Annotated in this window: 50 protein-coding genes and 1 pseudogene (1 of these 51 running past the window's edge); 29 read left to right on the forward strand and 22 right to left on the reverse strand. The window is 63.5% G+C overall.

Going from position 1 to position 57,671, the window contains the following annotated elements; translation table 11 throughout:
- Positions 1–224 precede the first annotated feature (224 nt).
- From IT775_RS09585 to pdxA, 4 genes are all read left to right on the forward strand, one after another.
- Positions 225–1,292: an Ldh family oxidoreductase gene (locus tag IT775_RS09585; RefSeq protein WP_212700887.1), complete on the forward strand. Its 1,068-nt coding sequence runs from the start codon at positions 225–227 to the stop codon at positions 1,290–1,292.
- Between the two features lie 47 nt (positions 1,293–1,339).
- Positions 1,340–2,404: a tartrate dehydrogenase gene (locus IT775_RS09590; protein WP_212700888.1), complete on the forward strand. Its 1,065-nt coding sequence runs from the start codon at positions 1,340–1,342 to the stop codon at positions 2,402–2,404.
- Between the two features lie 677 nt (positions 2,405–3,081).
- Positions 3,082–4,293 (forward strand): four-carbon acid sugar kinase family protein, encoded by a 1,212-nt coding sequence (locus IT775_RS09595; RefSeq protein ID WP_212700889.1) that lies wholly within the window; start codon positions 3,082–3,084, stop codon positions 4,291–4,293.
- Entirely contained in the window at positions 4,290–5,288 is a 999-nt protein-coding gene (gene pdxA, locus IT775_RS09600) for a 4-hydroxythreonine-4-phosphate dehydrogenase PdxA (RefSeq protein ID WP_212700890.1), read from the forward strand. The genes IT775_RS09595 and pdxA overlap by 4 nt, the downstream gene beginning before the upstream one ends.
- 316 nt (positions 5,289–5,604) lie before the next feature.
- Here pdxA and IT775_RS09605 read toward each other — a convergent pair whose 3' ends face one another.
- A complete protein-coding gene (locus tag IT775_RS09605) occupies positions 5,605–6,273 on the reverse strand; it encodes a GntR family transcriptional regulator (protein ID WP_212700891.1) in 669 nt (222 codons plus the stop codon).
- Between the two features lie 139 nt (positions 6,274–6,412).
- Between IT775_RS09605 and IT775_RS09610 the strand changes: the two genes are divergently transcribed.
- The 11 genes from IT775_RS09610 (at position 6,413) to IT775_RS09660 (ending at position 16,949) form a co-directional block, all read left to right on the forward strand.
- Positions 6,413–7,213, forward strand: a complete 801-nt coding sequence (locus IT775_RS09610) for a transporter substrate-binding domain-containing protein (protein WP_212700892.1) — start codon at positions 6,413–6,415, stop codon at positions 7,211–7,213.
- A 61-nt stretch (positions 7,214–7,274) separates the two neighbouring features.
- On the forward strand, positions 7,275–7,937 hold the full coding sequence (locus tag IT775_RS09615; RefSeq protein WP_212700893.1) for an amino acid ABC transporter permease: 663 nt from the start codon (positions 7,275–7,277) through the stop codon (positions 7,935–7,937).
- 12 nt (positions 7,938–7,949) lie between these two features.
- Positions 7,950–8,612, forward strand: a complete 663-nt coding sequence (locus IT775_RS09620; protein WP_212700894.1) for an amino acid ABC transporter permease — start codon at positions 7,950–7,952, stop codon at positions 8,610–8,612.
- Positions 8,609–9,331 carry an amino acid ABC transporter ATP-binding protein gene (locus IT775_RS09625; RefSeq protein WP_212700895.1) on the forward strand — a complete coding sequence of 241 codons (723 nt, stop codon included), beginning with the start codon at positions 8,609–8,611 and terminating at the stop codon, positions 9,329–9,331. Before IT775_RS09620 ends, IT775_RS09625 begins: the two co-directional genes overlap by 4 nt.
- 108 nt (positions 9,332–9,439) lie before the next feature.
- Positions 9,440–10,399 (forward strand): dihydrodipicolinate synthase family protein, encoded by a 960-nt coding sequence (locus IT775_RS09630; protein ID WP_212700896.1) that lies wholly within the window; start codon positions 9,440–9,442, stop codon positions 10,397–10,399.
- A complete protein-coding gene (locus IT775_RS09635; RefSeq protein WP_212700897.1) occupies positions 10,390–11,322 on the forward strand; it encodes a 4-hydroxyproline epimerase in 933 nt (310 codons plus the stop codon). The genes IT775_RS09630 and IT775_RS09635 overlap by 10 nt, the downstream gene beginning before the upstream one ends.
- A 20-nt stretch (positions 11,323–11,342) precedes the next feature.
- Complete coding sequence (locus tag IT775_RS09640) at positions 11,343–12,773, forward strand: aldehyde dehydrogenase family protein (RefSeq protein WP_212700898.1); 1,431 nt, start codon at positions 11,343–11,345, stop codon at positions 12,771–12,773.
- Positions 12,774–12,826: 53 nt separating this feature from the next.
- Entirely contained in the window at positions 12,827–14,068 is a 1,242-nt protein-coding gene (locus IT775_RS09645) for an NAD(P)/FAD-dependent oxidoreductase (RefSeq protein ID WP_212700899.1), read from the forward strand.
- 13 nt (positions 14,069–14,081) lie between these two features.
- On the forward strand, positions 14,082–15,185 hold the full coding sequence (locus IT775_RS09650; RefSeq protein WP_212700900.1) for a cis-3-hydroxy-L-proline dehydratase: 1,104 nt from the start codon (positions 14,082–14,084) through the stop codon (positions 15,183–15,185).
- A gap of 8 nt (positions 15,186–15,193) precedes the next feature.
- Positions 15,194–16,219, forward strand: a complete 1,026-nt coding sequence (locus tag IT775_RS09655) for a trans-3-hydroxy-L-proline dehydratase (RefSeq protein WP_212700901.1) — start codon at positions 15,194–15,196, stop codon at positions 16,217–16,219.
- A gap of 304 nt (positions 16,220–16,523) precedes the next feature.
- A complete protein-coding gene (locus tag IT775_RS09660; protein ID WP_246525446.1) occupies positions 16,524–16,949 on the forward strand; it encodes a TRAP transporter large permease subunit in 426 nt (141 codons plus the stop codon).
- 115 nt (positions 16,950–17,064) lie between these two features.
- On the opposite strand, the gene IT775_RS09665 is transcribed toward IT775_RS09660, so the two are convergent.
- Positions 17,065–17,673: a TetR/AcrR family transcriptional regulator gene (locus IT775_RS09665; protein ID WP_212700902.1), complete on the reverse strand. Its 609-nt coding sequence runs from the start codon at positions 17,671–17,673 to the stop codon at positions 17,065–17,067.
- An 82-nt stretch (positions 17,674–17,755) separates the two neighbouring features.
- Here IT775_RS09665 and IT775_RS09670 point away from each other — a divergent pair, with 82 nt between their 5' ends.
- Together IT775_RS09670 and IT775_RS09675 are read left to right on the forward strand one after the other, a co-directional pair.
- Positions 17,756–18,076 carry a darcynin family protein gene (locus IT775_RS09670; RefSeq protein ID WP_212700903.1) on the forward strand — a complete coding sequence of 107 codons (321 nt, stop codon included), beginning with the start codon at positions 17,756–17,758 and terminating at the stop codon, positions 18,074–18,076.
- The gene (locus IT775_RS09675) at positions 18,066–18,824 is read left to right on the forward strand and encodes an SDR family NAD(P)-dependent oxidoreductase (protein WP_212700904.1); all 759 of its coding nucleotides are present in this window, start codon (positions 18,066–18,068) and stop codon (positions 18,822–18,824) included. Before IT775_RS09670 ends, IT775_RS09675 begins: the two co-directional genes overlap by 11 nt.
- 276 nt (positions 18,825–19,100) lie before the next feature.
- On the opposite strand, the gene IT775_RS09680 is transcribed toward IT775_RS09675, so the two are convergent.
- The 8 genes from IT775_RS09680 to IT775_RS09715 form a co-directional block, all read right to left on the reverse strand.
- Entirely contained in the window at positions 19,101–20,336 is a 1,236-nt protein-coding gene (locus IT775_RS09680) for an efflux RND transporter periplasmic adaptor subunit (protein ID WP_246525448.1), read from the reverse strand.
- The gene (locus tag IT775_RS09685; RefSeq protein ID WP_212700905.1) at positions 20,333–22,696 is read right to left on the reverse strand and encodes an ABC transporter permease; all 2,364 of its coding nucleotides are present in this window, start codon (positions 22,694–22,696) and stop codon (positions 20,333–20,335) included. The genes IT775_RS09680 and IT775_RS09685 overlap by 4 nt, the downstream gene beginning before the upstream one ends.
- Positions 22,696–23,403, reverse strand: coding sequence for an ABC transporter ATP-binding protein (locus IT775_RS09690; RefSeq protein WP_212700906.1), 708 nt, complete (start codon positions 23,401–23,403; stop codon positions 22,696–22,698). Before IT775_RS09690 ends, IT775_RS09685 begins: the two co-directional genes overlap by 1 nt.
- A 197-nt stretch (positions 23,404–23,600) precedes the next feature.
- Positions 23,601–23,846 (reverse strand): MoaD/ThiS family protein, encoded by a 246-nt coding sequence (locus tag IT775_RS09695; RefSeq protein WP_212700907.1) that lies wholly within the window; start codon positions 23,844–23,846, stop codon positions 23,601–23,603.
- Entirely contained in the window at positions 23,846–26,110 is a 2,265-nt protein-coding gene (locus IT775_RS09700) for a xanthine dehydrogenase family protein molybdopterin-binding subunit (RefSeq protein WP_212700908.1), read from the reverse strand. Before IT775_RS09700 ends, IT775_RS09695 begins: the two co-directional genes overlap by 1 nt.
- Complete coding sequence (locus IT775_RS09705; protein WP_212700909.1) at positions 26,107–26,589, reverse strand: (2Fe-2S)-binding protein; 483 nt, start codon at positions 26,587–26,589, stop codon at positions 26,107–26,109. The genes IT775_RS09700 and IT775_RS09705 overlap by 4 nt, the downstream gene beginning before the upstream one ends.
- Positions 26,589–27,449 (reverse strand): FAD binding domain-containing protein, encoded by an 861-nt coding sequence (locus tag IT775_RS09710; RefSeq protein WP_212700910.1) that lies wholly within the window; start codon positions 27,447–27,449, stop codon positions 26,589–26,591. Before IT775_RS09710 ends, IT775_RS09705 begins: the two co-directional genes overlap by 1 nt.
- A gap of 123 nt (positions 27,450–27,572) precedes the next feature.
- Positions 27,573–27,770 carry a hypothetical protein gene (locus IT775_RS09715; RefSeq protein ID WP_212700911.1) on the reverse strand — a complete coding sequence of 66 codons (198 nt, stop codon included), beginning with the start codon at positions 27,768–27,770 and terminating at the stop codon, positions 27,573–27,575.
- A gap of 203 nt (positions 27,771–27,973) precedes the next feature.
- Here IT775_RS09715 and IT775_RS09720 point away from each other — a divergent pair, with 203 nt between their 5' ends.
- The 9 genes from IT775_RS09720 (at position 27,974) to IT775_RS09760 (ending at position 39,634) form a co-directional block, all read left to right on the forward strand.
- Positions 27,974–28,366: a hypothetical protein gene (locus tag IT775_RS09720; protein ID WP_212700912.1), complete on the forward strand. Its 393-nt coding sequence runs from the start codon at positions 27,974–27,976 to the stop codon at positions 28,364–28,366.
- A 2-nt stretch (positions 28,367–28,368) separates the two neighbouring features.
- Positions 28,369–30,594, forward strand: coding sequence for a NosR/NirI family protein (locus IT775_RS09725; RefSeq protein WP_212700913.1), 2,226 nt, complete (start codon positions 28,369–28,371; stop codon positions 30,592–30,594).
- Between the two features lie 12 nt (positions 30,595–30,606).
- A complete protein-coding gene (nosZ, locus tag IT775_RS09730; RefSeq protein ID WP_212700914.1) occupies positions 30,607–32,550 on the forward strand; it encodes a TAT-dependent nitrous-oxide reductase in 1,944 nt (647 codons plus the stop codon).
- A complete protein-coding gene (locus IT775_RS09735) occupies positions 32,547–33,875 on the forward strand; it encodes a nitrous oxide reductase family maturation protein NosD (protein ID WP_212700915.1) in 1,329 nt (442 codons plus the stop codon). Before nosZ ends, IT775_RS09735 begins: the two co-directional genes overlap by 4 nt.
- The gene (locus IT775_RS09740) at positions 33,844–34,734 is read left to right on the forward strand and encodes an ABC transporter ATP-binding protein (RefSeq protein ID WP_212700916.1); all 891 of its coding nucleotides are present in this window, start codon (positions 33,844–33,846) and stop codon (positions 34,732–34,734) included. The genes IT775_RS09735 and IT775_RS09740 overlap by 32 nt, the downstream gene beginning before the upstream one ends.
- Positions 34,734–35,561: an ABC transporter permease gene (locus IT775_RS09745; RefSeq protein WP_212700917.1), complete on the forward strand. Its 828-nt coding sequence runs from the start codon at positions 34,734–34,736 to the stop codon at positions 35,559–35,561. Before IT775_RS09740 ends, IT775_RS09745 begins: the two co-directional genes overlap by 1 nt.
- A complete protein-coding gene (locus IT775_RS09750) occupies positions 35,558–36,100 on the forward strand; it encodes a nitrous oxide reductase accessory protein NosL (protein ID WP_212700918.1) in 543 nt (180 codons plus the stop codon). Before IT775_RS09745 ends, IT775_RS09750 begins: the two co-directional genes overlap by 4 nt.
- Positions 36,101–36,112: 12 nt before the next feature.
- Positions 36,113–37,027: an FAD:protein FMN transferase gene (locus tag IT775_RS09755; protein ID WP_212700919.1), complete on the forward strand. Its 915-nt coding sequence runs from the start codon at positions 36,113–36,115 to the stop codon at positions 37,025–37,027.
- Between the two features lie 165 nt (positions 37,028–37,192).
- On the forward strand, positions 37,193–39,634 hold the full coding sequence (locus IT775_RS09760; RefSeq protein ID WP_212700920.1) for a GcvT family protein: 2,442 nt from the start codon (positions 37,193–37,195) through the stop codon (positions 39,632–39,634).
- A gap of 120 nt (positions 39,635–39,754) precedes the next feature.
- Here the strand turns inward: IT775_RS09760 and IT775_RS09765 are convergent, their stop codons facing one another.
- Together IT775_RS09765 and IT775_RS21575 are read right to left on the reverse strand one after the other, a co-directional pair.
- The gene (locus IT775_RS09765) at positions 39,755–40,540 is read right to left on the reverse strand and encodes an SDR family NAD(P)-dependent oxidoreductase (protein WP_212700921.1); all 786 of its coding nucleotides are present in this window, start codon (positions 40,538–40,540) and stop codon (positions 39,755–39,757) included.
- A 451-nt stretch (positions 40,541–40,991) separates the two neighbouring features.
- On the reverse strand, positions 40,992–41,816 hold the full coding sequence (locus tag IT775_RS21575) for a helix-turn-helix transcriptional regulator (RefSeq protein WP_212700922.1): 825 nt from the start codon (positions 41,814–41,816) through the stop codon (positions 40,992–40,994).
- Positions 41,817–41,882: 66 nt separating this feature from the next.
- Between IT775_RS21575 and IT775_RS09775 the strand changes: the two genes are divergently transcribed.
- Positions 41,883–45,086, forward strand: coding sequence for a 2Fe-2S iron-sulfur cluster-binding protein (locus IT775_RS09775; protein WP_343231126.1), 3,204 nt, complete (start codon positions 41,883–41,885; stop codon positions 45,084–45,086).
- Between the two features lie 85 nt (positions 45,087–45,171).
- On the opposite strand, the gene IT775_RS09780 is transcribed toward IT775_RS09775, so the two are convergent.
- Positions 45,172–45,414, reverse strand: a complete 243-nt coding sequence (locus tag IT775_RS09780; protein WP_212700924.1) for an amidohydrolase family protein — start codon at positions 45,412–45,414, stop codon at positions 45,172–45,174.
- Between IT775_RS09780 and IT775_RS21270 the strand changes: the two are divergent.
- Positions 45,374–45,469, forward strand: a pseudogene (locus IT775_RS21270) (2-hydroxyhepta-2,4-diene-1,7-dioate isomerase); the annotation flags it as partial. The gene IT775_RS09780 and the pseudogene IT775_RS21270 sit on opposite strands and share 41 nt — an antisense overlap.
- A 193-nt stretch (positions 45,470–45,662) precedes the next feature.
- Here the strand turns inward: IT775_RS21270 and IT775_RS09785 are convergent.
- Positions 45,663–46,013: a hypothetical protein gene (locus IT775_RS09785; protein WP_212700925.1), complete on the reverse strand. Its 351-nt coding sequence runs from the start codon at positions 46,011–46,013 to the stop codon at positions 45,663–45,665.
- A 122-nt stretch (positions 46,014–46,135) separates the two neighbouring features.
- On the opposite strand from IT775_RS09785, the gene ppsA reads away from it, so the two are divergent.
- Complete coding sequence (gene ppsA / locus IT775_RS09790) at positions 46,136–48,520, forward strand: phosphoenolpyruvate synthase (RefSeq protein WP_212700926.1); 2,385 nt, start codon at positions 46,136–46,138, stop codon at positions 48,518–48,520.
- Positions 48,521–48,577: 57 nt separating this feature from the next.
- Here the strand turns inward: ppsA and IT775_RS09795 are convergent, their stop codons facing one another.
- The 8 genes from IT775_RS09795 to IT775_RS09830 all read right to left on the reverse strand — a co-directional run.
- Positions 48,578–49,846 (reverse strand): ABC transporter permease, encoded by a 1,269-nt coding sequence (locus IT775_RS09795; protein ID WP_212700927.1) that lies wholly within the window; start codon positions 49,844–49,846, stop codon positions 48,578–48,580.
- Positions 49,843–50,997, reverse strand: a complete 1,155-nt coding sequence (locus IT775_RS09800; protein WP_212700928.1) for an ABC transporter permease — start codon at positions 50,995–50,997, stop codon at positions 49,843–49,845. Before IT775_RS09800 ends, IT775_RS09795 begins: the two co-directional genes overlap by 4 nt.
- Complete coding sequence (locus IT775_RS09805; protein WP_212700929.1) at positions 50,994–52,517, reverse strand: ABC transporter ATP-binding protein; 1,524 nt, start codon at positions 52,515–52,517, stop codon at positions 50,994–50,996. Before IT775_RS09805 ends, IT775_RS09800 begins: the two co-directional genes overlap by 4 nt.
- A gap of 71 nt (positions 52,518–52,588) precedes the next feature.
- A complete protein-coding gene (locus IT775_RS09810; protein ID WP_212700930.1) occupies positions 52,589–53,617 on the reverse strand; it encodes a BMP family lipoprotein in 1,029 nt (342 codons plus the stop codon).
- A 496-nt stretch (positions 53,618–54,113) separates the two neighbouring features.
- Positions 54,114–55,415 (reverse strand): TRAP transporter large permease, encoded by a 1,302-nt coding sequence (locus tag IT775_RS09815; protein ID WP_212700931.1) that lies wholly within the window; start codon positions 55,413–55,415, stop codon positions 54,114–54,116.
- Complete coding sequence (locus IT775_RS09820) at positions 55,408–55,893, reverse strand: TRAP transporter small permease (RefSeq protein ID WP_212700932.1); 486 nt, start codon at positions 55,891–55,893, stop codon at positions 55,408–55,410. Before IT775_RS09820 ends, IT775_RS09815 begins: the two co-directional genes overlap by 8 nt.
- 68 nt (positions 55,894–55,961) lie before the next feature.
- Positions 55,962–56,990, reverse strand: a complete 1,029-nt coding sequence (locus IT775_RS09825) for a TRAP transporter substrate-binding protein (RefSeq protein WP_212700933.1) — start codon at positions 56,988–56,990, stop codon at positions 55,962–55,964.
- A gap of 123 nt (positions 56,991–57,113) precedes the next feature.
- On the reverse strand, positions 57,114–57,671 hold the end of the coding sequence (locus IT775_RS09830; RefSeq protein ID WP_246525450.1) for a cytochrome P450/oxidoreductase. 1,752 nt of this gene lie beyond the right edge of the window; only the last 558 of its 2,310 coding nucleotides appear in the window; the start codon falls outside the window, past its right edge; the stop codon is at positions 57,114–57,116.

Consider the following 57,671-nt stretch of genomic DNA (forward strand, 5'->3'; position numbering starts at 1 on the left):
CCTCGGCAGCGGCATGGATGCGCGCGACCATCGGCCGGTCGGTGAACAGGAATCCCAGATTGGCGGAAAACATTGGCGTCCTCATCATTTTGGTATACCAAACGAATGACCGTTTGCGCCAGTCCTGTCAATCGGGCCTGTCGACGTGACGAGTTGCAAACCGCGGCGAAGGGCTTGTCGACGACGCGTGCAGACAAAAAAGCTGCATAACCTTGGAGGAGATCATGGCACAAAACGAGACCGGGATCAGGCTGGCGCCGGAACCGCGCCTGGCGCAATTCTGTATCGATGTGCTGCTGGCCACCGGTACCGACATGGCCACCGCCGAGGCGGCTTCGGGCGCGATGATGCACGGGTCAGTGCATGGCGTGGACAGCCACGGGGTTCGGTTGCTGGATCACTACGTAGGGGCCTTCAGGGGCGGGCGTCTGAACAAGTCCCCCGATCTGAAGCTGGAACGAACCCGCGGCGGCACCGCAATGCTGGACGCGGATCACGGTCACGGCGCCCGCGCGACCTATGCCGCCATTGACCACGCCTGCCAGATGGCCGGCGAATGCGGCATCGCGGCGGTCGGCATCCGCAACAGTTCGCATTTCGGCCCCGCAGGCGCCTATACGATGGCGGCGGCAAATCGGGGGATGCTGGCCCTGACGGTCTGCAATTCCGACAGTTTCGTGCGACTGCATGACGGCGCGTCCCGCTTCCACGGCACCAACCCGATTTCGGTCGCGCTTCCCAGCGGAGAGGAAAACCCCTGGCTTCTCGACATGGCGACCAGCGCCGTGCCGTACAACCGCGTCCTGCTTTACCGTTCGCTCGATCAGGAACTGCCCGAGGGCATCGCCTCGGATCATGAGGGCGTGGATACCACCGATCCCCATGCGGTCGAGATGCTTGCACCGGTCGGGGGTGCTTTCGGCTTCAAGGGGGCCGGGCTTGGCGGTTTCGCAGAAATCCTGTCCGCGGTCATGACCGGGATGCGGCTGAGCCCCGACATCCTGCCGATGGGTGGGCCGGACATGTCCAGCCCGCGCGAAATGGGCGCTTTCGTTATGGTGCTCGATCCCGACGCTTTTGCCGGGGCGGAACTGGTCCGGGCGGGGATGCAGCGGTATCTCGGCCTGCTGCGCGGGTCGCCCGCGCGTGAAGGTGCTCGGGTGATGGCCCCTGGTGACCGCGAATGGGACGTGGCGCGCCAGCGCCGCGCCGAGGGCATCCCGATCGATCCCGATACGGTGCAGGCTATGCGGGCGCTGGCGGACGAATACGGGCTGAGCGTGCCGTTCTGAAATCACCGGCAAGACAGGAAGACAGGGAAACGGAACAGGATTGAACGATGACAAACGCATACCGTATCGCGGCTATCCCCGGCGACGGGATCGGGATCGAGGTGATCGAGGCCGGGCTTGAGGTGCTCGACGCGCTGTCGCGGCGGCTTGGGAGTTTCGCGCTCGATGTCGAAAACTTCGACTGGGGCTCTGACAGGTACAAGCGCGAGGGCCGCTTCATGCCTGAGGACGGCGCCCAGCAACTGCGCGGCTTCGACGCGATCCTGTTCGGCGCGGTGGGGGCGCCCGACGTGCCCGACCACCTCAGCCTCTGGGGGCTGCGGCTGGCGATCTGTCAGCCGCTCGACCAGTTCGCCAATGTCCGGCCGACCCGGATCTTGCCGGGCATCCAGAGCCCGCTGCGCGGCGTCGCGCCCGGCGATCTGGACTGGGTGATCGTGCGGGAAAATTCCGAGGGCGAATATGCCGGGCAGGGCGGGCGCAGTCATCGCGGCCTGCCGCACGAGATCGCCACCGAGGTGTCGATCTTCACCCGCGCCGGGGTGGAGCGGATCATGCGCTTTGCCTTCGATCTGGCCCGCTCTCGGGAGCGCAAGCAACTGACCGTGGTGACCAAGTCGAACGCGCAGCGTTACGGCATGGTTCTGTGGGATGAAGTCGCCGCCGAGGTGGCCCAGGATTTCCCGGACGTGCAATGGGACAAGATGCTTGTCGACGCGATGACCGTGCGCATGACGCTGGACCCGGCGTCACTTGACACCATTGTCGCGTCCAACCTGCATGCGGACATCCTGTCCGACCTCGCCGCTGCTCTGGCCGGGTCCATCGGCATCGCGCCGACAGCCAACATCAATCCCGAACGCAACACGCCGTCGATGTTCGAACCGATCCACGGATCGGCCTTTGACATCACCGGCAAAGGGGTGGCCAACCCGGTGGGCACCTTCTGGAGCGCGGTAATGATGCTGGATCATCTGGGCGAAACCGAAGCGGCGGCGCGGTTGATGGCGGCGATCGAGAAGGTGACGGCGGCTCCCGCCTGCCACACGCCCGATCTGGGTGGCGCGGCAACCACGAGGGACGTCACCCGTGCCGTGATCGAGGCGCTGTAATCCCCGAAGTTTCGTCACAGCTTTAGATGGTCACGTCAGATTGGATCGCCTCAAGGCAGGTAAGATGGTTTGCCAGCTTTCGCGCATGATCAAACATTCTCTTATCAACGAACTGGAAACACCCTTGGTTGGTGCTTTCCCTACAGCCCTGCGAAAAGCTTGGAGGGAGCCCGATTTGCCTTCATAGGCCGAATTCCCGGAGGATCGGCCTAGGATGACGCACATGGCGCATACGCAATGGAAAGCGGAAGCGCCTGCAGCCATGAAAGCCGAACGGGCTGCGCAGCAGGCGAGAAAAAACTTTAAAAACAGGACCTAACCGTCTTCAATTGGCTCGAAGTGGAGACAGGGCACATCTTGGCCGGAAATATCGTCCCCTTCCGCTCGCGAGGCTGTGAAAATCCGAAAAACCCGGGGGTATCGGTTCAGTTCGGGAAAGAACTCTGGGCAGAGGTGTTACAGTCGTCCCAGCCATCGCTGAGCATTACCATGGGCGCATATGGGACGGCCATGTATGCATACCCAAACCGGCCACACAGGTGGGGCTGTTTTAACTTAACTATTATTTTGGTATACCATCTCATTTACACTCGCGACCTCATACCGCTATATTCCCGTCGGACGGGCTCGAAACCGAAGACAGCACTTACTGAGCCCCTCTGACACTCGGAGTATATATGCTGATCATTGCGGATGATTATACCGGAGCCGCCGACGCCGCGGCTGGATTTGCGACGTGCGGTTTTTCAGCAATGATATTGTTGGATGGTCACGATGTGCAGACTGATTTCGAGGTCATCGCATTGGATTTGGACACTCGCCACCGGACGGCTGAGGAAGCTCATGAAAGAGTGCGCGAAGCGCTCGCTGATAACACGGCTGGACGTTCCGTGTTCAAAAAGATCGATTCTACGCTCAGGGGACAAATCGGCGCCGAATTGCGCGCGCTCTCGACCGCTGACAATGATCGTACCGCACCGATGCTCATCGCTCCGGCCGTTCCGGAGAATGATCGCGTGGTCATTGATGGCCGGGTATTCGTGCGTGGCGTGCCGCTGGAAGAAACGGATATCTGGCGCCATGAATGCGCCGCCTTCGGCGGCCAACTGCCCGCCCGGATGAGCGAACGGTTGTTGCTATCTGGCCTGCGTGCAGAAGAAATTCATCTGGGCAAGCTCCGTGAAGGTGCCCAGGCGTTGATGGCGCACTTGTTGGAGCGCAGGATCGCTGGTGTCGAGGCCGTCATTCTGGACACAGAAACGCCTGAGGACCTTTTAATCATAGCGGAAACCGCGACCACTTTCGAGACGATGCCAGTATGCGTGGGCGCCGCCGGTTTGGCACGTGCCTTGAGTTGCCTGATGACACCACGCGAAGTGGACAAACCGGTTGCTCCTGCCACACCAGCGACACCGGTACTGATGGCGATCGCAAGCCAATCGAGGACCGCCCGCGCTCAGATCGAACACGTGGCAGCGCGTCCCGACGTGGCCATCATCGAGATCGCCCGAGGCGTCGAAAGCTGCGTAGCGCGCGCCGCGGAATTGCTGGCAAAGGGGCGTCACGTCCTTCTCTATCCCCCTGCGGCCACGCAGGATTGTCTCAGCCGGGATCATGCCGCCGCGATGTCCCAAGTTGTCGCAAAAACCGCCAGCCACGCCGGGGCGCTGATCGCGAGCGGCGGCGACACGGCACGGGCGTGTTTGCGGGCGCTCGGCTGCGACCGCATCAAGGTGGAAGGCGAACTCGCCCCGGGGGTGGTTCTTGGCCACCCGATCGACCGCCCGGACCTCCGCTTCGTGAGCAAGGCTGGCGATTTCGGCGAAGCCGACACACTTGCGACCTGCATCGACCAACTGACACTCCCATCACAAGGAAACGATTTATGACCGACATTCGTCCGATCATTGGCATCACGATGGGGGATCCCGCCGGCGTCGGCGCCGAAATCATCGTGAAGAGTTTCGAATCCGATCAGCTGCATACCCAGTGCCGGGCGCTGGTATTCGGTGACGCGGTGCGCCTGCGGGAAGCCTGCGAGATTGTCGGCAGCACGCAGAAGGTGCGGGCGATTTCCGATCCCGGTGAGGCAACTTTCGAACGGGGTGTGATCGACTGTGTCGATCTCAAGGTGATCGGCGCGGGAGTGGAATTCGGACACGTCCAGAGCATCTGCGGCGAAGCGGCCTTTCGCTATGTCGAGCGCGCGGCGAAAGCTGCACTGGCCGGTGAAATCGGTGCGATCTGTACCGCGCCGTTGAACAAGGAAGCCCTGCACAAGGCCGGGCACATGTTCCCGGGGCACACCGAATTGCTGGCGCATCTGTGCGGTGTCGATGAAGTGTCGATGATGCTGACCGCGCCGGGCCTTCGCGTCATTCACGTGACGGTGCATATCGGCCTGATCGACGCGATCAACAAGATCGAACCGGGTCTCGTCTTCCGCACCCTCGAACGGGCGCAGGTGACGCTGAACAAGATCGGGATCGCGCAGCCGCGTATCGCGGTTTGCGGGATCAATCCACATGCAGGGGAAAACGGCCTGTTCGGCAATCGCGAGGAGGAAACCAAGCTGGTGCCTGCGGTCGAAAAAGCGCAGGCAATGGGCTGGGACGTGAGTGGCCCACTTCCTGCCGATACATTGTTCTTCCGGGCGATACGCGGTGATTTCGACATCGTCGTCGCGATGTACCACGATCAGGGCCATTGCCCGGTCAAAGTCCTTGGGATCGAGAGTGGCGTCAACATCACCGTCGGGCTGCCGGTTATCCGTACATCTGTCGATCACGGGACGGCTTTTGATATCGCGGGCACCGGCAGGGCTGATGAACGCAGCTTGCAGGAGGCGCTTCGTCAAGCTGCGGAACTCGCGTCGAAGGTCTGAGTGGGTGGCGTCAAGACAACCGACTTGTGTCGAGTTGGAGAGAGCGCAGCTTTGGACAATTAGTCAGGCAAGCGCGTCTCTGCAATCTCCAGAACTGTTAACCGTCGGCCAACTTCTGGCCTATGTGGCCGGCTTCGTGAAAGGCTATTTCCGGGATTGGCGGCTGACCCGGCAAGAGGGATGTAGGCCGGGTATTGTTCCAGTTCAGGGATGAAAGCAGTGCGGCGGTTGGAGCCGAGGGGGCGTTATCCGAAAGGCTGGCGCCGAGGCGATCACATTCAAGCCCCTTTGCATTTCGGCTGTTCGTCATCGCGCCTCAACGACGCGACAGGCCGTTCAGGTGCTCCAGCAGCGATTTCTTGGCGCCCAGAATGTGCATGCGAGTGAGGGCGCTGGCCTCTTCGGCGTTACCCTTTTCGCAGGCTTCAAGGATCGCCATATGTTCACGGTTGGCGCGCTCCATCCCGTCCGACAGCACCAGCTGGGCGCGCAGATAGCGGTCGACGCGGTCCATGGCGTTATCCACCGCCTCGAGGTGGTAGGGCAAATCACTGGCGTTATAGAGCGCGGAGTGGAATTCACGGTTCAGATCGCCCCAGGTCATCGGGTCGGAGGAGGCCGAGAACGCTTCGCAATAGCCGCGCGCCCGGCGCAACAGCTCTTCGGACATCTTGGGCACCGCCCGACGGATGATTTCCGCTTCGAGCAGCGCGCGGAAATCGAATATTTCGGCGGCCTCCTCGGGTTCCAGTCCGGCCACCACGGCGCCCTTGTAGCGCTGCGCCTTGACCAGCCCCTGTTCCTCGAGCCGCGAAATCGCTTCCCGCACAGGGATTCGGCTGGTGTTGAACAGCCGGGCGATTTCGTCCTGTCGCAGCGGCTCTCCCACCGCCAGGTCGCCTTCGATGATCGCCTTTCGCAGGGCGTCGAATACGATAGAGGAGGCCGAGGCCGTCTTGGAAATATCCACTGATTTCAACTTCATTCAGGCATCCTCCTATATGCATCCCTAGCCGAGATTGCCGGCGAGATGAAGGGTTGTAATTTTTTATATTGTAAATTGGATCCAATATACGATAGGGAATTGAAAGTGCAAACGACGCATCACAAAACGGGAGGATAAGATGCTGAAGAAATGTCTGGCGCTTGGCGCGCTTACACTGGCGATAGCGGCCCCGGCCGGGGCGGACACGCTGGATGACGTGATCGATGCAGGCAAGCTGCGCTGCGGCGTGGTGCTGGATTTCCCGCCCATCGGCTACCGCGATGAAAACAACGAACCGGCGGGTTTCGATGTCGAATACTGCAAGGACCTCGCCGCCGCGCTCGAGGTGGACTACGAAATCCTGCCGGTTACCTGGGCCGAGCGCCTGCCGGTGATCGTCACCGGGCGCGCCGACGTGGTGTTCGGCGGCACTTCGGATACGCTGGCCCGGGCCCGCACCGTGGGTTTCACGATCCCATACGCGATCTATTACTCGCAGGGGGTGGTCGGCAGCGACACCGGCATCAAGAGCTTTGAGGACATCCGTGGCAAGCGGGTGGCGGCGGCTGTGGGGACCATGCCCGAACAGGAATGGCTGAAAATCGCAGCGGAATGGGGCGAGGAGGATCTCTACCAGGGCTACCAGTCCGAGAACGAGGTGTTCCTCGCGGTGGCGCAGGGCAAGGCCGATATCGGTCTGACCACCAATACCGCGGTGAAGCCGGTGATCGAACAGTATGAAGGTTTGGAAGCCGGGCCACGGATGCCCTGGACCACAGATTACACCTCGGTCGTGGGCAAGCGCGAGGATGTGACCTGGCTGAATTTCCTCAACCTCTTCGTCACCCACCAGGTGCGTTCGGGCCGCTATCAGGAACACTGGGGCAAATATGTCGGCGGCGAAGCCCCCGAACTGCGCATTCCCGGCGTGATGTACTGAGCTTTCCCGATCATGCCCCTGCGCGGACAGACCGGGCAGGGGCCCCTACAAGGGCCTTCGCATGTTTGACTACAATTTCCACTGGCGACCGGTGCTGAAAAGCCTGCCGGACCTGATCGAGGCCGGGATGGTCACGCTTCAGGTCGCGGTGCTGGCGATGGCGTGCGGCATCGTCATCGGGCTGGGGCTGGCCTTGATCAGGCTGCATATGCGCGGGCCGCTGCGCTGGTTCGCCTCGGCCTGGGTCGAACTGGCGCGCAACACTCCGGCGCTGTTTCAGCTGTTTTTCTTCGGCTTCGGATTGGGCGCCTTCGGCTGGCACCTGAGCCCCTACACGATCGTGCTGGCCGGGCTGACCTTCAACTGCGCCGGATACCTGGCGGAAAATTTCCGCGGCGGTTTCCAGGCGGTGCCGGATACCCAGATACGGGCGGCGCGGTCGCTGGGCATGACATCGGTGCAGACCTATCTGCGCATCGTTATTCCGCAAGTGCTGCGCATTGTTTACCACCCGATCACCAACCAGATGGTGTGGGCGGTGCTGATGTCCTCGCTTGGCATGATGGTGGGCTTCCGAGAACTGTCGGGCGAAACCCAGTTCTTCGCGTCCCGCAGCTTCCGTATCTTCGAATATTTCGCGGTCACCGCGGTGATCTACTACGCGATCGTGAAGATCATCCTCGGCGCTTCGCGCCTGATGGCCCTGCGCCTGTTCCGCTACTGAGGGAGAGAGGACATGAACGACACCATACACTTCTTCAGCGGCTTCAGACCGGCGGACATGGTCTTCCTGGCCGAGGCCGCCTGGCGAACCTTGCTGGTTTATGGCGTCTCGATCTTTCTGGGTACGGTGATCGGCACGATCTGTGGCTGGCTGCTGTTTGAGGGCAGGCTGCTGGCCGCGGCAACGCTGAGCCCGGTGCTGGACATCTTCCGGTCGGTGCCGCTGATCATCCAACTGGTGCTTTTCTACAACTTCGCGCCAATCGTTGGGCTGAATCTCGATCCCTTCGCCTCTGGCGTGGTGATCCTGACGGTGTACACCGCAGCGCTGGTTGCCAATGTGGCGCGCGGCGGGATCGAGGCGGTGGGCCGGCCGATGCGCCGCGCCGCGCGCAGCCTCGGCATGAGCTACTGGCAGGACCTGCGCTACGTGGTGTTGCCGATCGGCGGCCGGGCGGTGTTTCCGGCTTGGGTCGGGGTGGCTCTGGGGGTGATGAAGGACAGCGCACTGGTCTCCGTGCTGGGCTATGTCGAACTGCTGAAGGCCAGCCAGATCCTGATCACCCGCACCCAGGAACCCTTCCTCATCCTGTCTCTTGCCGGCGCGTTCTATTTCGCGCTGTCCTATCCAATCTCGCGCTATGCCGCGAAACTCCAACAAAGGTGGGCGCAATGATTGAAATCCGCGATCTGCACAAGAAATTCGGCGCATTGCATGTGCTCAAAGGTATCGACCTGGAGGTTCAGAAAGGCGAAGTCCTGTCGGTGATCGGTGCTTCCGGATCGGGCAAGTCGACATTGCTTTACTGCATCAACGGGCTGGAGCCGATCCACCAGGGCCGCGTGGTGGTGGACGGCACCGACGTCCACGCCAAGGGCACCGACGTGAACAAGCTGCGACAAAAACTGGGCATGGTGTTTCAGCAATGGAACAGTTTCCCGCATCTCACCGTGCTGGAAAACGTCGCTCTGGCGCCGCGCATCGTGCGCGGGCTGTCCATGGCCGAGGCGCGCGACGTGGCGGCGAAACAGCTGGGCCATGTCGGCCTCGGAGACAAGCTGAATTCCTATCCAAACGCGCTGTCGGGCGGACAGCAGCAGCGGCTGGCAATCGCCCGCGCGCTGGCGATGGAACCCGACTACATGCTGTTCGACGAGGCGACCTCGGCGCTGGACCCGGAACTGGTGGGCGAGGTGCTCGATACGATGCGGCTGCTGGCCGAGGAGGGCATGACGATGATCTGTGTCACCCATGAAATGGGCTTTGCCCGCGATGTCAGTGACAGGGTCGCCTTTTTCCACCAGGGCACGATGGAGGAAATCGGCCCGCCGGCGCAGATATTCGGTGACGCGCAGTCGGAACACACGCGCCGCTTTCTCGCCAACGTCCGCTAGGACTTCGAAATAGAAAAGCTGAAACAGCTCAGCGGGTTAGGCATGCAGCTCCCGCTGGCGATACCCCCGGTGCGCCGGGATAACGGGAACTCGACAAAGGAAAGCCCCATGACCAAGAACATCTTCACCGGTACCATCCCGGCCCTCATGACCCCCTGCAAGCCGGACCGGAGCCCGGATTTCGACGCGCTTGTGCGCAAGGGACAGGAGTTGATCGCGGCGGGCATGTCGGCCGTGGTCTATTGCGGCTCGATGGGCGACTGGCCGCTGTTGACCGACGCGCAGCGCCAGCAAGGCGTGGCGCGGCTGGTCGAAGCCGGCTTGCCCACCATCGTCGGCACCGGTGCGATCAATTCGGCCAGTGCGGTGGACCATGCCGCCCATGCCGCCCGGGTCGGGGCGCAGGGGCTGATGGTCATCCCGCGGGTGCTGTCGCGCGGCACCGCGGTCACCGCGCAGCGCGCGCATTTCTCCGCCATCCTCAGCGCCGCACCCGACCTGCCGGCGGTGATCTACAACAGTCCCTACTATGGCTTCGCAACCCGCGCCGACCTGTTCTTCGAACTGCGCAATGAGCATCCGAACCTGATCGGCTTCAAGGAATTCGGCGGTGCCGAGGATCTGCGCTATGCCGCCGAGACCATCACCAGCAAGGACGACGGCGTGACGCTGATGATCGGTGTCGACACCACGGTTTACCACGGCTTCGTGAACTGCGGCGCCGGCGGGGCGATCACCGGCATCGGCAATGCGCTGCCCAAGGAAGTGCTGCATCTTGTGGCGCTGTGCCAGAACGCGGCGGCAGGCAATGCCGAGGCGCGTGTCAGGGCGCGCGAACTGGAGGAGGCGCTTGGCGTGCTGTCCTCCTTCGACGAGGGTGCGGACCTGGTGCTTTACTACAAGTACCTGATGGTGCTGAACGGCGATGCCGAATACGCGCTGCATTTCAACGAAGCCGATTGCCTGAGCGACAGCCAGCGCAACTATGCCGAGGCGCAGTACCGGCTGTTCCGCGACTGGTATGCGGACTGGTCGCGGCAGGGCGGGGTGGTTGCCGAATGCGCGTGATCGACAGCCATACCGGCGGCGAACCGACGCGGTTGATCGTCGGGGGCGGCCCCGCCCTTGGCGCCGGTCCCCTCGCGGAGCGCGCCCTGCGGCTGGCGCGGCAACATGGCGATTTCTGCGCCTCCGTCCTTCTGGAACCGCGCGGTCATGACGCCGTGGTCGGGGCGCTGCTGGTGCCGGCCACAGTGCCGGACTGCGTGACCGGGGTGATCTTTTTCAACCCGGTCGGCCCCTTGGGCATGTGCGGTCATGCCACCATCGGTACGGCTGTGACGCTGGCGCATCTGGGGCATATCGAACCGGGGTTGCACCGCATCGAAACCCCGGTGGGTGTGGTCGAGGTGGACCTGCACGACGCGAACACCGCCTCTGTCGTGAACGTCGAGAGCTACCGGTTGCACAAGGACGTGACGGTCGATGTCGAAGGCCTTGGCCCGGTCACCGGCGATGTCGCCTGGGGCGGCAACTGGTTCTTCCTGACCGAGGATGCGCCGGTGGCGCTGGAGATCGCCAATATCGGGGCGCTGAGCGCGGCGGCACTCAAGGTGCGGCAGGCGTTGCAGGACGCTGGTATTACCGGGGCGGATGGCGCGTGGATCGACCACGTCGAATTCACCGGCCCGGCCCGGTCCGCGGCAGCGCAGGGGCGCAACTTCGTGCTCTGCCCCGGCGGCGCCTACGACCGCTCGCCCTGCGGTACAGGCACATCCGCCAAGCTCGCCTGCCTGGCCGCCAACGGGCTGCTCGCCCCCGGCGAGGATTGGCTGCAGGAGAGCATCATCGGCAGCACCTATCGGCTGAGCTACCGGCCCGGCGTCAATGGCGGGATCGTCCCGACCGTCACCGGGCAGGCCTTCGTGACCGCGCAAGCCGAGCTGCTGTTCGACCCGGCGGACCCCTACGCGCGGGGCATCCGCCCCTGACCCCAAATCGGAGAGACTTCATGGAATTCAGAAACTACATCGGCGGGGAATGGCTGGAGACCACCGCCATCACTGCAATCGTCAATCCCTCGGATATCAGCGACGTGCTCGGCCATGCCGCCCAGGCAACGGACGAGGACATGGATCGCGCCATCGCCGCCGCGCGGGATGCCGCGCCGCTCTGGGCCGCCACGACGCCGCAGCAGCGTTTCGACGTGCTGGATGCCGCCGGCAGCGAGCTTTTGGCCCGCAAGGAAGAGCTTGGCCGCCTACTGTCACGCGAGGAGGGCAAGACCTTGGCCGAGGGCATCGGCGAGGTCGCCCGCGCCGGGCAGATATTCAAGTTCTTCGCCGGCGAGTGCCTGCGTCAGCGCGGCGATCACCTCGCTTCCGTACGTCCGGGCATCGGTGTCGACGTCACCCGCGCGCCGGTCGGCGTCGTGGGGCTGATCACGCCGTGGAACTTCCCGATCGCGATCCCCGCCTGGAAGATCGCGCCGGCGCTGGCCCATGGCAACGCGGTGATCCTGAAACCGGCCGAACTGGTGCCGGGCTGCGCCCATGCGCTGGTCGAGATTCTGTCGCGCACGGGCCTGCCCGCGGGTGTGGTCAACCTGGTGATCGGGCGTGGTTCGGAACTCGGCCCGCGGCTGATCGAGGACGCCCGGGTGAACGCGATTTCCTTCACCGGCTCGGTGCCGACCGGGCGCGGCATCGCTGCGGCCTGCGGCGCGCGCCTGAAGAAGGTACAACTGGAAATGGGCGGCAAGAACCCGATGGTGGTGCTCGATGACGCCGACCTCGGCGTCGCGGTGAAAGCCTGCCTCAACGGCGCCTTTTATTCCACCGGCCAGCGCTGCACCGCCTCGTCGCGGTTGGTGGTGACCGAAGGTATCCACGACCGTTTTGTCGCCGCGCTCATCGAGCGGATGCACGCGTTGAAGGTCGGCCACGCGCTGGATCCGGAGACGCAGATGGGACCGGCGGTGGACGCCCGCCAGCTTGACCAGAACCTGAGCTATCTCGACATCGCCGCAGCGGATGGCGGCGAGGTGATCGGCGGTGAACGCCTGGGCCGGGCAACGGAAGGCTTCTACATGGCCCCGGCGCTGGTCACTGGGACCGATGCCGCCATGCGGATCAACCGCGAGGAGGTCTTCGGCCCGGTCGCCTCTGTGATCCGGGTGAAGGACTACGACGCGGCGCTTGCGGTGGCCAACGACACCGAATTCGGGCTCAGCGCCGGCATCTGCACCACCTCGCTGAAACACGCCACCCATTTCAAGGCGCACGCGCAGGCGGGGATGGTGATGGTCAACCTGCCGACGGCGGGGGTGGACTACCACGTGCCCTTCGGCGGCACCAAGGGATCCAGCTTCGGGTCGCGCGAGCAGGGGACTTACGCCGCTGAGTTTTATACCACGGTGAAGACCGCCTACACCTTGGCCTGATGTGGCAAACAGGGGCGCGGTACCTGCCGCACCCCCGGAAAAGGGATTTGCGCATGACGACTTCGGAAATCACTGTCATCGGGGCCGGGATCATCGGCATCAGCTCGGCGCTCGCGCTGCAATCGTGCGGCCATGCGGTGACGGTGCTGGACCGCGAGGGCGTCGGCGCCGGCGCCTCCTCCGGCAACGCCGGGGCCTTCGCCTTCACCGATATCGTGCCGCTGGCGACGCCCGGCATCATGCGTGAGGCGCCGAAATGGCTGCTCGATCCGTCGGGGCCGCTTTCTGTGCCTCCGGCCTACGCGCTGAAGATCGCGCCCTGGATGCTGCGCTTCTGGCGGGCCAGCTGGCGCGACCGCTACGCACGCTCGATGGCGGCGCAATCCAGCCTGATGGCACTCAGCCGTGCAGCGCTGGAGCGGCAGGTCAAGGGGGTCGACGGCGAGGCGCTGATGCAGCGCGAGGGGCAGTTGCAGCTTTACGAAGGCGAGGCCGAGTTCCGCGCCAGCCTGCCGACGTGGCAGTTGCGCGAGGCACATGGCATCCGCTTCGAGCTGCTGCAAAGCCCCGAGGCGATCGCCGAGATCCAGCCGGGCCTTGACCGGCGTTTCACCCATGCCGGTTTCACGCCGGACTGGCTTAACACCTGCGATCCTGCGGCATGGTTGCGCCATCTGGCAGATCGTTTCGTCGCTCTCGGCGGGCGGATCGAGCAGGCCGAGGTCACCGCCCTGGCGCAGGAGGGCGCGCGGGTGCGGCTGACTACCGGCTCGGGCGCGCACGCCGCCGACCGCGTTGTGGTGGCGGCGGGGGCCTGGTCGCATCACCTGGCCCGCACCCTTGGCGACCGGCTGCCGCTGGAGACCGAGCGCGGATACAACACCACGCTGCCCGCCGGCGCCTTCGACCTGCGCACCCATCTCACCTTCGGCGGGCACGGCTTCGTCGTCAGCCGGATCAACGGCGGCGTGCGCGTCGGCGGGGCGGTGGAACTGGGCGGCCTCAGGCTGCCGCCGAACTACAAGCGCGCGCGGGTGCTCTTGGACAAGGCCGCCGAGTTCCTGCCCGGACTGAAGACCAGCGGCGGCACGCGATGGATGGGCTTCCGTCCCTCGATGCCTGACAGCCTGCCGGTGATCGGCGCCGCGCCACGCGCCGACCGGGTGATCTATGCCTTCGGCCACGGCCATCTTGGGCTGACCCAGGCCGCCGGCACCGCCGAGCTGGTGCGCGACCTCGTACGTCGCGGCATCCCCGAAATCAACCCGGCGCCTTTTGCGCCGACCCGTTTCTGAGAAAGGACACCCAATGAAAATCAGCGCCATCAATGTCTACCAGGTCGACCTGCCGCTCAAGGAAGGCCGCTACAACTGGTCGAACGGCAATTTCGTCGAGGTCTTCGACAGCACCGTTGTCGAGATCCTCACCGACGAGGGCCTGAAAGGTTATGCCGAATGCTGCCCGCTGGGTTCGGCCTACCTGCCGTCCTTCGCGTTGGGCGTGCGCGCCGGGTTGCAGGAACTGGCGCCGCATCTGATCGGACAGGACCCGCTGAACATCGGTGAAATCAACCGCGCCATGGATGCCGCCCTGCGCGGTCACCCCTACGCCAAGGCGCCGATCGACATCGCCTGCTGGGACCTTCTGGGCAAGGCGACGGGGCAGCCGGTCCATACCCTGCTGGGCGGGGCGGCGCAGGATGACGTGGTGCTTTACCGCGCGATCAGCCAGGAAGATCCCGAAGTCATGGCGTGCAAGATCGAGGGCTATTCGGCGGAAGGCTATACCAAGTTCCAGCTCAAGGTCGGCGGCGATGCCAACGAAGATATCGAGCGCATCCACGCGACCCGCGCGGTGCTGAAATCCTCCGACCTGCTGGTGGCGGACGCCAACACCGGCTGGACCCGGCACGAGGCGGCCCGCGTCGTCGGTGCGATTTCCACGCTCGACGTCTATGTCGAACAGCCCTGCCTGACCTACGAGGAGAGCCTCTCGATCCGCCGCCGCACCGCGTTGCCCTTCGTCATGGACGAGGTGATCGACGGGCCGAACATGCTGGTGCGCGGCATCGCCGAGGACGCGATGGACGTGATCAACCTGAAGATTTCCAAGGTCGGCGGGTTGAGCCGCGCCAAATTGATGCGCGACCTCTGTATCGCGCATGGCATCCCGATGACCATCGAGGACACCTGGGGCGGCGACATCACGACCGCCGCGATCGCCCACCTGGCGCGCTCGACCCCGGCGGAGTTCTGTTTCTCGGCCACCGACTTCAACAGCTATGGTACCGTCAAGATCGCCGATGGCGCGCCACAGCGGGTGAACGGGCGGATGACCGCAGCGGATCGTCCCGGGCTCGGCATCACGCCGGATTTCAACGCGTTGGGCGATCCCGTCGCCCGCTATTCCTGAGGTGAAGCATGCGCAGCAGCAAGACCATTCACGTGATTTCCTGCCACGCCGAGGGCGAGGTCGGCGATGTCATCGTCGGCGGCGTCGCCCCGCCCCCGGGCGAGACGCTGTGGGACCAGCGCAGCTTCGTTGCGCAGGACGAGAGTCTGCGCAACTTCGTTCTGAACGAACCGCGCGGCGGTGTGTTCCGGCACGCCAACCTGCTGGTGCCGCCCAAACATCCCGAGGCCGACGCCGCCTTCATCATCATGGAACCCGAGGACACGCCGCCGATGTCGGGGTCGAATTCGATCTGCGTCTCCACCGTGCTGTTGGACGGGGGCATCCTGCCGATGCAGGAGCCGGTGACCGAACTGGTGCTGGAGGCGCCCGGCGGGCTGGTGAAGGTGCGCGCCGAGTGCCGGAACGGCAAGGCCGAGCGGATCAGCGTGCAAAACCTGCCGAGTTTCGCCGACCGGCTGGACGCCAAGCTGGAAGTGGAGGGGATCGGCACCTTGACCGTGGACACCGCCTATGGCGGCGACAGTTTCGTGGTGGTGGATGCTAGCGCACTGGGCTTTGCCATCGTCGAGGACGAGGCCGGCGACATCGCCCGGCTCGGGGTGCGGATCACCGATGCCGCCAACGAACAGCTGGGCTTTTGCCACCCGGAAAACGCGGAGTGGGATCACATCTCGTTCTGCGCCTTCGCCGGACCGCTTGAGCAGACCGAAACCGGGCTGACCGGGCGTTCTGCGGTGGCGATCCAGCCGGGCAAGGTGGACCGCTCGCCCACCGGGACCGCGGTGTCGGCGCGCATGGCGCTGATGGCGGCGCGCGGCCAGATGCAGGCCGGGCAGGAATTCCTTGCGACCTCGATCATCGGTTCGCAGTTCACCGGCAGGATCCTCGGCGAGACGCGGGTCGGCGGCCGTCCGGCGATCATACCGCAGATCAGCGGACGCGGATGGGTCACCGGTATCCACCAGCACATGCTGGACCCGGACGATCCCTGGCCCTGCGGCTACCGGCTGCGCGACACCTGGGGGGCGTGACGGTTTGGGAAAGGCGTTTGGGACTGCGCGAAACTCGATTGCTTCGTGTTGGCCTTTCACGGGTGGAATGGCGGCAGATCCATCGATCCGAAGGTGTCACAAGAGAACGGACGTGATCAACCCCACCCAGGCGGTCCAGTATGAATGACGCCGCATATTTGCCCCTGGTTCCATCGGGACCAAGGGCATTGGTGCCTGTACGCCCTTGCCTTACTGCCCGAGCAAATGTGTTTTGATCCGCTCATATCCATATCCGATATGAATGCGCTGGAGGATTTCGTTCTGAATCTCTTCAACGGCCGTCTTGCGTTCGTTTTTCTCTGATGAGGCGATCGGATTATCCTCTATCGGCGCCGAATTCTCGGGGGTGGGCATCAAGGCTTTGTCGTTTCAGCGCTGTTTCAGCGCATTTGCCCGGCTGATGATGGGCATATTCATGGACCAGCTCGCGATCCTGTCTCTCGCGATGCCGCTGGCCTTCCCGACGGCGTTGGCACTCGACTACGATCCCGTTTCGTTCGGTATCGTTGTGACGAACACGGTGGAAATCGGCCTGCTGACACCGCCCTTGGGGCTCAAGGTGTATGTGGCCGCTGCTCAGACCGGTGTGCCGCTCTGCAAGATCTTCCGCGGGATCCTGCCATTCCTCGCGATGGAAATGCTGATTCTGCTTCTGCTGCTCTGTTTTCCGCAGATCACATTGTGGCTGCCAAGCCTGATGCTGCGCTGAGGCGATGAAACGGCACAAGATATTCGGCCCGTTCCCCGATCCGTCCCGTGACGCGAGAGGGAAGCGGCCACGTCCCGCACGTCCTTGACCTTCAATTCGTCGTTCGCTTCAAGCGTCAGTCGGCCTTCCGATATCCGCAGTTGGACTCCCCAAGATATCCGTAGACGGCCCGCTGCAACCGTTGCCGCAGCCCCTTGGTATCAGTTTCGCCCGTGATCGCAGCCGTGTTGATGATTGCATGGCAGATTGCGACGATGTCGCGCGCCGCGTTCCGGTCTGCATGCGGGGCGTGCGCCCTGACGATATCCGTGATCGTGTCGGCCAGCCTTGTGGCAAGCTCCTGAGCCTCGGGGCCTATGTCCAGCGTCTGCTCGATATATTCCAGTTGCAGAGCAAGCCGGGGCCGCGCGAACTGATGTTCGAGACCGGCATCGATCAGCGCGTCGATTTTCGCCGCCGTGCCGGCCGCGCCGGCTGCGATCCGCTGCACGTCAGCAAGCAGATTTGACCGTTCCCGCCGGACCAGCGAGGCTAGGATCGCTTCCTTGTTCGGAAAATACTGATAGAGCGATCCGATGCTGACGCCAGCGCGCTCCGCGATGCGATTGGTGGTCAGGGTGTCCATCCGCTCGCCCTCGAGAATGCGAGCGGCGGCCTCTACGATGTCGGAGGCGGTGGCTTTCGCGCGCGCCTGGCGCCCTTGTTTTCTTGGTTCGATGTCCACCGGTGGCCTCTGCGTGGCAATGCGAGTTGTGAATGCGAGCAATTATTCACATTCTCTGACTGACTGCAATGAGGAGCCCATAATGAAGCTCACAATTTTTCTTTTGTTGATGGCGAAGCCCGAGTGGTTGTCACTGGATCGTGCCGAGCGTGCCGAGATCGCGGACAAGGCCCTTGGCGCCGCGTTCGGCGACGGTACGGTCACGTTCCGTTTCTTCGATGCCGAAGCGTTCAACGCGCGGGTTTCCGACGTGGCGGTGATCGAAGCGGACACGCCACAGGCATACTACTTTGCGATGGAACGTCTGCGGGACACGCCGCTTCTGGCCAACCCCTATTATGAGATCGTCGAAATTGTCCCCGCATACGAGGACGGGTATCGGGAGTTCGAAAATGCGAACTGAACGGTCACGCCTTGATGGGGCGACGGTCGTCCTGACCGGTGTATCACGCGGAATTGGTCGGGCGCTGTGCAAGCTGCTGATCGCCGAAGGGGCGACGGTCGCGGCCGTTGCGCGGGATGCGACAGCCCTCGCTGGGCTGCGGGACGCATTGGGCGATCGGGTCGTCCCTTTTGCCTGTGACCTGTCGAAGGTGGCGGCTCGCGACGAGTTGATCGATGCGGTGACCGGGCGGTTCGGTTCCATTGACGGTCTGATCAACAATGCAGCCGTTCAAACCGAGATGTCCTTCACGTCCGGGAACGTGGGCGACATCGCGCAGAAATCGGCGCAAGAGATCGAAATCAATCTCACGGCGCCGGTGCACCTGGTGTCCCGGTTCTTGCCGATCATGTCCGGGCGCGCGGCGCCATTCATCGTCAACCTGACATCAGGCCTAGCCATCGCGCCCAAGGAAGCGGCGCCGGTCTATTCAGGGACGAAAGCGGGTCTGCGAAGTTTCACCAAGGCCCTTCGGTATCAGGCACAGTCCTCGTGCCCGGAGCTTTGTGTCACCGAAGTGATCATGGCTTTGGTCGATACCGACATGACCCGGGGCAGGGGCCGGGGCAAGATTTCCGCTGAGCGCGCAGCGGCTGAGATCGTTGAGGCCATCGTGGCAGGCAAGCACGAAGTCTGGGTCGCGAAAGCGAAAATGCTTCCAATCCTCGCGCGGGTGTCACCCGGTATTCCAGAACGCCTGCTGCGATAGTGACAGTTCCCGGCAGCAATGTTCGCAATCCCTGCGTTGCGACGAATGCGCAGGAGGAGCTCAAGTTTGCCGTTCGCTGCGGAGCGTCCGCAAGTGCGTTCCATGGATGGAAGTGGACGTCGAAGGCGCATTTCGATCATCGACATCGCCGTCATGCTCAATGCGCTCTGCGCGTTGCATGTTGCACCGGATAAAAAAAGCGGTGCCGGATCCCGTCACCCGGTCGTGATACCCGGCTTCGATCCATGTGGTCGGGTATCCGCGGACGACGGCCGTTTAGTTGCCGGATACTTCGTTCAGGGAACGAGGTTCGATCTTCACGCCGGTTTCGATCGCGGCGCCAGGATAGGCGACGACCTGGTCGCCCGGGTCCACGCCGGCCAGCACCTCGGCCGTTTCACCCGACATGTGGCCGATCTCGACATAGCGCAGCGCGGCGCGGCCATCTTCCTCCACGAAGACGGCCCAGCGTTCAGCATGGCGAAAGAGCGCGCTTTGCGGGATCTGCAGAACGTCCTCGCCTGCCCATGTGACGATGCGCACAAAGACGCGGTACTGATCGCCCAGACCCTGCCGCTGCTCAGGCGGGGTGAGGAAGTCGAGCAGCAGGCGCACCCGCTGTTCCTCGATTCCCAGGGCCGAAACGCGGGCGAAGGCGGAAGGGTCGATCCGCCGCACCTTCGCGTCGATAACACCCTTGCCGCCCCAGCGTTCGACATAGGCGCGCGCGCCGCGTTCGATTTCCACCGCATCGGTGGACAGCAGATCGACCTCGATTTCGAGATCCGAGAGGTCGCCGATCTGCAGCAAGGTCGCACCGGCTTCGACCAGACGCGCGTTGATATCGACCACATCGAGGACGGTTCCGCCCTGCGGCGCGGTGATGCGCATGCAGCATTCGCCGGGTTCACCGTCTGGGTCGGGTGTCGTGGGGGCCGCAAGCTGGGCTTCCATCCGCACCTTCGTTGCCTTGCGCTGTTCCAGTTCGTAAAGCGCGACCTCGCGTTCGGCGCGGGCGGTTATGGCGCTTTGCTCGGCGTCTTCCAGCATCGTGATTGGCACGGCGCCGCGTTCGGCCAGCACACGATACCGTTCCAGCTCGGCCTCGAGATGGGCAAGCTGTGCGTCGCTGCGCGAGAGATTGGCCTTGGCCAGACGCACCGCGGCGGCGGCTTCCTCCACCGACACTTCCGCAAGGCGGCGGGCGCGCGCATCGAGAAAGGCGGGTTCGGCCGGCTGGATGATCGCCACGATGGTGCGGCCCTTTTCCACTTCGTCGCCCACGTCGACAGGGGACCGCAGCGTGTTTCCCGTCACCGGGGCGGTGACGGCCCATTTTTCGCGGACCTTCGTCACGCCTTCGCCCGACACGGTGATTTCCATCGGCCCGCGCCGCGCTTCGGCCAGGTCGACGAGCACCGGCTTGGGCAGAAGCGCCCAGACAAGGCCCCCGAGAACGAGTGCGGCAAGCATGATGCCTGCTATGATCCGGAACATGCGCATCTGGTTCATTCTTTCTGTTTCAATGCACTGACGATATCGATGTGGTCCAACCTGCGCCTGACGAACAGAACGGCGCCCAGGGCCGAGCCTATTACGATCAGGGCGGCCAGCGCAAAGGTGCGTTGGGTGACGACGACGGGGATGGTGACCACATCGGTGGAAAAGCCCTGTGCCATGAGCAGCGCGAAACCGTATCCGGCAACCCAGCCCACGGGAATGGCGAGAACGGTCAGCACCATCTGTTCGACCACCAGCACGTAGCCGACCTCGGACCGGCGGAATCCCAGCACGCGCAGGCTTGCCAATTCATGGGCGCGTTCGGCAAGCTGGATGCGCGCAGCGTTGTAGACGACGCCGACGGTAATGAGCATCCCGAGCGTGGCGAAGATCACCGACATGGAGATCAGGCTTTCGTTGAGCGTATCGACGAATTCGTTGCGCACGTCCTGCCACAGGGTGAAACCCGCGATGGCAGGGGTTTCCTGCACCTTGGTCTGCAGATCGGTCAGCCGGTTCGTATCTATCGCGAGATGGATCATGTTGACCTGCGGTGCCTGCCGCAGCCGGTGAAACAGCGTATCGCGGTCGAAATAGGCGTCCTGTCCGAGGCTCTGGCGGATCACCGAGGCGACGGGCACCCGCCAAGTTTCCCGCGGCGGACTCAGCAGGTCGATGCGCAAGCTGTCGCCCGGGGCGACGCCCAGGCGCCGGGCCAGTTCCTCGGGCAGGACGACGCCCGCCGTGGAGGGCGTGATGACACGGCCTTCGCGATCGAGGATCTGGGTCAGCGTGGCGTCCGGCGCGCGGGCCTGAAGCGTTACCAGCCGCGTTTGCGTGCCGTTCACCAGCCGGATCGGAATGGCATAGATGCCTTCGGCCCGCAGCACGCCGGGAAGGTTGCCCGCGTCGATGACGGCGCGGTCGTTCAGGCTGCTGCTGAGGGTGAGAGTGGCATCCTGCCGGTTCGTTTCCTCGAACAGTTCCACCATGATCAGGTCGATCGCATCGAAGGTGAAGAACGACACCACCAGAACGGCGACCGACCCCGACACCCCGAACAATGTCACCGCCGCGCGCCCCGGCCAGCGGACGATCGAGCGGACGATCATCATCGTGGTCTGCCGCAGCGACAGCATTTCACCCAGGCTGTCGGCCCAGCCGCGTTGGAAGACGGGCGGCGCGGGCGGCGACATCGCCACCGCCGGGGCGAGGCGTACCGAGGCGCGCACCGCGCGCAGGGCGCCGAGGATCACGGCGGCAATGCCCAGTATGCCCGAGATCACCAGAGGCCCGGGGCCGGGGCGATACAGCAGCCAGGGAAAGCGGAAGAAATCGGTATACATCTCGGTCATCTCGTGACCCAGCCACCAGCCGAAGCCCCAGCCGATCAGGACGCCGAGGATGCCGATGCCTGCCGTCATCTTGAGGTAATGCAACGCGATCGTCCGGGTGGAGTAGCCCACCGCCTTGAACAGCCCGATCTGCGCCCGGTCGAGCGCGACCAGACGGCCAAGGACCATGTTCACCAGGAAGGCCGACACGACGAGGAAGATCGGCGGCTGCACCGTGGCCAGGGCACCCAACTGCTTCAGTTCGCCGTCGATGAAGACATTCGATGTTTGCCGGTCGCGGCCGTAGGCGCCGGTGCCGCCATAGGGGGCGAGGATGCGGTCCACCGCGTCGATGACCGCGGCCTCGTTGGCGTCGCGCGACAGGCTGAGCGTCAGATCGTTGAACGCCCCTTCCAGGTCCTTGACCGGGGCGGCGGCGGTTTCGCGCATCCAGATCAGGCCGAAATGCCGGTCGTCCGGCATCAAGGCGCCCGCGCCGATCGTGTAGATGTACTCCGGCGACAGCACGATGCCGGTCACCACCAGTTCGCGCTTGCGGCCGTTGAGGATGGCGCGGAACGTGTCGCCGGGCCTGAGGTTGTTGGCCTCGGCGAAGGGTTCGGAAATGGCGACCTCGTCCTGCTGCAGCGCCTCGGGCAATCGGCCGTGGCGGATCAGCGGCACGTTCAGGATAGCCCCGCCCGAGGCGGGCAGCGAAATCACCCGGGCAGAAGCCGGTTCGCGCATGTTTTCAAGGTCGAGAAGCGCGGTAAAGACGACGCGCCCTTCCACCCGCGCCACGCCGTCGATGCGGGCGATTTCGTCCAACACCTGTCTGGGCGCGCGGGTGAGGTTGGAGAAAACATCGGCGAAGCGGTGGCGTTCGTAATAGGCCGCGCGGGTTTCGGTCAGGGACCGCTGGGTCCCCGACGCAAGCGTCATGACCATGATCCCGCAGGCCAGCACCAGCGCGATGGCAAGGCTCTGGGCCCAGATATGACGCAGATCGCGCAGCAATTTGAGGTCGAGCGCGCGCATCACCAGCTGACCTCGGACGGCGCGACGCGTTCGGCGTTTTCCTCGATATGCGAAATGCGGCCGTCGGCCATGTAGATGACGCGATGCGCGATCCGGCGGATGGCGGCGTTATGGGTGATCAGCGCGGTCGTCGTGCCGAGGCTGCGGTTGACCTCGATCAGGGCTTCAAGAACGGTGATGCCGGTCTTGCTGTCGAGCGCGCCTGTGGGTTCGTCGCAAAGCAGGATGTCGGGCCGCTTGGCGATGGCGCGGGCGATGGCGACGCGCTGCTGTTCGCCGCCCGAAAGTTCCGCCGGGAAATGCGACATCCGGTCGGCAAGCCCCACGCGTTCGAGCGCCTCTTCGGGTGACATCGGGGTTTCGGCGATCTCGGTCACCAGCGCTACGTTTTCGCGCGCGGTGAGGCTGGGGACGAGGTTGTAGAACTGGAACACGAAGCCCACATGATCGCGCCGGAACTCGGTCAGGTCGCTGTCCGACAGGCCGCCGAGATCCTTGTCGCGGAAAAAGACGCGGCCCTCGGTGGGCCGGTCGAGCCCGCCGAGGATGTTGAGCAGGGTGGATTTACCGGAACCAGAGGCGCCCAGAAGCACCACGACCTCGCCCTCGAAAAGCGAAAGATCCACGCCGCGCAAGGCATGAACATCCACCGCGCCGGTGTGGTACACCTTGGTGATGCCTTCGGTTCTGAGAATGGACGTTTGCATCGGGCCGGGCTGATTTCCTGTTTCGTTTCAGGAAAATCTAGGAGGTGTCGCTCTCCTCGGCATTGATCTGCCGCAAGGTGACCCCGGACCGTTTCGGCCTGCCGCTTGTCGGTTTCGAGCCGACTGGAAATCAACTGCTGATGTGATGGCGCGACGCAGGTACCCCCGTGTCCGCGCCATCCCACCATGAACCCCCGTCAGCCCCCCGCGAGCCGCCGCATCAGGAACACCTCGGCCCCTTCGGGCAGCTCGGCCGACCAGTCGTCCCGGTAGATGACCCCGTTGACAACCACGGCGACCTGATTCCGGATCGGATCGCGCAGTCCCGGATACAGTTCCTCCAGCTTGCGCAAAAGCTCGCGGATGGTGCTCGCCTCGACGGCGAGCGTCTTTTGATTGTCCGCAAGGGGCACGAGGCCGGCCCAGAGCGTCACGTGGACCATCAGGAACCTGTCTTGCGGTTCAACGCCGACAGTATGCGCGGCGGCGACATCGGAATATGTGCCATGCGCACACCGACCGCGTTCGAAACCGCATTGGCGATGGCGGCCAGGGGCGGCACGATCGAGGTCTCGCCCACACCGCGCACACCGTAGGGGTGATTGGGGTTGGGTATCTCGAGGATTTGCGTGTCGATCATCGGCAAGTCCGAGCAAACCGGAATGCGGTAGTCGAGAAAACCCGGATTCTGCAGCCGGCCGTCGTCGCCATACACGTATTCTTCGTTCAAAGCCCATCCGATACCTTGTGCGGCTCCGCCCTGATACTGCCCTTCGACGTAGGACGGATGCACCGCCTTGCCAGCATCCTGGATCACCGTATAGCGCACAACGCGCGTCGATCCTGTTTCCGGGTCAACTTCGACATCGCAGATATGGGTGGCGAAGGACACGCCCGCGCCATCGGCCACCAGTTCGCTGTGCCCGGCGATGGGGCCGCCGGTATTGCCCGACTTGGCGGCGATGTCCTTGACCGACAGCGGGGCGAGGTTGCCGTATTTCGTGCCCGCGGCATGTGCGTGCCCGTCTTTCCACTGGACGTCTTCCAGCGGAATGTCCCATGTTAGCGCCGCGCGCTTGCGCATGACTTCGATGGCGTTGCGCGCCGCGGAGATCGTCGCCATGGATGAGGAGAACGTGCCCCGGCTGCCGTCGGTCATGTCGTTGTAGCCAAGCGTCGCGGTGTCGGCGATGACGGCCTTGATATCCTGATAGTCGATGCCAAGTTCTTCTGCCGCGATCAGCGACAGCGAGGCGCGCGAGCCGCCCACATCCACCGTGCCCACCGCCAGCGTCACCGTGCCATCGGAATTGATGTTCAGATCGGTGCAGGTCTGGCCGCCGAAATTGAACCAGAAGCCACAGGCCATGCCCCGGCCCTGATTCCGGCCCAGAGGCGCGCTCATGTGCGGATGGGCTTTTGCCGCCTCCAGCGTGGGACCAATGCCGATGGGGCCGTAGACCGGGCCGTAGGACGATCGCGTTCCTTCGCTGGCGGCATTCTGTATCCGAAGCTCTACCGCATCCATGCCGATTTCTTGTGCCAGTTCGTCAATCGCGCTTTCGACCGCGAAGGCCGCCATGGGGGCGGACGGGGCGCGATAGGCAGAAACCTTGGGTCGGTTGACGAGGACCTCGAACCCGACCGTCTTGACGTTTTCAAGGTCATAGCAGGCAAACGACGTCATCGCGCCCAGTTCGGCCCACATGTCGCCATAAGGCCCGTTCGTATAACGCAGCGTCGCGCTGGCGGCGGTGATCTTGCCGTCCTTGCGCGCGCCGATCTTGACGTCGATCGAGGTCGCGCTGGTCGGGCCGGAGGCGCGGAAAACCTCTTCGCGGGACATCACCAGCTTGACCGGGCGGCCTGCCTTGCGCGACAGCGCGAGCGCCACCGGTTCTGCCCAGACATGGGTCTTGCCGCCGAAGCCGCCGCCGATCTCGGACGAGGTGACCCGTAGCTTCGAGACCTCGAGCCCCAGGAGATCGGCGCAATTCTGGCGATAGACGAAATGCCCCTGCGTGCAGACCCAAAGGTCGGCGGTGCCATCGGGATTGCAGCTCGCCACGCAGGCATGCGGCTCGATATAGCCCTGATGGGCCTGTTCGGTCTTGAAGCTGCGTTCGACGATAATATCCGCTTGCGCAAATCCGGCCTCGATGTCGCCGTGGCCGAACTCGGACCGGTTCGCGACGTTCGACGGCGCCTTGGGCGCGGGTTCGACACCGGTCGTGAACACCGTTTCATCGAGGATCGGCGCGTCCGGTTGCATCGCAGCGTCGACATCGACGACATGCGGCAGAACCTCGTAGTCCACTTCGATCAGTCCGAGCGCCTCTTTCGCGGCCTTTTCATCGATGGCGGCGACGGCGGCGACGGCATGACCGTCATAGCGCGCCTTGGTCCGCGCCATGCAATTGTCGAGTATCGCAAAGAGTGCCGCGTCGCCGTTCGTCAGGTCAGGCAGGTCGGCGGCGGTGATGATGGCCTTGACGCCCCTGACGGCCTCGGCGCGCGCCGTGTCAATCCGTTTGATCCGGGCGTGTGCATGGGGGCTGCGCAGCACGCGGGCCACCAGTTGGCCCGGCATGTTGAAATCAGCGCCGTAGCGGGCGCGCCCGGTGACCTTGTCCACGCCATCGGGGCGCAGGGGGCGGGTGCCGACGGATTTGAATGCCTGCTTCTTGTAGGCCGCATCGAAGCTCATGCTGATTCCCCCCTCATTTCGGTTGCGGCGGCCTGCACGGCGCGCACGATCTTGTCATAGCCGGTGCACCGGCACAGGTTGCCCGCGAGCCAGTACCTGATTTCCTCTTCGGTCGGGTCCGGGTTTTTATCCAGAAGCGCCTTTGCCGCCATCAGAAAGCCGGGCGTGCAGATGCCGCATTGCAGGGCTGCGTGTTCGATGAACTTGCTTTGCAACGGGTGCAGTTCGCTGCCGTTGGCCAGGCCCTCGATGGTTTCGATGGTACGGCCCTGGGCTTCGGCGCCGAGAACCAGACAGGAACAGACCACCCGGCCATCCATAATGGTGCTGCAAGCGCCGCAATCGCCGGTGCCGCAGCCTTCCTTGGCGCCCATCAGGCCGAGCCGGTTGCGCAACACGTCCAGCAAGGTTTCATCAGGCTGGCACAGGAATTCGACATCATCGTCGTTGATCGTTGTGGAGACAGCTATCGAAGTCATCATTTTTCTCCTGCGCGGGTGTAAGCGGTTTGCGCGGCGCGGCGCGCCAGCACCCCCGCGACCTGTTTTCTGAATTCCACGGTGCCGCGTTTGTCGTCGATCGGATTGCTGCCCGCGGAACATGCCGCCGCCAGCGCATTGAGCGCTGCATCCTCGAGACGGGTGCCGACAAGGGCACGCGCCCCGTCTTCCACCAGCATGACTTTCGGGCCGACCGCTCCGAGCGCGACACGCGCGGATTTGACCACGCCGTCGTCATCCAGCGACAGGCTGACCCCGGCACCGACAACCGCGATGTCCATTTCCGTGCGCGGGGTGAACCGCAGATAGGCATCGCCCGACCGCGCCGTCGGTTTGGGAAGGATCACCGACTCGATGATCTCGCCTTTTGCCAGCGATGTCTTTCCCGGGCCTGTGGGAATATCGAGGACCGCGGCCTCGCGGGTGCCGCCGGGGCCCGCGATCCTGACCTTCGCGTTCGCGGCCACGAGGGCGGGAACGCTGTCGGCGGCGGGCGATGCGTTGCACAAGTTACCCGAAACGGTGCAGCGCCCCTGGACTTGAGTCGAGCCGATCAGATTGGCTGCTTCCACCACGCCGGGCCAAGCGGCGGTGAGGGCTTCATGTTCGCCGAGCGCGGCGCATGGAACCGCGGCGCCAATAACGAATGCGTCCTCGGTTTCGGTCACCTCGCCCATACCGGCAATGGATTTGATGTCGACGACAAGGTCGGCCTTGAAGTCGTCACTTTGCATTCTGACAAGCAGGTCGGTGCCGCCAGCGAGAACAAAGGCATTCTCGCTTGCCTCCGCCAACAAGGCCGTTGCATCCATCAACGTTTCGGGTCGTTCGTAGCGCACGGGGTTGAATCCTTCTTAACGATTTCTTGTCCGGGTTCGTCCCGGGCGGATGGCAAGAGGATCAGACACAATGAGGGTCTTTCGCAAGTCAAAGACGAAATTTTTTCGTCGCCCGTCCTGATTTTACGCCGACAGCATAGCCGTGCGCCGTTTTGCATGCACCTGATCGGCGATCATCGAGCGGTGGCTTGGCATGGCGTTTCGGAAGGTGGGGCCGAAGGGGGCCATCTGTTCGTCGGTCAGCCAGAAGATGTCGCTCTTCCCGCCGCCGATCTGCTTGGAAACTTGGATCGCGCGGGCGCGCTGACGCGAGGTCGACAAACGGGGGGCGAGTCCGGGAGCTATGTGATGGACTTGCGACTTTTCTGAGCATCCTTGCCGGAGGTGGGCCGGGGGGGGCGCAAGGTCCGAAATGGTAGGTGATGCATTCAAAGATTAATATATTATTTTCAATTGCTTAATTAAAAAATACCCAATCGGTTCACCTTTGATCCATGTCAATGACGCGGCGGGTCGGTAGGAGCATGAATGCTCATATGAAATGCGTATTCAATCTTGTTGTGATGGCCTTGCTGACGACGACACTCGTTATCGCCGCAGCGAATGCGGGGTATGCGCGTGCCACTCATGAGCTTTCGACTGCCGGGAATCGGACCATCGTGATCTGCGGTTCGGCCGGGCAGGCTGAAACGATCACTCTGGATCGAAACGGCAACCCGATCGATGACCCGATCGAGGATTGTGTGCATTGTGCCGATTGCAGCCTCGTTCCCGTCATGGACCTGACGCGTTCCGCTATCAGCCCCCGGCCGGAAGGCTGTGCCCGCATCGTCTGGGCCGTGCCTGAGACCGCACCTGTCGTGCTGCGCGAGATCGAGTCCCCGTCCCGCGGCCCCCCAAACCAGAAAGTTGTGTGATAATGCAGGTTTCCAACCTTGCCGTCTTGTGGCGGCTTCTATCGAGCTTACATCGGATCTGGGGCCTCCTGGCCCTCATCATCATCGGTTTCGCCAGCCCGGCGTCGGCCCAGACCGGCCAGAGCGTGCTGGCACAGTATCTTCCTGAAATCGAACCCGGCGCGCTGGTCGAAGGCGCGGACGCATTCGGCCCGATCCGTGACGACGTGCCGGTCGCGCCGCTTCTGTCCGGCGGTGAACAGATCGGTCACGTTTTCGTCACCTCGGATTTCGTCGGCACGACTGGCTATTCCGGCAAGCCGATCCACACGATGGTCGCGGTGGACAATGACGCGGTTATCCTTGGCGTCGATCTGGTCAAGCATTCCGAACCCATCGTCCTGATCGGAATCCCCGACAGCAAGATCAAGAAAATGGCGGCCGACTTCCGCGGCCTGTCGCTTGTGGACGAAGCCGCGGCGGGTGGGTCTGGCCATGAGCTGGAAATCATTTCCGGCGCGACCGTGACGATCATGGTGATCGACGATTCGATCATCCGGTCCGGGCTGAAGGTTGCGCGCGCCCTGGGTCTTGGCGGGCTTCGGGCCAAGGCGGAAACCGGCCCGAAATACGAGATAAACGAAGCGGCCAAGGCCGCGGACAGCTGGATGGCGATGGAAGGCGACGGCACGGTGCGCCGCCTGTCGCTGGACGTGGGCCAGATCAACGCCGCGTTCGAGGCAATGGATGATCCGCGCGCCGCTGCGCGCGCACTGACCGAACCGCCCGAGACGAATTTCATCGACATGCAGATGGCGCTCGTCTCGGTGCCGTCTATTGGCCGCGCCATTCTGGGCGAGGCGGATTACGGCAACCTCGAGGACTGGCTGGATGCCAGCGAACACGCGATCGCAGTGGTGGGCCGGGGGCTCTATTCCTTCAAGGGGTCCGGCTACGTGCGTGGTGGCATTTTTGACCGGATCGTGCTGATCCAGGGGGACGTGTCGGTGCGTTTCCGTGACCGGGGCCACCGCCGCATGGGGACGATCCCCCTGGGCGACGCTCCGGAATTCACCGAGCGCGATCTGTTCAAGATCCCCGCGGATAGCGGCTTCGACCCGACCAAGCCGTTCCGGCTGCAACTTCTCGTGCAGCGCGAAGTCGCCGCGATCGAAAAGGTCTTCACCACCTTCGATCTGGGCTATCAGCTGCCCCAGAGCTTCCTGCGCCCGGTGGTTGCGGCGGTTGAAACGGCGGCGGCAACGGAGGCCGATCCGAGCGAACAGGCCGCGCAACAGGCGCTGTGGAAAAAGATCTGGGAAGACAAGACGCTGGAAATCGTCGTGTTGTCGACAATGCTGGTGGTGCTGACGCTCGCCTTCTTCTTCCAGATACAGCTGACCCGCTCGGAGCGCGCAGTGAAGATTTTCCGCTACAGCTTCCTCACGATCACGCTGGTGTTCCTGGGGTGGTTTGCCAACGCGCAGCTTTCGGTGGTGAACCTCATGGCGCTGTTCGGTGCGCTGACCACGGATTTCAGCTGGCAGGCATTCCTGCTCGATCCGCTGACCTTCATCCTGTGGTTCTCGGTCGCGGCGGCGCTCTTGTTCTGGGGCAGGGGGGCCTATTGCGGCTGGCTGTGCCCGTTCGGCGCGTTGCAGGAATTGACCAACCACATCGCCCGCGCCCTGAGGGTGCCGCAGATCACCCTGCCTTGGGGGCTGCATGAGCGCCTCTGGCCGATCAAATACATGATCTTCCTCGGCCTTTTCGGCGTCTCTCTTGCCTCGATCGAACAGGCGGAGCACTTGGCCGAAGTCGAGCCGTTCAAGACCGCCATCGTGCTCAATTTCGTGCGGGCCTGGCCCTTCGTGGCCTATGCCGCGGCGCTTCTGATCGCCGGGCTGTTCGTCGAACGCTTCTATTGTCGTTACCTTTGCCCGCTGGGCGCGGCGCTCGCTATTCCGGCCCGTCTGCGGATGTTCGACTGGCTCAAGCGGTATCGAGAATGCGGTTCGCCCTGCCAGGTATGCGCCAACGAATGCATGGTGCAGGCGATCCATCCGACCGGTGAAATCAACCCCAATGAATGCCTCAACTGCATGCATTGCCAGGTGCTCTACCAGTCCAAGACCAAGTGTCCCGTCGTCATCAAGAAGCTCAAACGAAAGGGCTCGAACTCCGACCCGAGCGCGTTCCTCAATGCGAGGAAAGGGCTCGAAAACCATCCTAATCTTCAGAAAAACTGAGAGGAGACAGAGATGTCAAAAACTGAGAAAAAAGGCATTAACCGCCGCGGTTTCATGGGCGCGACAGCGACCGGTGCGGCCCTGATGGGGACCGGCGGTGTACGGCTCGGTCTGCTTGGCGGGGCGGCTGCGGTGACCGCAGCGACCACGCCGGGCGCGGCGCTGGCGCAGACCGGCCATGCAAGCCCCGCACCGGGCGAGTTGGACGAATATTACGGCTTCTGGTCCTCGGGCCAGAGCGGCGAGATGCGTATTCTCGGCGTGCCGTCGATGCGTGAACTGATGCGCGTGCCGGTGTTCAACCGCTGTTCGGCCACCGGTTGGGGGCAGACCAACGAAAGCCTGAAGATCCTGACCCAGGACATGCTGCCGGAAACCAAGGAATATCTGGCGGCACAGGGCAAGGTTGTCCATGACAACGGCGACCTTCACCACGTCCACATGTCCTTCACCGAAGGCAAGTACGATGGCCGCTACCTGTTCATGAACGACAAGGCCAACACCCGCGTCGCGCGGGTGCGCTGCGACGTGATGAAGCCCGACAAGATCATCGACATCCCGAACGCCAAGGCGATTCACGGTCTGCGCCCGCAGAAATGGCCGCGCACCAACTATGTCTTCGCCAATGGCGAGGATGAAGTGCCGATGGTCAATGACGGCAAGATCCTGGACGAGCCGGACAAGTACGTGAACTTCTACACCGCGATCGACGCGGATGAAATGAAGGTCGCGTGGCAGGTGATGGTGTCGGGCAACCTCGACAACACGGATGCGGATTACGACGGCAAATACGCCTTCTCGACGTCCTACAACTCGGAAATGGGGATGAACCTCGCCGAAATGATGGAAGCCGAGATGGACCACGTTGTGATCTTCAACATCAAGGAGATCGAGAAGGCGGTCGAGAACGGCGACTATACCGAACTGAACGGCGTGCCGGTGATCGACGGGCGCAAGGGGTCGAACAAGAACTACACCCGTTACGTCCCGATCCCGAACAGCCCGCACGGCATCAACATGGCGCCCGACAAGATCCACCTTTGCGTGGCCGGGAAACTGTCGCCCACCGTTTCGGTGCTCGATGTGCGCAAGTTCGATGCCCTGTTCGAGGACGACAGCCTCGATCCGCGCTCGGTCGTCGTGGCCGAACCGGAACTGGGCCTTGGGCCGCTTCACACCTGTTTCGACGGCAAGGGCAACGCGTTCACGACGCTGTTCCTCGACAGCCAGGTTGTGATGTGGAACATCGAAAACGCCGTGCGCGCCTATAACGGCGAAAGCGTGGACCCGATCCTGAACAAGCAGGACGTCCACTATCAGCCGGGTCACAACTCGACCACCATGGGCGAAACGCTCGAGGCGGACGGCAAGTGGTATCTGTCGATGAACAAGTTCTCGAAAGACCGCTTCCTGAATGTCGGGCCGCTGAAACCGGAGAACGAACAGCTGTTCGCGATCGACGGGAGCGACATGACGCTGGTCCATGACGGGCCGACCTTTGCCGAACCGCACGACTCGATCCTCGTGCACCGGTCGGTGGTAAACCCGAAATCGGTCTGGGACCGCAACGACCCGATGTGGGCCGATGCGCGGGCACAGGCCGAGGCCGACGGCATTGACCTCGACGACTGGCAGGACAGCGTGATCCGTGACGGCAACAAGGTGCGGATCTACATGTCCAGTCAGGCGCCGCAGTTCTCGCTCGAACAGTTCACGGTGAAGCAAGGCGACGAGGTCACGGTCTACGTCACCAACCTCGACGATATCGACGACCTGACCCACGGCTTCACGCTGAACAACCACGGGGTCGCGATGGAAGTCGGGCCGCAGGCAACGGCGTCGGTCACCTTCACCGCGTCGAAACCGGGCGTCTACTGGTACTACTGCCAGTGGTTCTGCCATGCGCTGCACATGGAAATGCGCGGCCGCATGCTGGTGGAGCCGACCGGCGCATGATCCGTATCGTTCCCCTTCTCGCGGCGCTTGTGCTGATCGCTGCCCCGGCGATTGCCGAACGTGTGACCATTGCTCCCGGCGAAGGCATGCTGGCGGCTGCGCTCGCCGCTGCCGGGGAGGGGGACGAGATCATCCTGTCACCGGGCCGTTACGACGGCCCGGTGACGATCGACAAGTCGCTGACGCTGACCGGGCAGGCCGGCGCCGTAATCGATGCCCACGGTACCGGGTCCGTCGTTCTGGTGGATGCGCCGGATGCCACTGTGCGCGGTCTGCATCTGACCGGATCGGGGCGGGTGCACGAACCCATCGACGCAGGCGTAAAATTGACCCGGAGGGCGCACGGCGCGCGGATTCTGGACAACGTTTTGACCGGTAACCTTGTCGGCATCGACGTTCACGGCGCACGTAATGCCCTTGTCGAGGGCAACCGGATCCAGGGGCTGCGGTTGGCCCGGATGAACGACCGGGGAAACGGGATTTACATCTGGAACGCACCGGGTACCGAAGTGATCGGAAACGAGGTGCGCTACGGGCGCGACGGAATCTTTTCGAACGTGTCCAAACGCAATGTGTTTCGTGGCAACCTGTTTCGCGACCTGCGTTTCGCGGTCCACTACATGTACACGAACGACAGCGTGATCGAAGACAATATCTCGATCGGAAATCACCTTGGTTTCGCGCTGATGTATTCCGACCGGATCACGGCCAAGAACAACATTTCGATCAACGATCGCGACCACGGCGTGATGCTGAACTATACCAATCAATCCGACATCTTTGCGAATTTCGTGACCGGCGGGACTGGAAAATGTGCCTTCGTCTACAATTCGCACCGCAATATCATTGCGGAAAACAACTTCGTGGGTTGCGAAATAGGGGTACATTTCACAGCCGGGTCCGAACGCAACACCATCACCGGCAACGCGTTCGTCGGCAACCGGACGCAGGTGAAATACGTCGGGACCAGCGATGTGGAATGGAGCCACGAGGGGCGGGGCAACTACTGGTCCGATCATCCGGCCTTCGACCTCGATGGCGATGCGCGGGCCGATAGCGCCTATCGCCCCAACGATCTGATGGACCATATCCTGTGGTCCCAACCCGCCGCCAAGCTGTTGCTCGGCAGTCCCGCCGTGCAGCTTGTCCGTTGGAGCCAATCGCAATTTCCGGCCGCGCGAACCGGAGGCGTGGTGGACAGCCACCCGCTGACGACCGCACCGGTGCGGGAGGTCCCCGACACAATTGAACGCATGGCCCAGGCGACCCCGCTTTGGGCCCAAGGAGAGAGCTATGACGATACTGACCCTCTCGAAGCTCACTAAGACATATGGTGAGCGCCGGGTGCTGGACGAGGTGACGCTTTCGGTGGCCGCAGGAGAGCGTGTCGCGCTTCTGGGACACAACGGCGCTGGGAAGTCGACGCTGATGAAGCTGGTGCTCGGGCTGATCCATCCGGACGGCGGCACGGCGGCGATCGCGGGCCATGCGCCAGGATCGGCGGTCGCCCGGGCGCTGACCGCTTACCTGCCGGAGAACGCGGCATTTCATCCGGCGATCTCCGGGCGCGAGCAGATGCGCTATTATCTGCGGCTCAGGGGGCAGCCGGTGCGGCTGGCGGATGAGATTCTGGAAAAGGTGGGGCTGGGGGATGCCGCCGGGCGGCGCATCGGCACCTATTCCAAGGGAATGCGGCAGCGTGTCGGGCTGGCGCAGGCGCTGATCGGTGGCCCGCGTTTGATGATCCTCGACGAACCGACCTCGGGGCTGGACCCGGTGTCGCGGCGCGAATTCTATGCGTTGCTCGATGAACTGGCGGCGAACGGTACGGCGATCTTGCTGTCGTCCCACGCGCTGTCGGAACTGGAGGCCCGCACGGATCGGATGGTGATCCTGTCGCAGGGGCGGCAGGTGGCCGAGGGCACGCTCGCGGATTTGCGTGCCGAGGCCGCGCTTCCCCTGACCGTGCAGATCACGCCGCAGGCGGGGCAGGGGGCGGCGTTGCTCGACGTCTTCCCGGACGGCCGGCTGGTCGACCAGCGCGTGATGCTGACCTGCGCGCCGGCCGAAAAGCTGACCGTTCTGGAACGCATCGCGGCGCACCGCCCGCTGATCGCGGATTTCGATGTGCACGCTGCCACGCTCGACGATCTGTATTCCCATATCAGCGGGAGGGCCGCGTGATGATTTCCCGTATCCTTGCCACCGCGCTGCTTGAATTCGCCATCGCCCGGCGCAATCGCTGGGTGATCGTGTCTGTGGCGATGATGATGCTCTTCTCGCTGGTGCTTTCCGCCGCCGGAGCGGCTCCGGCCGGACAGATGGCGGTCGATCCATTGTCCGTCACGGTCGCCAGCCTGATTTCGCTTGCGGTCTATCTTGTCCCGCTGATCGCGCTGCTCATTTCCTTCGACACCATCGCGGGGGAAAGCGAGCGTGGCACGCTGGCATTGAGCCTGACATATCCGTTGGCGCGGACCGAACTGCTGTTTGGCAAGCTCGTCGCGCAGCTTGGCGTTGTCACCATCGCGGTGTTCGCAGGCTATGCCGTCGCCGCCGTCGCTGCCTTTGCAAGCGGCGGTGCCGAAGCGGCACAAGGATTGCCCGCGCTTTGGCGGCTGGTCTGGACTTCGGTTCTTCTGGGGGCGGTTTTCCTGTCCCTGGGGCATGCCATGTCCTGCCTTGCGCGTCGGCCCTCGGGGGCGGCGGCCATGGCAATCGGTCTCTGGCTGGTGGCGATCGTGTTGTACGATCTCGGGTTGCTGGCGGCGATCGTGGCGGATGACGGCGGAACGTTCACCACCGATGTCTTTCCTTGGGCGCTGGTCCTGAACCCGGCCGATGCCTTCCGCATCTTCAACCTCGCGGCCTCCGGCGCGGTGGATGCCGCCTCCGGCTTGTCGGGTGCTGCGTCCTCTATCGCGGTCTGGAAGCCGCTCGCCGCGATCCTGATCTGGCCGCTGGCAGCGGCGCTGCTGGCCAGGCTGTCTTTTCAAAGGGTGGTACCATGAAACGACTTCTTTTCTTTTCTCTTCTCGTTTTGGCCGCCTGCAAGGAAGACGTGGCGAACCTGCCCGCCCCGATCGACATAACCGAAGAGGCGCTTGGGTATTATTGCCAGATGGCGCTGGTCGAACATGACGGGCCGAAAGGACAGGCGCATCTGGACGGCATGCCCGCGCCGATCTTCTTCAGCCAGGTGCGCGATGTCATCGCCTATCTTCACATGCCGGAACAGAGCCATGCCGTGAAAGTGGCCTATGTGCAGGATATGACGCAGGCCGATTGGACCACGCCAGGCGACTGGATCCGGGCGGAGGAGGCGCTTTACGTCGCCGGGTCCGACGCGGTGGGGGGCATGGGGGCTGCCGAATTCGTGCCGTTTTCCGATCCAACAGCCGCCGAAGCGTTTGCCCGCGATCATGGCGGTCGGGTGCTGGCCTTTGCGGACATCCGCGCCAAGGACGTGCTTGGGGCAAAGACGCCGGAAGCCGAGGCCGCATTTGCAACAGACGATATCAATGCCCGCCTGAAGGCGCTCGGGCAGTAAGGAGTGAAGTCCATGCACATGAAACGACGCCGTTTTCTGAGCTTTGTATCCGCCGCCTGCCTGACTGCCGCCGCCGCGCCGGCATCAGCGTTTCGCTGGCAGGGTGTGGCACTGGGCGCTAAGGCGCAGATCGTGCTGGATCACCCCGAGGCCGAGCCCATCGCCGCCGCTGCGCGGGCCGAGATCGCACGGCTGGAGCAGATCTTCAGCTTGTATCGCCCCGACAGCGAAATCATGCGCCTGAACCGCAACGGGCGGCTTGAGGCGCCTTCATTCGAGATGCTCGAATGCCTGACGTTGGCGCGCCGGATACATGAGGTGACGGGCGGGCTGTTCGATCCGACCGTTCAGCCGCTTTGGCGATTGCTGGCCGAAGCAGCGGCGGCTGGCCGGATTCCCGAAGCCTCACCGCTCAAGGCCGCGCGCGCGCTGGTCGGGTTCGACCGTGTCGGAACCGAAGCCGGTCGGATTACGCTTGCTCCCGGTCAGGCGCTGACGCTGAACGGCATCGCGCAGGGCTTCATCGCGGACAAGGTTGCCGCGCTCTTGGCGGCGCGAGGTGTGAAGGATGTGCTGATCGACACCGGCGAAATCGTCGCGATGGGGGCAGGCCGGGGCCATGACGGCTGGCCCGTCACCCTGCGGGGCGAGGACCGGGCCCGTCTCTGGCGCGACCGGGCGTTGGCCAGCTCCGCCACCTTCGGCACGGTAATGGATGAGGCCGGGCATCAGGGCCATATCCTTGCGCCCGAGGGGTCAGCGCAGGTCCCGACCGAGATCACGATCAGCGCGAAGAGCGCCGCCATGGCCGATGGTCTGTCCACCGCTCTCTGTCTTGTCGCCAACGAAGCGGAAGCGCGCAATCTGTTGCGTTCGGTCAAGCAGGCGCGGCTGGAGAGGTTTCTTCAGCGGGCCATGCCAGGTTAGACCAATTCGCACCGGGTCGAGGTCCTTTCGCACCAAGACAAGCACAGGCGAACGTGTTGGAAAATTCCGCATTGCGGGACATAAAGCCGGAAAAGAGGTTTTTACTGTTCTTGCGGCGTCATCGGTGACACCTTGCTGCTGGGAATAATGCAAGGAGACAGCCTGATGTCGGCACTTCCGTCCTCGGCACGTGTGGTGATCATTGGTGGTGGCGTGGTTGGCGCTTCGGCTCTTTATCATCTGGCAAAGGCTGGCTGGCGCGATTGCGTGCTGCTGGAAAAGAATGAATTGACCGCGGGGTCGACATGGCATGCGGCGGGCAACGTCCCGACCTTTTCCTCCAGCTGGTCGATCATGAACATGCAGCGCTATTCGGCGGAACTTTACCGGCAGCTGGGCGACGCGGTGGATTACCCGATGAATTACCATGTCACCGGCTCCGTGCGCATCGGCCACAGCGCCGAGCGGCTGCAGGAATTCCAGCGCGTCAAGGCGATGGGGCGTCACCAGGGCATGAATCTGGAGGTGATGACCCCTGATGAGCTGCGCGCGGTCTATCCTTTCCTGGAAACCCACGATCTCAGCGGCGGGCTCTACGATCCCTATGACGGCGATATCGACCCGGCGCAGTTGACGCAGGCGTTGGCCAAGGGCGCGCGGATGGAAGGGGCGCATGTCGAACGGTTCTGCCCCGTGACCGGAGCGCGGCGCGAGGGGGGCGAATGGATCCTCGAAACGCCCAAGGGCGAGATTCGCTGCGAATATGTGGTCAATGCGGCCGGGTATTACGCGCAACAGGTCGGGCGGCTGTTTGGCCGCGAGGTGCCGATGATGGTGATGAGCCATCAATACCTGTTGTTCGACACGATCCCCGAGCTTGAAACATGGTCGCGCGATGCTGGGCACAAGCTGCCGCTGCTACGTGACGTGGACAGCTCCTATTACCTGCGGCAGGAAAAATACGGGCTCAACCTTGGCCCGTACGAGGGCAACTGCAAGGCGCATTGGGTGACGCCCGACGATCCCTTCCCCGAGGATTTCAGCTTCCAGCTCTACCCGGACGACCTGGACCGGCTGGAATGGCATATCGGCGATGCGATGGCCCGCGTGCCTTTGCTGGAACAGGCCAACCTGACCCGGGTGATCAATGGCCCGATCCCCTATACGCCCGACGGCAACCCGCTGATCGGTCCGATGCCGGGGGTGCCGAACGCGTTCGAGGCCTGCGTCTTCACCTTCGGCATCTGCCAGGGCGGCGGCGCCGGCAAGGTGTTGGCCGAATGGATCACCGAAGGGGCGACCGAATGGGACATGTGGTCCTGCGATCCGCGCCGCTTCACCGGCTTCGAGGACCGCGAATATTGCATCGCCAAGGGGATGGAGGTCTATGGTCACGAATACGCCATGCATTTCCCGCATCATTTCTGGCCGGAAGGGCGCGACAAGAAATACGGGCCCCTGCATGACCGGATGGCGGCGGCTGGCGCGGTTTTCGGGGCTTGGAACGGCTGGGAACGGGCGGCATGGTTCGCGCGTCCCGGCGACGATACCAGCGAAGAGGGCGCCCGGACCTGGCGCCGCGACGGACCGTGGGCAGAGGCGATGGCCGAAGAATGCGCGGCGGTGCGCGATGCGGCGGGCGTTCTCGACCTGCCGGGATTTTCACGCTTCCGGCTGCGCGGCGCGGGAGCGGCTGACTGGCTTGAGCGGCAGATCACCGGGCGGGTGCCGAAGGTCGGACGCATCGGCCTTGGCTACTTCGCGGACGACACGGGCCGGATCGTCACCGAAATGTCGCTGGCCCGGCTGGCCGAGGATGAAATCTGGCTGATCACCGCCGCAACGGCGCAGCTGCATGACGAGGAATGGCTGCTGACGCAGTTGGAACCGGGGCTGGAGCTGACTGATGAAACCGATGACTGGTCCTGCCTGGTCGTCACCGGTCCCAAGAGCCGCGAAATCCTTGCCCCGCTGACAGATGGTGACCTGACCCTGCCGTGGCTGAGCGTGCAGGATGCCCGGATTGCGGGCACCGAGGCGATGTTGATGCGGGTGAGCTATGCCGGCGAACTGGGCTGGGAAATCCACGCGCGGTTTGACGACATGCCCGCCATCCATGGCGCGGTGGTGCAGGCGGGCGCGCCGTTGGGCCTGCGGCCGTTCGGCATGTTCGCGCTCGATTCCCTGCGGATCGAAAAGGGGTACCGGGCGTGGAAGCAGGACCTTTCGACCGATTACACCGTTCTCGAAGGCGGGCTGGGCCGGTTCGTCGATTTCGGCAAGCCGGAGTTCCGCGGCAAGGCGGCGCTGCAGGCGCAGGACGCCAGCGGGGTCAGCAAACGCTTCGTCACGGTGAAAATCGAAGCCGAGGAGTTCGATCCGCCCTACATGGCCTCGCTGATCCATGAAGGCGAGGTCGTGGGGGAGCTGACATCCGCAGGCTGGGGACACAGGGTGCAGGCCTGTATCGGGCTGGGCATGTTGCGCGCCGATCTGGCGGAGCCGGGCACCGAACTGCAGGTCTCCGGTTATGGGCAAGCAAGCGCCGCCGTGGTGCTGCCTGACAAACCCGCATGGGACCCCGACAACAGCCGCATCAGGGCGTGAGGCGGAGAGATCGGCCGCAACAGCCCGTCGAGGTCATAATAAACAACCTGCCCGGCTTGGCTGGGCAGGTCCGTTTCCCGTGATCGCAAAAGGGTGGGGCGCCACGGGCGCCCGATCCCGTCAGCCCTTCGCGTGCCAGCCATTGTCGACATAGGTCGCGGTGCCGTTGACGAAACTCGCGTCGTCGGAAGCAAGGAAGACGACGGTATTGGCGACTTCTTCGGGATAACAAATGCGCCCCTGAGTGGCCGCCATGCCGCTGTCTTCCCATTCCTGGCCCGCCGCGTCCAGTTCGGCGATTTCCTTCAACCCGTGCGCAGTTTCCACGAAGCCGGGGCAGACCGCATTGCAGCGGATGCCGGCATCGCGATATTCGGTCGAAATGGTGCGCGACAGCTGCAGAACGGCCCCCTTGGACATGCAGTAGACGCTTTCCAGCGCATAGCCCAGTTCGGCCGCGATTGACGAGGTGATCACGATCGAACCGCCGCCCGAAGCCGCCATTTCCTTCACCGCACGGCGGGTCACGAGGAAGGCCGATTTCACGTTCAGGTCCATCAGCCAGTCGTATTCTTCCTCGGTCGTTTCGTGCAGCGGCTTCACGATGATCGAACCGGCGTGGTTGAACAGCACGTTGTAGGGCCCGAAGGTGGCCACCGCCGCGTCGAAGGCGGCGTCGATCTGATCCGCCTTGGTCACGTCGCAGGCGAAGAAAGCGGCCCTGCCGCCGGCGTCCTGGATCATCCGGACGGTTTCCTGCCCGGCCTCTTCCTGAATGTCGAGGATCGACACGGTCGCGCCTTCGCGGGCGAAGGCCAGCGCCGTTGCCCGCCCCATCCCGGCCGCACCGCCTGTGATTACCGCGACCTTGCCGTCGAGCCGTCCGGTTCGGATCTGATCAGTCATGCTATTCCCCTCTCCATTGATATCTTTTCTCGCACCTTCGTTGATCAAGCAGTGCATGACCGGCACCGAAGGTCAATAATTCCGTGGTCGGGACGCCAGGGAAGCCGGGTGAACGGCCCCGGATTGCTTGGAGGGTCGCCTTGTGCCGTTTACGTGAGGGGGAGGTTCAGGCCTCAGGATGCGGTTCGCCGGGCTTGACCGGAACGTCCGTTCCTCGGTGACACGCGTCTCTTCGTTCCCTGCCGCATTTGCTGAGGCGCAGACCAACCTTGATGCACAGACATGTGACTGGAGCAGGGTGCCGATGATCGGACGGTATGTTGTTCCGTACTCGGCACCTTTCGTCCCTTCCGATAGGGGGCTCTCGATAATGGCTGCCGCGGCGCGGATGGTGGGGACCCTGCCGAACGGGTTTTCATCGGTGGCAACCGCTGTCCTGCCTGGCGGCCCGTTATTCGGGGGCGGTTTCCCCGAACTGGGCTTCGAACAGGACGAACGAGGTCATCTGCTGGGCCGATGAAACGCCCAGTTTGCGAAACGCGCGCTGTCGCAGGGTGCGTACCGTATTTTCCGAAACAGACATGTTCAGCGCGGTGCCGGCGACCGTGAGGCCGGCCAGAATGGAGTCGCAGGCGGCTGCCTCGCGCGGGGACAGTTTGGAAAACCGGGGAAGCCCGCGTTCCTTCAGGCTGGACACCGAAACGCCCGGGCGGAACTGGAAAGCCTCGGATCCGACGATCCTGTGGCGCAGGGAAATCGCTTCGTGGGCGACCGGCAGAAGCGCTTCGAAGCCGCGCATTTCCTTCTGCGAAATCATGCCGTCGGCCTTGCTGCGCAGGAAAAAGGACAGGATCGCGTGATCCCCCCTGCGGGTGGCAATCGACAGCTTCTCGCACATGCCCGCCCGGACATAGCGCGGAAAGCGCGGATCCGTTTCGGTCGGCGCGAAGCGGCTCAGCGTCGACGCCCGTTCGCTGGAGGCTTCGACCGCGGCCTGCAATTCGGCGAAGACATCGGGATTGGCGACGAAGTCGGTGCCGTCGCGGTGAAACCAGTAAGACCCGATATCGCCGCTGCAGATCGAAAAGACGGCCTTTTTCCGTTGCACGCTGGTCCAGAAGTAGGCGCCGAAATTGCGGATCGGCCCGGCCTGCGAAACGAAGTCCAGGACGGAGGCGCCGAAATCCGGCGCTTCGACCTTTCTGAGCAATCTGGCAACGCCAAGGGCATCGAAGGCACTGATGAATTCGTCATCCATATGGATGACATACGCCACTTGCCAGCGCCGTGTAAAGGTCGCCCCGGTGCCGGGTTCCGGCGTAATATCTGGGAGGTTTTCTCTGTGACAAAGCTGTTTTCGACCAAGTCGAGGCCCGTTCACCTCGGTCCCTTTCCGATGGAACGCATCCGGCGCACCGACCGGCATCCGGCGCTGGCGCAGGTCAGCACGCCCGCGGGGCCGGTCGCCGGTGAAAAACCGGCCCTTTCGATCGCCCATGCGATCAGTCGCTACCAGGCCATGCTCGACATCGTGCGCGACGGGCAGGTCATGGCCGAAACATCAGAAATCCCCGACGATCCGGTCGCGAGGGCAAATCACCTGAAGGCAGCGGGCTACTATTTCGACGCCACGATGATGGGCGTTTGCCGCATCGCGCCCGAACACTGGCTGGACGACCAGATCGAAAACCCGGCGACCGAGGGCATCCGCGATGAATTGCGCAAGGGCCAGCCCAAGGTCTTTTCCGGCGGCATCGACCAGATCTTTGCCGATATCGAAGCCGCCTCGCAACGCAAGCTGGAACCGGTGCGCCATCATACGCATGCGATCGCGGTCCTTGTCGAATACACCCGCGACATAGCACCCGGCGAACCCGGCCATGACTGGATCGCTGGCACCCAGGCAGAGCGCGCGGCGCTTCTGACCTCGAACACGGCAATCCTGCTGGCCAATTACCTGCGCCTTCTGGGGCACGAGGCGCGGGCGCATTCGCTGTATGCGCGAGATGTCGATCTAAACCGGGTGGCGGTGTCCGCGGGGCTGGCGCAGATCGGGCAGGGCGGTATCGTCAACCCATTCCTGGGCGGCCGCTTCGGCCTGGCTGTGGTGACCACCACACTCGACATCGCGCCCGATCGGCCGATCGATCCGCATGCGAAGGCACCCGGCGGATTGAAATGGCGTCTGGGATATGGTTCGGGGCGGAGCAAGAAGACGGCGATCCCCTACGAGGGCCGGTCCTTCCACCTGGGACCATACCCGTTTGAAAAACTCAAGCGCGTGGATCGTCCGACCACCTATATGGACGAAGAAAACATCCCGCGCCCCTCGAAACGCGCGGATTTCTTTGCCCGGACTCTTTACGGTGATCTTGGCAAACCGATGCAGGATGCGGCCCGCGGCGGCATGTATATCGGGAAAAACCCGATCGGCGCCTGCGCACGCCGGGCCCTCGGGGCACTGTTGCTGCTGCAATATGGCGAAGCGCGCGGCCCGGTTTCCGACACGGTTTCCGATCCGGTCAAGAACAGCGACGACCTCAAGGCGGCGTCCTACTACCTGTCCTGCGATGCGGTCGGCATGTCGCGCTGCCCCGACTGGGCCTATTATTCGCACAATGCCGGTGGCGAACCGCTCTCTCCGTATCACGGCAGCGCGATTTCGCTGCTGTTCGATCAGGGGCATGAGACGATGGAGGGCGCGTCGGGCGATGACTGGATCAGCGGGGCGCAGTCGATGCGGGCTTACTTGCGCTTTTCCCTGATCGGCGGGGTGATCGCCGAGCATATCCGTCGCCTCGGCTATTCGGCGCGCGTCCATTCGGTGCTGGACAGCGAAGTCGTCCAGCCGCCGCTGGTTCTTCTGGCCGGGCTGGGCGAGGTCAGCCGGATCGGCGATGCCATCCTCAGCCCGTTCCTCGGGCCGCGCATCAAGTCCGGAACCGTCACCAGCTCGATACCCATGGCGCATGACAAGCCGATCGATTTCGGAATGCAGAACTTTTGCGAAAGCTGCCTGAAATGTGCGCGGGAATGCCCTTCGGGGGCGATCTCGGCAGGGCCCAAGCTGATGTATAACGGCTATGAAATGTGGCGCTCGGACCCCGAGAAATGCACCCGCTATCGGATCACCAACGCGGCCGGCGCCATGTGCGGGCGCTGCATGAAGACCTGTCCGTGGAATTTCGAAGGACTGTTCACCGACAACGCCTTCCGCTGGATGGTGCAGAACCTGCCCGCCTCGGCCAAGAAACTGGCCGAGCTAGACGATATCCGCGGCCGCGGCACGATCAACCCGGTCAAGAAATGGTGGTGGGATCTGGTCATGAGCGACGAGGGGTCGCGCTTCGTGCTGGCCGAGGAAACCAACAAGAGGGAACTGCAACGCGATCTGAAGCTGAAATACGAAGACCAGACGCTTGCCGCCTATCCGGCGAACCTTATGCCGCAGCCGTGGCCGGTGGCGCAGCCGATCGACCGCGACAAGGGGGTCGAGGCTTATCGCGCGCTCATCAGCGCCGAGGAACACCAGCGGCGCAAGGCCGCCGGAGAAAAGGGTCTGGTGCCGGCCCGCAAGATCGTCAACGAAGAACCGCCGATGTTCCCGGTGGTGATCACCAAGCGGCAGGACCTGTCCAACAGTGTCGTCCTGTTCGAATTCGCGCGGCCCGACGGCACGCCGTTGCCCGAATGGGACGCCGGGGCGCATATCGATATCGTGGTCGCGCCGGAATACCTGCGGCAATATTCGCTGTCCGGCGATCCGGCCGACAACAGCCGCTATCAACTGGGCATTCAGCGCGAGGAAAAGGGCAAGGGCGGGTCGAAGCTGCTGCATCAGGTCTTCAAGGAAGGGCGCACGATTTTCATATCGAAGCCGCACAACCATTTCCCGCTGGACGAAGATGCCGAACTGACCCTGCTGATGGGCGGCGGGATCGGGGTGACGCCGATGATCGCCATGGCCCACCGGCTGCACGCTCTGGGCAAGGACTTCGTGCTGCACTATTCGGCGCGTTCGCGCGAACAAAGCGGGTTCGCCAAAGTGCTGCAGGACATGCCTTGGGCGGAAAACGTGGCCTTCCATTTCTCGAGCGAAACCGGCCGGGCCGACCTTGATGAACTGATCCCGACGCACCGCCCCGGCATGAATCTTTATACCTGCGGCGGCGATGCCTACATGGCGTCGATCTTTGAAACCGCCCGGCAAAAGGATTGGCCGGAAAACGACCTGTCGCGCGAATATTTCTCGGTTCCCGAACAGCCGGACCGCGAGAACTTTGCGTTCGAAATCGAGTTGAAGAAATCGGGCCGCGTCATCGAGGTTCCGGCGGAAAAGTCGGCGACCGACGCGCTGGCCGAGGCCGGAATTCACGTTGATACCAAATGTTCCGACGGCATCTGCGGTGTTTGTGCCTGCAATCTGGTTTCGGGCGAGGTGGATCACCGCGACTTCGTTCTGTCTGCGGAGGAGCGGGAAAAGAAGGTGATCCCGTGCTGTTCGCGTGCGGCCGGAGAAGGTGCGCGTATCGTTCTCGACCTGTGATTGCCGGGACTATCCGTTCGGCCCGTCCCGAGTACAGCCAGTTCTCGGGACGCGGTCGCATGGGGCAGGTCGCCTCATATGTCAGTCAATGATCGCAGTGGCTTTCTGCCGCTTGAGCCGGCGTCAATGCAGGCGATAAAAAACCGCGCGCTGTCGATCCCCAGATCCGGTTCTGGTCCTCTGCCGAAAGATGGCGGATGAGGTCGTCTGTCAGCGCAGCCCAGTTCGCGTAGTCGCCGGCAAGGTTCAGTACCGGCCAGTCCGAGCCCCACATCAGCCGGGCGGGGCCGTCCGAGCCGGTGATCTTCAAGAAGGCGACCAGCGCCATCGTTGGTCCGGACGACCTGATCGTGATCCCGCGCGGTTCGGAAAAGACCGACTGGGGATCGAGGGGCTGGGTGTTCAGCGCCAGGACGTGATCGCGGACACCTGAACCGGGCCGCGCCGCCGCTTTGGTCGCGCGGCGCGGTTTTCCTGTGGTTCAAGGGGCTGCCGTCTTGCTGAGCCTTCCCCCGGACAACCGGACATTGACGTAAGCGACGATCTGTTGTCCGCGGGTCTTGGATGAGATTGGGATCAGGACGCGAAAGCCAGGGCATTCAGCAGCGCCGCAAGCAGGGCGTGCGGCAGCGTCGGGCCGCGTCCGATCCCAAGGTATGCGTCGTCGTCGCGCGTCGCGGAGCGTCTGAGCGAACATCTCCAGTGACCGTTCGGGAGCCGGGCGATCCCTTCCATCGACAGGGTCCACCCGGGCCGGATCGCATAGATCAGGGCCAGAACGCTGTCGGTCGATTCCAACTGCCCGCGCCCGATTTCCAGGTCATCGGAATGCTTCTGGATTTCGTCCATGACCCGATCGGCGAGGTCGTCCCCAAGAACGAAGGCCGCTTCCACCTCATGGGCGAGTTCGGCGAGTGTCTTATCCATTGCGTGTCCTCCCTTTGGGTTGAGACTGAACGTTGCGGCACGCTCTGGCTTTGACAGAGATCAACGCCCGCAGGCGATGCCTCTCTAGGATGAAATGGGGCTGTCAGGAGCGGGGAATTGTTATGCCGATTGATGACGAAGTTATTTTTTTCGAGAATCTGCGCCGCGGCGACGTGCCTGTTGTCGGTGGAAAGAATGCCTCGCTTGGCGAGATGGTACAGACACTTGGCGCGATGGGCATCCGGGTGCCGCCGGGATTTGCCACCACCGCGAACGCCTTTCGCCGCTACATTCAGGCAAACACGCTCGACGCGCTGATCACCGATACGCTGGCCGATTATGGCGACGGAAAGATCACGCTGCACAAGGCGGGCGAAATGATCCGCTCCGCGATCGTCGCGGGCAACTGGCCGGAGGAAACCGAAACCGCGATCCGACAAGCCTACCGGTCGCTTTCGGATCGGTCCGGCCAGCGCGACATCGCGGTCGCGGTCCGTTCCAGCGCCACCGCCGAGGACCTGCCGGATGCCAGCTTCGCCGGTCAGCAGGAAACCTTTCTGAACGTGACCGGCGAAGAAGACCTGCTGATCGCCTGTCGCAAATGCTATGCCTCGTTGTTCACCGACCGCGCGATCACCTATCGCGAACTGAAGGGATTCGACCACATGCAGGTCGCCCTGTCGATCGGGGTGCAGCGGATGGTGCGGTCGGACATCGGCGGGGCGGGGGTGATGTTTTCGATCGATACCGAAACGGGATTTGACAAGGTCGTGCTGATCGACGCGGCTTGGGGGCTTGGCGAAAACATCGTGCAGGGCGCCGTCACGCCGGACGAATACCAGGTCTACAAGCCCTTCCTTGACCGCGACGGCCTGCGCCCGATCATCGAGAAGAAGCTCGGCGCCAAGGAAAAGAAAATGATCTATTCCGGGGCGGGCGCCGGCGATCCGGTGCGCAACGTTCCGACCTCGAAGGCCGAACGCGCGCGTTTCGTTCTGAGCGATGACGAGGTGCTGGATCTGGCCCGGCAGGCCGCCGTCATCGAAACCCATTACGGTCAGCCGATGGACATGGAATGGGCCAAGGACGGCGTGACCGGCGAACTGTTCATCGTGCAGGCGCGCCCCGAAACGGTTCAGTCGCGCACCGCTGCGCAGACGTTCAAACGCTATTCCGTCGGCGCGCACGGGGCGACGATCGTGACCGGGCTGTCGGTCGGGGAACAGGTCGCATCGGGGCATGTATGCCTGATCGAAACCGCCGAGGATATCGATCGTTTCGTCGATGGCGCGGTTCTGGTGACGTCCACGACCGATCCGGACTGGGTGCCGATCATGAAACGCGCCTCGGCCATCGTGACCGACCACGGCGGCCGGACCAGCCACGCTGCCATCGTCAGCCGGGAACTGTGCGTTCCGGCGCTCGTTGGGTGCGGCAACGCGACCTATGTTCTGCACGATCAGCAGGACGTCACTGTCAGTTGCGCCGAAGGCGATGTCGGCTATGTCTACGAAGGCCATGCCGAGGTCACCGTCGAGGATCTCGACATGGCGGAGGTGCCCGCGACGCGCACCAAGGTGATGCTGAACATGGCCAATCCCGCGACGGCGGCCCGTTGGTGGCGCTTGCCGGCGGATGGCGTCGGGCTGGCGCGGATGGAATTCGTCATTACCAACACGATCCGGGTGCATCCCGAGGCCTTGCTGCACTTCGACGAAATTCAGCAGCCCGATGTCCGGGCCGAGATCGAGGAACTGACGCGCGGGTATGAGGACAAGACCGACTACTTTGTCGACCGGCTCGCGCTCGGCCTGTCGCGGATCGCCGCCGTTGCCTATCCGAACCCGATGATCCTCAGGATGAGCGACTTCAAGACCAACGAATATGCCGACCTGCTGGGCGGGGCGCAGTTCGAACCGGAGGAAGCGAACCCGATGATCGGCTGGCGCGGCGCGTCGCGCTATTACGATCCCGCCTACCGGGACGGGTTCCGGCTGGAATGCCGCGCGATCCGCAAGCTGCGCGAGGTGATCGGGTTTGACAACGTGATGGTGATGATCCCGTTCTGCCGAACGCCGGAAGAGGCGGACCGAGTCATCGAGGTGATGCAGCAAGAGGGGCTTGAACGCGGCGCGAACGGGCTGCAGACCTACGTGATGTGCGAAATCCCCTCCAACGTGGTGCTGGCCGAGGAGTTCGCCAAACGGTTCGATGGCTTTTCGATCGGGTCGAACGACCTGACCCAACTCACATTGGGCATCGATCGCGACAGCGACAAGCTCGCCCCGCTGTTCGACGAGCGCCACGAGGCGGTGCAGTGGATGATCCGCACGGTGATCCGCAAGGCGCATGAAGCGGGGGCGAAGATCGGGCTGTGCGGGCAGGCGCCGTCGAACTATCCGGATTTCGCGCGGGTGCTGGTTGAGGCCGGGATCGATTCAATCTCGGTGGTGCCGGACAGTTTCGTCCAGGTGAAGAAACACGTCGCCGCGGCTGAAAACGGCTGATCCGAAGGGCAGGGCGCAGGCGGGCCTGTCCATGGAAACAGGCCCGCAACGCCGGTGTTATTCCTTCACGTAGGGCTTGCCGTCCGCGGCGGGCGGCCGGGCCCGGCCGATCAGGCCGGCAACGACGATGATCGTTGCGATATAGGGGGCCATGGACAGGAATTCCGACGGGATCGGCGTGTTCAGCAGCGCCAGCTTCTGCTGCAGCGAGTCGGCGAAACCGAACACCAGCGCCGCCATCAGCGCGCCGACCGGGTGCCAGCGGCCGAAGATCATCGCCGCCAGACCGATGAAGCCGCGCCCGCCGGTCATGTTTTCGTCGAACCGTCCGACCGACCCCAGGGTGAACCATGCGCCGCCGAACCCCGCCACCATGCCGCCAAGGGTGACGTGGATGTAGCGGGTGCGGTACACGTTGACGCCCAGCGTATCGGCGGCGCGGGGATGTTCCCCAACGGCCCTTGCGCGCAATCCGCTGCGGGTATGGAACAGGTAATAGGTCGCAAGCGTCACGAGGATCAGCGCGCCGTAGACGAAGATGTTCTGGTTGAACAGCATCGGCCCGATCACCGGGAGGTCGCCCAGCAGCGGGATCTTCACCGCCCGGAAAACCGGCGCGTTGTTCAGTTGGCGCAATTCGGAAAATACCTGCGAACTGACGTAACTCGTCACCCCGAGGACGAACAGGTTGATGACCACGCCGGCGACGATCTGATCCATCCTGTAGGTCACCACCAGCGCGGCCAGGATGAAACCGAAAGCCCCGCCAACAAGCACCGCCGCGACCAATCCGCCCCAGCCGCCCAGCAGCGACCCGATCAGCGCCCCGGTGAAGGCGCCGGCCAGCAGCATCCCCTCGATCGCGATATTGACCACCGCGACGCGTTCGCACAGCACCCCGGCCAAACCGCCAAGCGCGATCGGCATGGCGCGCACCACGGTGGCCTGCAACATGCCGGTCAGCGAAAACGATTTGCCCGCCGTCGCCCAGACCAGGAAGGCAAAGACCAGGATCGCCAGCCCGAAGCCCAGCGACAGCGAAGTCCAGCGCGTCCCGCCCCGGATCAGTTCCCGCGCGCCAAGAAAGGCCAGCAGCGCCGCCGCGACATAGGTGAACGGCCCCGCCGGAACCACCAGGTTGGGCAGCGCGAAAGGATCGGTCGGGCGTGACAGGCGGAAGGTTGCGTCGCCCGAAAGGCCCAGCCCGAAAACGAACACGACAAACAGCGCCAGAACGATCAGCAGGACGCCGATGATCCGGGATTGGCGCTGCTTGCTGGTTTCGATCTTCTGGGTGGCGATGGAAGTCTCGGTCACGTCGGTCATTGCGACCCTCCAGCAGCTTTGTCGGATTTCCGGAATCCCCAGGGGAAGATCGCGCGCACCAGAAGAGGCGCGGCGATGAACACGATGATCAGGGCCTGGATGATCGCGATCAGGTCGATCGACACGCCCGCGTCCACCTGCATCTGTCGTCCTCCGGCCTCCAACCCGCCAAACAGCAGGCCGGCGAACAGGATGCCGACCGGGTGCGAGCGGCCAAGCAGGGCAAGCGCGATAGCGTCAAAGCCGATCCCGGCCGAAAAGCCGGGGCTCGCCCGGTCGAGCACGCCCAGAACCTGTGCCGCGCCCGCAAGCCCCGCCAGCGCCCCGGCGGTGCCCATGGCCGCGACGATCACGAGGCCCGATTTGATCCCCGCGTAGCGCGCCGCGTCCGGGTTTTCGCCGCTGGCGCGGAACGCGAAACCGATCTTCGAGCGGAACAGGATCCACCAGACAAGCGCGACCGCCGCGAGCATCAGGAACACTCCGGCATGGACGCGCAGATTGGGATCAAGCCAGTCCAGCAGGCGTGGCAGTTCCCCCGCGTCGGGCACCGATTTCGAAATCGGATCGGACCGGCCTTCCTTCTGGATATACGGTTGCCGCAGCAGGTAGTTCAGAAGCTGGAACGAGATCAGGTTCAGCATGATCGTCGAAATCACCTCATGCGCGCCGGTCGTTGCTTTCAGTATCCCCGCGATAGAGGCATAAAGCGCCCCCACTACCGCGCCGGCGAGCAGCGAAAGCGGCATCAGCAGCAGGAAAGGCAGGCCGTCGAAGGTGAATGAAAACACCACCGCCGCCGTGCCGCCCAGCAGAAGCTGCCCCTCGGCCCCGATATTGAACAGCCCGGTCCGGAAGCCGAGCCCGAGGCCGAGCCCCGCCAGCACCAGCGGGATCGCCGCCGTGATCGTTTCCGAAAGGGCGTTGACGGACCCCACCGATCCCTTGGCCAGCGCCACGAAACTTTTACCGATCGTCGCCAGATCGACCCCCGTGGCGAACATGATCACGGCCCCCAGGATCAGCGCCACGATCACCGCGAAGACCGGCACGATCACCAAATCCTCGAAATCCTGATGCCCGCGCGTGGCGCGCTTGAGAAGCGCGCGGCCGGAATCGTCCAGAGCGCGTTTTCCGATCGACGTCGTCATGCCGCCGTACCCCCCGTTGCCCCGGCCATCGCCAGACCGATCGCGTTGCGATCGGCCGTGCCGCCGGTATTGTCGAATTCGGCCACGATCCGGCCCTTGAACATCACCAGTATCCGGTCGGACAGCGCCATGATCTCGTCCAGTTCGGACGACACGATTAGAACCCCGTCGCCTTCGTCGCGGCTGCCGATCAGGCGTTTATGGATGTATTCGATCGATCCCACGTCCAATCCCCGCGTCGGCTGCGCCGCGATCACCAGCTTGGTTTCGCGTTCGAGTTCTCGCGCCACCACCATCTTTTGCTGATTGCCGCCCGACAGTTTGCCCGCCTGAAGGAAAACGCTCGGCGTGCGGATGTCGAAATCGACGCAGAAGGCGGCGGCGGTTTCTGCCACATGGGGCCAGTCGATCGCGCCTCCGTGGGCATATTCCTCGTCGTAATAGGAATTCAAAACCATGTTTTCGGCGATGGAGAAATTTCCGATCATGCCGGATTTGTGGCGGTCCTCCGGGATATGCGCCATGCCGCGGCGGTGGCGGTCGCGCACCGAAGCGCGGGTAATGTCGTCGCCATCGAACAGAATGGTTCCCGAAGGCGGGTGTTTCAGCCCCGTGATCGCTTCGACCAGGGCGGTCTGGCCGTTGCCCTGCACCCCGGCAATGCCCACGACTTCACCGGAATTCACCGTCAGGCTCACGTGATCGACCGCGACCTCGTCATTTTCGCGCGTCACCACCAGATCCTTGATGTCGAGCATCGGCTTGCCCGGCGCGGCCGGGGCCTTGTCGACTGTGAAGCTGACGGGACGGCCCACCATCATTTCGGCAAGCTGCGCCTCGGTCAGTTCGTGGGGGTCGCCTTCGCCGGTGATGCGCCCGCCGCGCAGCACGCTGATGCGGTCGGAAATCTCGAGGATCTCGTGCAACTTGTGGGTAATGAACACGATCGCCTTGCCGGCGTCGCGCAGCGATTTCACGATGTCGAAGAAATCCTCGACCTCCTGCGGTGTCAGAACGGCGGTGGGTTCGTCGAGGATCAGTACATCGGCCGATCGAAACAGTACCTTGAGGATTTCGACCCGCTGCTGGATACCCACCGGCAAGTCCTCGATCAGCGCGTCGGGGTCGACCTCGAGCCCGTATTTGTCGTTGATTTCGCGGACCTGCGCGCGCGCGGTGTTCAGGTCGAGGTGATCGAACCGGCCGGTCGGTTCGACGCCCAGCACCACGTTTTCTGCGACGGTGAATACCGGGACCAGCATGAAATGCTGGTGGACCATGCCGATGCCCGCGGCGATGGAGGCGCCCGGCCCGTCGAACGCCACCGGTTTGCCGTCGATCAGGATTTCGCCTTCGTCCTGATGATACAGTCCGCAAAGCACGTTCATCAGGGTGGATTTCCCGGCGCCGTTTTCGCCCAGCAGGCCCAGAACCTCGCCGCCCTTTATTTTCAGATTCACCGCGTCATTGGCCACCACCGGGCCGAAACGCTTGGTAATTCCCTTCAACTCGACATCCATCGATTCCGCTCCCTGCCCGAAGGGGACCGGCGCGTCCTGCCGCGAAACAGGCGCGCCGGGTTGTCCTGGTGTCAGTTCCCGACTTTGATGGAACCGTCGATGATGCCCTGCCGGATCGTTTCGACCTCGGCCTTCAGTTCATCGGGGATCATGTCTTCCATGTCATGATAGGGGGCAAGGTCGACACCGCCGTTTTCCAGCGTCCCGACGATCAATCCGCCCTCGAAGTCGCCGTTCATCGTCGTTTCGATGACCTGGTAGACGGTCGAATCCATGCGCTTCATGATCGAGGTGAGATAGACGTGCTTCTTCGCCGGGTCGGTCAGGTAAAGGTCCGCGTCCACGCCGATGATCTTGAGCGCGTCGGTGCCCAGTTCGTCCGCTAGCGCGGCAGAACCGAGCCCGACAGGGCCCGCCACCGGCAGCACGATGTCGGCACCTTCGTCATAGAGGTTTTGCGCATAGGCACGCCCGTCGTCGAGCGATTCGAAGTTGTTGGTGAACAGCCCTTCGCGGCTTTCCGGATTCCAGCCCAGAACCTGTACGCTGGTGCCTTTCTGTTCGTTGTAATACCCGACCCCGGCAGCGAAACCGTCCATGAAAATGGTCACCGGCGGGATGTTAATGCCGCCGAAGGTGCCGACGATCCCGGTCTTGCTCATCCCCGCCGAGAGGTACCCGGCCAGGAAGGCAGCCTGGTCCGTTGCGTAGACCTGCCCCAGGACGTTCGGGATGGTCGGATCATAGGCGAAGTCCACGATCGAAAATTTCTGATCCGGGTTGGCCTTGGCCGCGTTCGCGGTGGCGTCGCCCAGCAGGAAACCGATGGTGAAGATGACGTCGCACTGGCCGCCCAGCAGCGAATTGACGTTCGCCTCGTAATCGGATTCGGCTTGCGATTCGAGGTAACGGCCCTCGATCCCAAGTTTTTCCTGAGCGTCCACCACGCCTTGCCACGCGGTCTGGTTGAAACTGTTGTCGTCAATTCCGCCGGTGTCGGTGACCTGGCAGGCCGTGAAGGCCGAGGCGGCGGTCATCGTCGCGAAAAGAAACGCCGAGGCGGTCATGCCGCGCATGAATTGTCGTGTGAAAGAGGTCATTGTATTTCTCTCCCTGTTGAAAAACGGGCGGTGCGTTCGCTCCGCAATTTCGCAAATCGGGATTTCTCCCTTTGAATTGGCACCTTGGCCGCGATTTTTGGATCTTTGAACTAAGAGTAAAATAACTAAAGGCGCTTGTGTCGATTCAAGTCAACCGCCCTCTCTCTCGCAGTTGCAGCATGGTGGCGCGTTCAAGTTGCGGACGGGGCACCGACAAAGGGGGAGCACACAGGAAACCCGGCCACAACAAAACTGGATGTTTCAGCGGCCCGATAATCGTCGGCCAAATTCGTCCGATACACGAAAATCGTGATCGCGGCGAAATTCGGCGGTCAGAGGTTGATCCGGCCGTCTGGCGTGCCGTTCTGCACCGTCGCTCCGGCGGGAATTCGGGGCTGTTGCAGTAGGGGCTCTTCCCCCGGTCGGCGTCAGACCGGGAGGGGCGGTCCCGGTCAAACCGGGACCCGGTTGTCGGGCCCGCCTTTTGTCGTGGGGCTTAAAACAGAAGCCCGGGAAGCCAGAGGACAAGCGCCGGAAACGCGACGAGAACGGCAAGGCGCAGGATGTCGGCAAGGATGAAGGGGAAAATCCCGCGCACCACGGTCGATTGCGGCACCCCCTGCGACGCGGCCTGAACCACGAACAGGTTCATCCCGACGGGCGGCGTGATCAGGCCGATTTCGGCCACGGTGACGACGATGATGCCGAACCAGACGAGATCGAATCCGAGATCGAGCGCCACCGGCGCGAGGATCGGCACCGTCATCAGCACGACAGAAAGCGAATCCATGAAGCAGCCGAGGATGATGTAGAACACCAGGATCATCAGCATGACCACCAAGGGCGTGACGCCCGCCTGTTCGATCAGGCCGATAAGCATCTGCGGCAGGCCGGTGGATTCAAGGAAGAAATTGAACAGCGACGCGCCGATCAGGATGAAGAAGATCATGCCCGAAAGCCCGGCGATTTCGAAAACGGCGCTGCGCAGTACCTGTCTGTTGAGTTCACCCGAAAACAGTGCGAGGGCGAAGGCGCCGACCGCGCCGACTGCCGCCGCTTCGGTTGGCGAAAAGAGCCCGGTGAAGATACCGCCGATGACGACGACGAAAAGCAGCACGACCGGCCAGGTCGTCTTGAGCGCCTCGATCCGCTCGCGGGCGCTCAGCCGCGGCGTGGTCGGGGCCAGGTCCGGCTTGAGCGAAACGCGGCCAAGGATCGCAAGGCCGTAGAAGACGGCGCCCAGAATGCCGGGGATCAGGGCGGCGACGAACAGTTTACCGACCGAACTTTGCGTCAGCAGCCCGTAGATCACCAGAAGGATCGAGGGCGGGATCAGAACGCCAAGGGTGCCGCCGGCCGCGACCGTTGCCGTGGACAGCGACGGGGCATAGCCGTGCCGCTTCATTTCGGGCAGGGCGACGCGCCCGATCGTGGCGACGGTGGCAAGCGAACTGCCGCAGATCGCGCCGAACATGGCGCAGGCCCCGATGGTGGTGACCGCCAGACCGCCGCGGCGGTGACCGACAAAGCTGTTGATCGCGGTGAACAGCGCGCGCGACAGGCCCGCATGCGCCGCAAACACCCCCATCGCCACGAACAGCGGGATGACGCTGAAGGAATAGGGGAAGACTGAATCATACGGGGTCGATCCGAGGATGAAGGAAATGCCGCCCCAGTCCCCCAGATAGATGGCGCCGATGATCCCCGCGATTGCCATCGCGACGGCAACCGGCACCCCGAGACCGATGAGAAACAACGCACCGAGAAAGCCCAGCACTCCGACAAGCGCGTCAGACATGATGTGCGCTCCTTTGCGACGAAAAGAATTCCAGGACCACCGCGACGAGCGACAGGCCCAGCCCGGTCAGAAGCGGGTACCAGTAATATTCGATCGGGATGCCCAGCTGCTGCGACTTGTCGCCGAACATGGTGCGCACGCTGAAGGTCTGAAACGCATACCACAGCATCAGCCCGATCAGCGCGAGCGTGCCCGCGCCGATCACCCCGCCGGCAACGCGCCGGATGCGGCGCGGCATCGCCATGAGGATGAAATCGACCCCGACATGGGCGCCGGTGAGAAAGGCATAGGGAATGACAAGCCAGGTGCCGGTCACCACGAAAAGCTGAACCATCTCGACCACGCCGGCGACCGGCAATCCGATCGTGCGGCCGATGATGTCGGCCACCGTCACCAGCGCGGCACAGCCATAGGACAGAACGCCCAGTCCCGCGATGACGCCGATGATCGCTCTTAAAATGTCCGCTAACCTTGTCATGGAAACCACTCCTGCAGCGGGGCCGGCCACGCGTGAAACGCGGGCCGGCCCCTTCCGATCGTGTCGGGTTATTGTTGCGCTTCGAACTCTGCGACCTTCGCGACCATCTGGTCATAGATGTCGCGTGCGTTTTCCACGCCGTCGGCTTCGAGCTTGGCAAGGTAGTCGTCGATCACCGGCGCCAGCGCTGCACGCCATTCGGCGCGCTCGGCATCGCTGAGTTCGGTGATCTCGTGGCCTGCGGCGACCGCCTGATCATGGCCGGGCTTGTCCCAGGCATCCCACCAGTCGCCGAACTTGCCGACCAGGTTGTCGCCCGAAGCCGCGTCGACGCAGGCCTGCGCCTTGTCGCTCAGCTTACTGTAGGACCGTTCGTTCATGACGAAGAAGAACGAAACCGTGTAGGCGCCAAGGTCGAGGTGATGGCCCAGAACTTCGTTCAGCCCGAAGGAATTGACCGGGTCCCAGGGGAACACTGTGCCGTCGATCACCCCGCGCTGAAGGTTTTCGTACACCGCGCCCGGGGGCAGGCCCTGGGGATCGGCGCCAAGATGGGACAGCATGTCCGAAATCGCCGGGCTGGGCGTGCGGATGCGCAGGCCCTTGAGGTCTTCCATCGTCTTCACCGGCTTGTCCGCGGTGTGCAGTAGTCCGCCGTTATGGGCGTGCAGCGCCAGCACGTGCAGCCCCTTGTATTCCTCGGCAAGCGGCCCTTGCAGCAGGTCCCACAGCGCATAGGTCGCGGCCCCCGCATCGTCGGTCAGGAACGGCAGGTCGATGATCGAGGTGCGCGGGAAACGCCCGCGCGGAATGCCGTGCAGCCCGTGCGCGATGTCCACGACACCGGCCATGACCTGTTCCTGCTGGCGCGCGACATGGCCCAGCTGTGAACCCGCGGCGGAGATTTCAAAGGTCACTTCGCCGTCGGTGCATTCGGTGATCTGTTCGGTCCACGGCACGATGAAATCCTTGTGGATGCCATGGACCGGCGGCAGGAAATGGCTGAGCTTCAGCTTGGTTTCCGCCTGCGCGCCGGTTGCGGTCAACATGGTTGCCGCCAGCCCGAGCGCCGTGAAGGTTGATTTCAGTTTTTGCATAGAGGCCTCCCTTAGTCTCTTGTGCGATGATAGGGGCGGGCCCGGTTCGCGAACCGGGACCCGTCGGTGATGGGTAATTTCGGTGATCTGCCCGGGACGTTCCGGGGCCGGGGGTGAAGCGTCCTACAACGCCAGCACGATCCGGTTGCCCTTGGCGCGCGAACAGCAGGTCATGATGCGTTCGCCGCTGGCGCGTTCCTGTTTCGTCAGCACCTTGTCGCGGTGATCGATATCGCCTTCGATGACCCGCGCTTCGCAGGTGCCGCACAGGCCCTCGCCGCAATCGAGCGGCATATCGACCCCGGCAGAGCGCAGCGCCTCGTAGAGCGTCTGATCGGCGGCGACAGGAACCGTCAGGCCGCTATCGGCAAGCTCGGCCTCGAAAGCATGTTCGACGCTGGGGTCCAGCGCGCCCGCACCACCCGAGAAATGTTCGTAATGCAGCGTGCCTTCCGGCCAGCGATCGGACAGGTCTTCCAGCGCGTCGAGCATCCGTTCCGGGCCACAGGCATAGACCTGTGTCCCGTCGGGCAGATCGGCAAGCGTCCGGTCCAGGTCGAGCCGTGATCCGTCGGCGCTCAGGTGCAGCGACAGGGCGCCCGCGTGATCGCGCTCGACCCGGTCCAGCAGCGGCAGCGCGGATTGCAGTTTGGCGCAGAAATGCAGCCGGTAGGGTTTGCC

Origin of the sequence: Thalassovita aquimarina (genome assembly GCF_018219815.1) — a bacterium.
GTDB lineage: Bacteria > Pseudomonadota > Alphaproteobacteria > Rhodobacterales > Rhodobacteraceae > Thalassobius > Thalassobius aquimarinus.

Excerpts from the sequence above, each read along its gene's own strand:
- IT775_RS09585 (WP_212700887.1), top strand. The coding sequence starts at position 225 with ATGGCACAAAACGAGACCGGGATCAGGCTGGCGCCGGAACCGCGCCTG.
- IT775_RS09590 (WP_212700888.1), top strand. The coding sequence starts at position 1,340 with ATGACAAACGCATACCGTATCGCGGCTATCCCCGGCGACGGGATCGGG.
- IT775_RS09595 (WP_212700889.1), top strand. The coding sequence starts at position 3,082 with ATGCTGATCATTGCGGATGATTATACCGGAGCCGCCGACGCCGCGGCT.
- pdxA (WP_212700890.1), top strand. The coding sequence starts at position 4,290 with ATGACCGACATTCGTCCGATCATTGGCATCACGATGGGGGATCCCGCC.
- IT775_RS09605 (WP_212700891.1), bottom strand. The coding sequence starts at position 6,273 with ATGAAGTTGAAATCAGTGGATATTTCCAAGACGGCCTCGGCCTCCTCT.
- IT775_RS09610 (WP_212700892.1), top strand. The coding sequence starts at position 6,413 with ATGCTGAAGAAATGTCTGGCGCTTGGCGCGCTTACACTGGCGATAGCG.
- IT775_RS09615 (WP_212700893.1), top strand. The coding sequence starts at position 7,275 with ATGTTTGACTACAATTTCCACTGGCGACCGGTGCTGAAAAGCCTGCCG.
- IT775_RS09620 (WP_212700894.1), top strand. The coding sequence starts at position 7,950 with ATGAACGACACCATACACTTCTTCAGCGGCTTCAGACCGGCGGACATG.
- IT775_RS09625 (WP_212700895.1), top strand. The coding sequence starts at position 8,609 with ATGATTGAAATCCGCGATCTGCACAAGAAATTCGGCGCATTGCATGTG.
- IT775_RS09630 (WP_212700896.1), top strand. The coding sequence starts at position 9,440 with ATGACCAAGAACATCTTCACCGGTACCATCCCGGCCCTCATGACCCCC.
- IT775_RS09635 (WP_212700897.1), top strand. The coding sequence starts at position 10,390 with ATGCGCGTGATCGACAGCCATACCGGCGGCGAACCGACGCGGTTGATC.
- IT775_RS09640 (WP_212700898.1), top strand. The coding sequence starts at position 11,343 with ATGGAATTCAGAAACTACATCGGCGGGGAATGGCTGGAGACCACCGCC.
- IT775_RS09645 (WP_212700899.1), top strand. The coding sequence starts at position 12,827 with ATGACGACTTCGGAAATCACTGTCATCGGGGCCGGGATCATCGGCATC.
- IT775_RS09650 (WP_212700900.1), top strand. The coding sequence starts at position 14,082 with ATGAAAATCAGCGCCATCAATGTCTACCAGGTCGACCTGCCGCTCAAG.
- IT775_RS09655 (WP_212700901.1), top strand. The coding sequence starts at position 15,194 with ATGCGCAGCAGCAAGACCATTCACGTGATTTCCTGCCACGCCGAGGGC.
- IT775_RS09670 (WP_212700903.1), top strand. The coding sequence starts at position 17,756 with ATGAAGCTCACAATTTTTCTTTTGTTGATGGCGAAGCCCGAGTGGTTG.
- IT775_RS09675 (WP_212700904.1), top strand. The coding sequence starts at position 18,066 with ATGCGAACTGAACGGTCACGCCTTGATGGGGCGACGGTCGTCCTGACC.
- IT775_RS09680 (WP_246525448.1), bottom strand. The coding sequence starts at position 20,336 with ATGAACCAGATGCGCATGTTCCGGATCATAGCAGGCATCATGCTTGCC.
- IT775_RS09685 (WP_212700905.1), bottom strand. The coding sequence starts at position 22,696 with ATGCGCGCGCTCGACCTCAAATTGCTGCGCGATCTGCGTCATATCTGG.
- IT775_RS09690 (WP_212700906.1), bottom strand. The coding sequence starts at position 23,403 with ATGCAAACGTCCATTCTCAGAACCGAAGGCATCACCAAGGTGTACCAC.
- IT775_RS09695 (WP_212700907.1), bottom strand. The coding sequence starts at position 23,846 with ATGGTCCACGTGACGCTCTGGGCCGGCCTCGTGCCCCTTGCGGACAAT.
- IT775_RS09700 (WP_212700908.1), bottom strand. The coding sequence starts at position 26,110 with ATGAGCTTCGATGCGGCCTACAAGAAGCAGGCATTCAAATCCGTCGGC.
- IT775_RS09705 (WP_212700909.1), bottom strand. The coding sequence starts at position 26,589 with ATGACTTCGATAGCTGTCTCCACAACGATCAACGACGATGATGTCGAA.
- IT775_RS09720 (WP_212700912.1), top strand. The coding sequence starts at position 27,974 with ATGAATGCTCATATGAAATGCGTATTCAATCTTGTTGTGATGGCCTTG.
- IT775_RS09725 (WP_212700913.1), top strand. The coding sequence starts at position 28,369 with ATGCAGGTTTCCAACCTTGCCGTCTTGTGGCGGCTTCTATCGAGCTTA.
- nosZ (WP_212700914.1), top strand. The coding sequence starts at position 30,607 with ATGTCAAAAACTGAGAAAAAAGGCATTAACCGCCGCGGTTTCATGGGC.
- IT775_RS09735 (WP_212700915.1), top strand. The coding sequence starts at position 32,547 with ATGATCCGTATCGTTCCCCTTCTCGCGGCGCTTGTGCTGATCGCTGCC.
- IT775_RS09740 (WP_212700916.1), top strand. The coding sequence starts at position 33,844 with ATGACGATACTGACCCTCTCGAAGCTCACTAAGACATATGGTGAGCGC.
- IT775_RS09745 (WP_212700917.1), top strand. The coding sequence starts at position 34,734 with ATGATTTCCCGTATCCTTGCCACCGCGCTGCTTGAATTCGCCATCGCC.
- IT775_RS09750 (WP_212700918.1), top strand. The coding sequence starts at position 35,558 with ATGAAACGACTTCTTTTCTTTTCTCTTCTCGTTTTGGCCGCCTGCAAG.
- IT775_RS09755 (WP_212700919.1), top strand. The coding sequence starts at position 36,113 with ATGCACATGAAACGACGCCGTTTTCTGAGCTTTGTATCCGCCGCCTGC.
- IT775_RS09760 (WP_212700920.1), top strand. The coding sequence starts at position 37,193 with ATGTCGGCACTTCCGTCCTCGGCACGTGTGGTGATCATTGGTGGTGGC.
- IT775_RS09765 (WP_212700921.1), bottom strand. The coding sequence starts at position 40,540 with ATGACTGATCAGATCCGAACCGGACGGCTCGACGGCAAGGTCGCGGTA.
- IT775_RS09780 (WP_212700924.1), bottom strand. The coding sequence starts at position 45,414 with ATGGCGCTGGTCGCCTTCTTGAAGATCACCGGCTCGGACGGCCCCGCC.
- IT775_RS09785 (WP_212700925.1), bottom strand. The coding sequence starts at position 46,013 with ATGGATAAGACACTCGCCGAACTCGCCCATGAGGTGGAAGCGGCCTTC.
- ppsA (WP_212700926.1), top strand. The coding sequence starts at position 46,136 with ATGCCGATTGATGACGAAGTTATTTTTTTCGAGAATCTGCGCCGCGGC.
- IT775_RS09795 (WP_212700927.1), bottom strand. The coding sequence starts at position 49,846 with ATGACCGACGTGACCGAGACTTCCATCGCCACCCAGAAGATCGAAACC.
- IT775_RS09800 (WP_212700928.1), bottom strand. The coding sequence starts at position 50,997 with ATGACGACGTCGATCGGAAAACGCGCTCTGGACGATTCCGGCCGCGCG.
- IT775_RS09805 (WP_212700929.1), bottom strand. The coding sequence starts at position 52,517 with ATGGATGTCGAGTTGAAGGGAATTACCAAGCGTTTCGGCCCGGTGGTG.
- IT775_RS09810 (WP_212700930.1), bottom strand. The coding sequence starts at position 53,617 with ATGACCTCTTTCACACGACAATTCATGCGCGGCATGACCGCCTCGGCG.
- IT775_RS09815 (WP_212700931.1), bottom strand. The coding sequence starts at position 55,415 with ATGTCTGACGCGCTTGTCGGAGTGCTGGGCTTTCTCGGTGCGTTGTTT.
- IT775_RS09820 (WP_212700932.1), bottom strand. The coding sequence starts at position 55,893 with ATGACAAGGTTAGCGGACATTTTAAGAGCGATCATCGGCGTCATCGCG.
- IT775_RS09825 (WP_212700933.1), bottom strand. The coding sequence starts at position 56,990 with ATGCAAAAACTGAAATCAACCTTCACGGCGCTCGGGCTGGCGGCAACC.